General features: G+C 46.8%; 35 protein-coding genes. 17 read left to right on the forward strand and 18 right to left on the reverse strand.

From position 1 onward, the window contains the following. Window positions 1-439 precede the first annotated feature (439 nt). The gene (locus tag H6H02_RS23300) at window positions 440-1348 is read left to right on the forward strand and encodes a DUF4394 domain-containing protein (protein ID WP_190822285.1); all 909 of its coding nucleotides are present in this window, start codon (window positions 440-442) and stop codon (window positions 1346-1348) included. Window positions 1349-1427: 79 nt separating this feature from the next. Here H6H02_RS23300 and asnS read toward each other — a convergent pair whose 3' ends face one another. Together asnS and H6H02_RS23310 are read right to left on the reverse strand one after the other, a co-directional pair. Beyond that, the gene (gene asnS, locus H6H02_RS23305; RefSeq protein ID WP_190822287.1) at window positions 1428-2819 is read right to left on the reverse strand and encodes an asparagine--tRNA ligase; all 1392 of its coding nucleotides are present in this window, start codon (window positions 2817-2819) and stop codon (window positions 1428-1430) included. Window positions 2820-2944: 125 nt separating this feature from the next. Continuing rightward, a complete protein-coding gene (locus tag H6H02_RS23310) occupies window positions 2945-3319 on the reverse strand; it encodes a DUF2203 domain-containing protein (RefSeq protein WP_190822289.1) in 375 nt (124 codons plus the stop codon). A gap of 37 nt (window positions 3320-3356) precedes the next feature. Between H6H02_RS23310 and H6H02_RS23315 the strand changes: the two genes are divergently transcribed. Continuing rightward, window positions 3357-3638, forward strand: coding sequence for a DUF6439 family protein (locus H6H02_RS23315; RefSeq protein WP_190822291.1), 282 nt, complete (start codon window positions 3357-3359; stop codon window positions 3636-3638). A 12-nt stretch (window positions 3639-3650) separates the two neighbouring features. Here the strand turns inward: H6H02_RS23315 and H6H02_RS23320 are convergent, their stop codons facing one another. Beyond that, a complete protein-coding gene (locus H6H02_RS23320; RefSeq protein ID WP_190822293.1) occupies window positions 3651-4100 on the reverse strand; it encodes an ATP-binding protein in 450 nt (149 codons plus the stop codon). Between the two features lie 450 nt (window positions 4101-4550). Then, complete coding sequence (rlmD, locus tag H6H02_RS23325; RefSeq protein ID WP_190822295.1) at window positions 4551-5978, reverse strand: 23S rRNA (uracil(1939)-C(5))-methyltransferase RlmD; 1428 nt, start codon at window positions 5976-5978, stop codon at window positions 4551-4553. Window positions 5979-6053: 75 nt separating this feature from the next. On the opposite strand from rlmD, the gene apcD reads away from it, so the two are divergent. Continuing rightward, window positions 6054-6539: an allophycocyanin subunit alpha-B gene (gene apcD, locus H6H02_RS23330; RefSeq protein ID WP_190822297.1), complete on the forward strand. Its 486-nt coding sequence runs from the start codon at window positions 6054-6056 to the stop codon at window positions 6537-6539. Between the two features lie 218 nt (window positions 6540-6757). Further along, complete coding sequence (locus tag H6H02_RS23335; RefSeq protein ID WP_242040844.1) at window positions 6758-7396, forward strand: hypothetical protein; 639 nt, start codon at window positions 6758-6760, stop codon at window positions 7394-7396. 278 nt (window positions 7397-7674) lie between these two features. Here the strand turns inward: H6H02_RS23335 and H6H02_RS23340 are convergent, their stop codons facing one another. Then, a complete protein-coding gene (locus tag H6H02_RS23340; RefSeq protein WP_190822299.1) occupies window positions 7675-8475 on the reverse strand; it encodes a hypothetical protein in 801 nt (266 codons plus the stop codon). 193 nt (window positions 8476-8668) lie between these two features. Between H6H02_RS23340 and H6H02_RS23345 the strand changes: the two genes are divergently transcribed. Both H6H02_RS23345 and H6H02_RS23350 read left to right on the forward strand, forming a co-directional pair. Continuing rightward, complete coding sequence (locus H6H02_RS23345; RefSeq protein WP_190822301.1) at window positions 8669-10261, forward strand: FkbM family methyltransferase; 1593 nt, start codon at window positions 8669-8671, stop codon at window positions 10259-10261. Between the two features lie 49 nt (window positions 10262-10310). Further along, complete coding sequence (locus H6H02_RS23350; RefSeq protein ID WP_190822303.1) at window positions 10311-11303, forward strand: FkbM family methyltransferase; 993 nt, start codon at window positions 10311-10313, stop codon at window positions 11301-11303. Here H6H02_RS23350 and H6H02_RS23355 read toward each other — a convergent pair. The 3 genes from H6H02_RS23355 to H6H02_RS23365 all read right to left on the reverse strand — a co-directional run bounded on the left by H6H02_RS23355 (window position 11300) and on the right by H6H02_RS23365 (window position 15721). Further along, window positions 11300-13549 (reverse strand): O-linked N-acetylglucosamine transferase, SPINDLY family protein, encoded by a 2250-nt coding sequence (locus H6H02_RS23355; protein ID WP_190822305.1) that lies wholly within the window; start codon window positions 13547-13549, stop codon window positions 11300-11302. The genes H6H02_RS23350 and H6H02_RS23355 overlap by 4 nt on opposite strands. A 156-nt stretch (window positions 13550-13705) precedes the next feature. Beyond that, on the reverse strand, window positions 13706-14269 hold the full coding sequence (locus tag H6H02_RS23360) for a type IV pilin-like G/H family protein (protein ID WP_190822307.1): 564 nt from the start codon (window positions 14267-14269) through the stop codon (window positions 13706-13708). Between the two features lie 120 nt (window positions 14270-14389). Next, window positions 14390-15721: a class I SAM-dependent methyltransferase gene (locus H6H02_RS23365; protein WP_190822309.1), complete on the reverse strand. Its 1332-nt coding sequence runs from the start codon at window positions 15719-15721 to the stop codon at window positions 14390-14392. Between the two features lie 183 nt (window positions 15722-15904). Here H6H02_RS23365 and trxB point away from each other — a divergent pair, with 183 nt between their 5' ends. The 3 genes from trxB (at window position 15905) to H6H02_RS23380 (ending at window position 19034) form a co-directional block, all read left to right on the forward strand. After that, on the forward strand, window positions 15905-17305 hold the full coding sequence (gene trxB / locus H6H02_RS23370; protein WP_190822311.1) for a thioredoxin-disulfide reductase: 1401 nt from the start codon (window positions 15905-15907) through the stop codon (window positions 17303-17305). Between the two features lie 183 nt (window positions 17306-17488). Next, entirely contained in the window at window positions 17489-18394 is a 906-nt protein-coding gene (locus H6H02_RS23375) for an ABC transporter permease (RefSeq protein WP_190536181.1), read from the forward strand. Between the two features lie 94 nt (window positions 18395-18488). Next, window positions 18489-19034 (forward strand): hypothetical protein, encoded by a 546-nt coding sequence (locus H6H02_RS23380; protein ID WP_190822313.1) that lies wholly within the window; start codon window positions 18489-18491, stop codon window positions 19032-19034. Between the two features lie 294 nt (window positions 19035-19328). On the opposite strand, the gene H6H02_RS23385 is transcribed toward H6H02_RS23380, so the two are convergent. After that, on the reverse strand, window positions 19329-25364 hold the full coding sequence (locus H6H02_RS23385) for a filamentous hemagglutinin N-terminal domain-containing protein (RefSeq protein WP_190822315.1): 6036 nt from the start codon (window positions 25362-25364) through the stop codon (window positions 19329-19331). Window positions 25365-25897: 533 nt separating this feature from the next. Here H6H02_RS23385 and H6H02_RS23390 point away from each other — a divergent pair. Then, on the forward strand, window positions 25898-26797 hold the full coding sequence (locus tag H6H02_RS23390) for an ROK family protein (RefSeq protein ID WP_190822345.1): 900 nt from the start codon (window positions 25898-25900) through the stop codon (window positions 26795-26797). A gap of 65 nt (window positions 26798-26862) precedes the next feature. Here the strand turns inward: H6H02_RS23390 and H6H02_RS23395 are convergent, their stop codons facing one another. Together H6H02_RS23395 and H6H02_RS23400 are read right to left on the reverse strand one after the other, a co-directional pair. Beyond that, window positions 26863-27279 carry a hypothetical protein gene (locus H6H02_RS23395; RefSeq protein ID WP_190822317.1) on the reverse strand — a complete coding sequence of 139 codons (417 nt, stop codon included), beginning with the start codon at window positions 27277-27279 and terminating at the stop codon, window positions 26863-26865. 118 nt (window positions 27280-27397) lie between these two features. Continuing rightward, window positions 27398-29074 carry a CTP synthase gene (locus H6H02_RS23400; RefSeq protein WP_190822319.1) on the reverse strand — a complete coding sequence of 559 codons (1677 nt, stop codon included), beginning with the start codon at window positions 29072-29074 and terminating at the stop codon, window positions 27398-27400. 538 nt (window positions 29075-29612) lie between these two features. Here H6H02_RS23400 and H6H02_RS23405 point away from each other — a divergent pair. Further along, window positions 29613-30164, forward strand: a complete 552-nt coding sequence (locus tag H6H02_RS23405) for a pyridoxamine 5'-phosphate oxidase family protein (RefSeq protein WP_190822321.1) — start codon at window positions 29613-29615, stop codon at window positions 30162-30164. A gap of 55 nt (window positions 30165-30219) precedes the next feature. Beyond that, window positions 30220-31995, forward strand: coding sequence for an N-acetylmuramoyl-L-alanine amidase (locus tag H6H02_RS23410; RefSeq protein WP_190822323.1), 1776 nt, complete (start codon window positions 30220-30222; stop codon window positions 31993-31995). Between the two features lie 90 nt (window positions 31996-32085). Here H6H02_RS23410 and H6H02_RS23415 read toward each other — a convergent pair whose 3' ends face one another. The 4 genes from H6H02_RS23415 to H6H02_RS23430 all read right to left on the reverse strand — a co-directional run bounded on the left by H6H02_RS23415 (window position 32086) and on the right by H6H02_RS23430 (window position 36354). Next, window positions 32086-32877, reverse strand: a complete 792-nt coding sequence (locus tag H6H02_RS23415) for an Rpn family recombination-promoting nuclease/putative transposase (RefSeq protein ID WP_190822325.1) — start codon at window positions 32875-32877, stop codon at window positions 32086-32088. 69 nt (window positions 32878-32946) lie between these two features. Further along, window positions 32947-35061: a TIGR00300 family protein gene (locus H6H02_RS23420; RefSeq protein ID WP_190822327.1), complete on the reverse strand. Its 2115-nt coding sequence runs from the start codon at window positions 35059-35061 to the stop codon at window positions 32947-32949. A 218-nt stretch (window positions 35062-35279) separates the two neighbouring features. Next, entirely contained in the window at window positions 35280-35963 is a 684-nt protein-coding gene (locus H6H02_RS23425) for a GDSL-type esterase/lipase family protein (RefSeq protein WP_190822329.1), read from the reverse strand. Between the two features lie 121 nt (window positions 35964-36084). Further along, the gene (locus H6H02_RS23430; RefSeq protein WP_190822331.1) at window positions 36085-36354 is read right to left on the reverse strand and encodes a hypothetical protein; all 270 of its coding nucleotides are present in this window, start codon (window positions 36352-36354) and stop codon (window positions 36085-36087) included. Window positions 36355-36511: 157 nt separating this feature from the next. On the opposite strand from H6H02_RS23430, the gene H6H02_RS23435 reads away from it, so the two are divergent. From H6H02_RS23435 to H6H02_RS23445, 3 genes are read left to right on the forward strand one after another with little or no spacing between them, the layout of a single operon-like run. Beyond that, on the forward strand, window positions 36512-40216 hold the full coding sequence (locus H6H02_RS23435; RefSeq protein WP_190822333.1) for a HEAT repeat domain-containing protein: 3705 nt from the start codon (window positions 36512-36514) through the stop codon (window positions 40214-40216). A gap of 51 nt (window positions 40217-40267) precedes the next feature. After that, window positions 40268-40507, forward strand: coding sequence for a hypothetical protein (locus H6H02_RS23440; RefSeq protein ID WP_190822335.1), 240 nt, complete (start codon window positions 40268-40270; stop codon window positions 40505-40507). Then, entirely contained in the window at window positions 40504-40956 is a 453-nt protein-coding gene (locus H6H02_RS23445; protein WP_190822337.1) for an HNH endonuclease, read from the forward strand. Before H6H02_RS23440 ends, H6H02_RS23445 begins: the two co-directional genes overlap by 4 nt. Before the next feature lie 115 nt (window positions 40957-41071). On the opposite strand, the gene H6H02_RS23450 is transcribed toward H6H02_RS23445, so the two are convergent. The 3 genes from H6H02_RS23450 to H6H02_RS23460 form a co-directional block, all read right to left on the reverse strand. Continuing rightward, window positions 41072-41347: a hypothetical protein gene (locus H6H02_RS23450; RefSeq protein ID WP_190430153.1), complete on the reverse strand. Its 276-nt coding sequence runs from the start codon at window positions 41345-41347 to the stop codon at window positions 41072-41074. A 166-nt stretch (window positions 41348-41513) separates the two neighbouring features. Next, window positions 41514-44627, reverse strand: a complete 3114-nt coding sequence (gene ppc, locus H6H02_RS23455) for a phosphoenolpyruvate carboxylase (RefSeq protein WP_190822339.1) — start codon at window positions 44625-44627, stop codon at window positions 41514-41516. Window positions 44628-44787: 160 nt separating this feature from the next. Continuing rightward, window positions 44788-45039, reverse strand: a complete 252-nt coding sequence (locus H6H02_RS23460; protein WP_190822349.1) for a hypothetical protein — start codon at window positions 45037-45039, stop codon at window positions 44788-44790. A 486-nt stretch (window positions 45040-45525) separates the two neighbouring features. On the opposite strand from H6H02_RS23460, the gene H6H02_RS23465 reads away from it, so the two are divergent. Together H6H02_RS23465 and H6H02_RS23470 are read left to right on the forward strand one after the other, a co-directional pair. Next, window positions 45526-48747 carry a DUF1574 domain-containing protein gene (locus H6H02_RS23465; RefSeq protein WP_242040846.1) on the forward strand — a complete coding sequence of 1074 codons (3222 nt, stop codon included), beginning with the start codon at window positions 45526-45528 and terminating at the stop codon, window positions 48745-48747. Between the two features lie 62 nt (window positions 48748-48809). After that, complete coding sequence (locus tag H6H02_RS23470) at window positions 48810-50387, forward strand: MBOAT family protein (RefSeq protein WP_190822341.1); 1578 nt, start codon at window positions 48810-48812, stop codon at window positions 50385-50387. Window positions 50388-50720: the final 333 nt, after the last annotated feature.

Raw genomic sequence — 50720 nt, forward strand, 5'->3', positions numbered from 1 at the left:
TGACCCCTGCCACAATCCCACTGTGGTCAATATCTTGTACTCTAATCTCAGATGCACTCATGCATCAAAAATACAATAACTCCATGCCAAAACCTGCGGAATATGGGTTCTGAGTATTGGTTTTGAAAAGCTTTGTAACTAATCCCACACTGCCTTAAAACACAAATCGAAAATTTCTGTTTTCTGTAGTTTTACCGTGCGTAGTTTAAACAAGCATTTCAGCAAAACTTCATCAAAGCTTCATCTTTTGAAAGAAAAGAGGCTGCTAATTAAAGAATTTGTAAAGATAGACTCTGACCGAAAACCGTAGTGATAGTTCCTCCGTACAGTACACAGTCATTGTCAATCACCGTTAAAACTAAGCATATTCGCGTAGTTTTAGTTACTTGTTGAGCTTGGCTGACAAAACTAGAAAAAATTAGCAGTCGGAGAACTACCCATGAAACTAGTTAAGCTTGGTACAGCGATCGCTGCATTAGCCGTAATTACGACGTTCGATCTGCTCGGCGTTGCCAAATCTGTAGATGCAGCTACCATCAAGCTGATTGGTCTGAACGACGATAACAGCCTGGTTTTCTTTAACCGCAAACTTTCCAAGATTTCTAGCACAGTAAAGATTGCAGGGGTTGATGGGACTTTGCTAGGTATTGACTTTCGACCAGCCGATGGTCTCCTCTACGGTGTCACAGACAAGAACGGTATTTATACCATTGACACCACCACAGGTGCTGCGACTTTGGTAAGTAACCTCAGCACTACCTTCTCTGGAGGAGTCACGTCAGGATTTGACTTCAACCCAGTACCTGACCGCCTGCGGCTTGTCGGTAGCAATGACCAAAACCTTCGCATCAACGTAGAGACTGGTGCAGTGATTACTGATGGAACCTTAGCCTATGCGGCTGGCGATCCCAACTTCGGAGCTAACCCCAATATTACCGCTGCTGCCTACACTAATTCGTTTGCTGGGACAACTACAACCGCACTATACGGAATTGACTTTGCTCTCGACACATTGGTTCAGCAGAACCCGCCCAATGCTGGCATCCTGAACACGATAGGCTCCCTAGGTGTTGATTTCGGCGAAACTGGAGGCTTTGACATTGTAACGACTAAAAAGGGAGGTACCATCGTCAATGATGCCTTCGCAGCTTCTGGGTCGAGCATTTACAGCATCAACTTGGGCACGGGTGCTGCTACGACGCTGGGCAGTTTCAGTAGCGGGAGCGGCAATATTGTCGGTCTTGCTGCCACTTCCGTCCCTGAGCCTGGTACTGTTGGCTCTTTGCTCGGTTTCGGTGCGCTTGCCTTACTAAGTCGCAGCCGCCGTCGCGTCAAGTCGGCTAATTAATTATATTTGTCAGATTTCATACTCTGCCCGTGTGCTTTTTGGGCTTTCAGTAGGGTGGGCAATGCCCACCCTACTGAACTTAAAAATCCACAGTCAATGGTGCACGAGGGAAGGGGATCACATCTCGAATATTGCCCATTCCCGTCATAAATTGCACTAAGCGTTCAAAGCCTAAGCCGAAGCCAGCGTGAGGAACGGTGCCATAGCGACGTAAATCGAGATACCACCAATAATCCGCTGGATTTAGCCCTTGAGCTTGAATGCGTCGTTCTAGCACATCCAGGCGTTCTTCGCGCTGCGATCCTCCAATAATTTCGCCAATTTTAGGAGCGAGAATATCCATTGCGCGGACGGTTTTTTCATCGTCGCTCAAACGCATATAGAAGGCTTTAATTTCTACTGGGTAGTCGGTGAGGATGACAGGTTTTTTAAAGACTTCTTCAGCTAAATAGCGTTCGTGTTCTGACTGCAAATCCAAGCCCCATTTGACGGGATACTCGAATTTTTTATCGGCTTTTTCCAAAAGCGCGATCGCATCCGTGTAAGTCAACCGTTCAAACTCGTTGTTAATGATATTGTCCGCTGTAGCAAGAACGGAATTATCAATTCGCTGGTTAAAAAACTCCATATCTTCAGGACACGTATCCAGCACATACTTGAAAACGTGCTTCAGGAAGGCTTCGGCTAAGTCCATATTGCCTTCTAAATCGCAGAAAGCCATTTCTGGTTCTACCATCCAAAATTCTGCCAAGTGGCGAGAAGTATTGGAATTTTCTGCTCGGAAGGTGGGGCCAAAAGTATAAACATTGCTGAATGCCATTGCCATGACTTCCGCTTCCAGTTGTCCGCTGACGGTGAGATAGGCAGGGCGTCCAAAAAAGTCTTTGCTGTAATCAATCTCCTGAGCGTTTGTGCGGGGGATATCCTTCAGGTTGAGGTTGGTGACGGTAAACATCTCTCCCGCCCCTTCACAGTCGCTAGCGCTGATAATCGGGGTATGAACCCAGAGGAATCCTCGCTCTTGAAAGAATTGGTGAATTGCATAGGAACAGGCATTGCGGACGCGGAAGACGGCACCAAAGGAATTAGTGCGCGATCGCAAATGTCCAATTGTTCGCAAAAACTCAAATGAGTGACGTTTCTTTTGCAGCGGATAAGTTTCGGGATCGGCTTCCCCGTAAACTTTCACCGTTTCTGCCTTCAGCTCAATCCGCTGTCCTTTTGCTGGAGACTCTACCAGCACACCTGCAACTTCTACAGAAGCACCCGTGTTCAGCTGTTTAATGATGTTTCCATAATCTGATAAATCCGGATTGAGTACAACTTGGAGGTTCGCCATTGATGAGCCATCGTTGACTTCAACAAAGGCACATTCTTTCAATTCTCGCTTCGTTCGTACCCAGCCTTTGATCGTCAGCGGCTCATCTGGCTGACCATTTCGCAATATGTCTGCAATCCGTCGAGTCACCATGTTGTTATCTGTTGTTATCTGCTAAGTGAAGGTTTTCGATAGTTAAAGAGTTGAAAATTGAAGGTTGAAGGTTTAACTTTCAACTTGCCACCCTTCAACTTGCCACCTTTTCAACCTGCTAACCCCTACCCAGCGCAGGACTTCAAGATCCAGCCTACAACAATGCCAAGCCCTGCAAAGCGGACAGCTTGCCAAAAAGGTTCCTTTAAACTGTCCCAAGAAAATAGACGACTTTCTAAGTTAAGTTCTATAGTATCCAGCTCTTCTTTGATGCGCCGCAGCTCGACTTGCAGTTGTCGCTGCTGAGAAAGCCTTTGTTCCTTTTTTATCTCGTCTAATCGCTGCTGGAGTTCTGCTTGCCGTTGCTGGTCTTGTTGCACTTGGGCATAGCGTTCTTTGAGATCGGCAAGCGAAGTCTCAACTTCCAAGAGCGATCGCTCAAATTGCTCTTGATCCCCAAGTGGGGGCGATGGATCTGATCCTTTGGGACGGCGCGGCATACAGTAGAGTAGGGATAAATGCGAGTCTATCTTCAGTATGTCTCAACCGACCCAGCTTTCTAAAACCTCTGCCTTGAATGACCTGAGTACCTTGGAACTGGCTCAGGCTCTGGCAGAACGCTTGAGTATTCACCCCAATGATTGGCATCGGCTCAAGTCTAACCGCAAAGTTCGCGCTGGCGAACAAGCCGTCGCCGCACTGGTATTTCTCCTGAAAGATCAACCGGAAGAAGCTTTGGTGCGCTTTCAGCAGGCTTCCGGCTGGCTGGACAAATCTATCTCAGCACCGCCTTGCCCAACTCATGGACACAGCCGTTAGAAAAGCCGGACGTTAGAAAAGCAGGGGTTGCCGGAAGCGATTTTTGACTTGCTTGCAGAGTCTAAGTTCTGTTCCCTGGTGGTTCCAGTGGACTTGATCGAAGATTTGGTGGAGGATACACATCCCTCTGCCGCTTTCTGCTTCATCGTCAGGGAGATGTTGTTCTGGGTCAGAATGGCAATCACAGGGGGGAGAAAAGCCTGTCCCTTCGTCTGAAATCACCCACCAGTATTGTCCTTCTACCATTGAAAAGCGGACGGACACGGTCTTTCCGGGATCTAGCTTATTGCCGTGTTTTGCTGCATTGACTAGCGCCTCTTGCAGCCCTAGCCGAATTTCTGCTTGCCACCGGGATGGAATCTGAGCTAACAGAAGATCCAGGACGGGACAAAGGTAGAGGGTAGAAGCGAAGCTTATTGTGCCCCAAGTTCGCCTTACCGGACGCTGTGAGATAGCAATCACTCAAAAAACCTCTAGACTTTCATTCAATAGAATTAACAGTCAGATGCCGAAGGGTATGCGCGTAGCGCTATACAGCTTTGATACGAGTAGTTTTGGACTCATCTTGTGCGTACAACATCTCTTGCGTACAATTCAGGTGCGTACAATTAGGGGAATCACAGGTAGATTCGAGATAATGTCCAGGTTTAAATACACCTATCGCTAAGCATTAATCATTGCGTATTTGTCCGGTATTCTCTTTTTTTAATCGAGAGATACCAACTGCATTTTTCCGTTAGATTACTTGGCAAATTGCTAGCTTTCTGACGGATACGAATAATTTGCTAACTTCTGACCTCTAGAGGAGTGCTTTTTATCCCGAAATTTGTCGGGCAAACCACTTTCTTCATTGTAACAAAATCTTCTAAAAAAGCCACCCCAACGCTTAGTCAAGTACGCTACAAAAGGCTGTTATTGGCGCACAAGAACGGCAGCACATTCAACGTGAGACGTTTGGGGGAAGAAATCAGCGGGTTGTACGCGGGTTAACTTATAGCCGCCCGATTGGCACAATAATTTGAGATCGCGGGCTAGGGTAGCGGGTTTACAGCTGACGTAGACAATCCGACTCGGCTGAATTTCTAAGAGGGTTTCTAAGACATCACGACCGCCCTTGGGATGTCCTGGGCTAACGCATCCTTGACGTGGGGGATCGAGCAATACAATATCTGGCTTCACTTCCAGCGTGGGCAGCAACGTCTCCACCGTCCCTTCATAAAACTTTACATTTGTGATGTGATTCAATTGGGCATTGAGAGTCGCTTGCTCTACTGCTTCTGGCTGCATCTCCAAACCAATCGCCTGCTTTACCTTCTGGGCTAATGGCAAGGTTAACGTGCCAATGCCGCAGTAGGCATCTACTAGCACCTCATTGCCTTGCAGATCCAGTTCATCAGCGATCGCTTGTAACAGCGCTTCAGCTTGCTCTGTATAAACTTGAAAAAAGGTGTCAGGACGTACTTGGAACTGTAAACCGGCAAATTCCTCACGCAAGTAAGGTTGTCCGGCGATACAGCGGGTTTCCCTGCCAAAAATTGCATTCGTGCGATCGGGATTGCAGTTCAGCGAGACGCCTACTAGCTGGGGGTACCGAGTTAACCACTTCTGAGCTTGGACATCGATCCCGGCGAGATTCCAATCTTTGACGACCAAGGTTAGCAACATTTCGCCCGTGCGTCGCCCAATCCGCAGCCCTAGGTGACGGATTTTCCCTCGGTGAAGTTTTTCGTCGTAAATTCCCCAACCCCGCTCCTGGATGTCTTGCTTGACTTCTGCCAGCAAGGGATTCAGACGCGAGTCTTGAACCGGGCATTGATTCAAATTAATCAGGTGGTGGCTGCCTTTTTGGTAGTAACCTGCTTGTACTTGACCAGTGGATGACCGTTTTACCGGATAGGTGGCTTTGTTGCGATAGCCCAAAGAATCGGCAACTGCCAGGACGGGATCGACGGTTGGCTGAGCGATCCCGCCAATGCGTTCTAAGGCTTGGATTACCTGATTTCTCTTGGCTTCTAGCTGGTGCTGGTAGTCAATATGCTGCCACTGACAGCCCCCACACTTATCTGCCACGATGCAGGATGGACGGATGCGATCGCTAGATGCTTCCAATATCTCATCCAATTTGCCGTGGGCATATTGAGGTTTGACTCGCACTAAGCGCACGCGAACGCGATCGCCCGGAACTGTATCCGGGACAAAAATCACCCGACCCCCCAAACGACCCACCCCGTCACCGCTGTCACTGAGATCGCTGATGATTACTTCCACCCGTTGACCTTGTTGCCAAAGGTCTTCACCCGCCTCGTTAGAACCTGTCTTTAGTGATTTTGTTAGTGACATATTATCTCTGTCTCTTTATTTGTGTCCCACCGACTCGTTAAACTACGAATGATATTCTGAATCATCCCGATAATCATGAGTGTAGTTAGCCAAGTTATTCTCAAAGCAGACGACGAACTTCGTTACCCCAGTAGTGGCGAACTCAACAGCATCAAAGATTTTTTGCAAACTGGCGAACAGCGGGTGCGTATCGCCAACACGCTGGCTGAAAATGAGAAAAAAATTGTTCAAGAATCCAGTAAGCAGCTCTGGCAAAAACGCCCTGACTTCATCGCGCCAGGGGGGAATGCGTACGGAGAGCGGCAACGGGCGCTATGCCTGCGGGATTACGGCTGGTACTTGCGTCTAATTACCTACGGAGTTCTTTCCGGTGACAAGGAACCGATTGAAAAAATTGGTTTGATTGGCGTGCGGGAAATGTATAACTCCCTCGGCGTTCCTGTCCCAGGCATGGTTGAATCCATCCGTTGCTTGAAAAAAGCCTCCCTCGACTTACTCAGCGAGGATGATGCAATAGCCGCGGCTCCTTATTTCGACTACATCATTCAATCCATGTCCTGATTCTATCGCTATCGACTAGAACATGCGATCGCAGGTGAAGAAGAAGGATTCTTCTTCACTTGTTGTCTTTATGCTTATAGCAACAAAAAACCGACAGTCTCTCTACAGAATCTGTCGGCTCGTCGTGTGTTCCCTATTGATGACTCGGCTAGAGTTCAGTCGTCTCTTAGTATGACCACTCAGCCAAAAAGGGAGAACGATATCGATCATCATCATCTGTGATTACAATCACAGATGATGATAGCTCACAAATGCGTAGGGCAAAGTTGCAGGCAAAGCAGGAGTGCCTGGAGCGATCGCCCAAAAGACGAAGAATCTCCCCAGCCTGGATAAAAGCTGAAAAAAAGACCAATAGTTTGCTAGCGCAGTGTACACTCGTGATACGGGATGTTTACGCCAAAGGGAGCGCAATTAATGGAATGTCTTTCCTGAAGAGATTGCCTAGAACTACCCTGGCGCTGCTTCTGGGTACTTATGGTGTATACGGCTGGTTGTTTTCCTCTACATATACCACGGAGATTTTGCTATTAGAGACAGCCTTAGTTTTCTTGATATCCTTGTTTTTAACCGCTCCTATCAGGCTTTTAAGAATCTTTTTTGCCCGTTGGATGAATTCGGATACCAGAGCGTTTATTTCAGTCATAGCCGGAGCGTTGGCTGGAGTGTTCATCCTCAGCTGGATTAATGTTTTCTCCAATATTTTTGTTTTACTCTCAGCAGGTGCCCTAGCTAGGCTCGACCTTCAAACTTCTAAATTCAATGCAGTGCAAGCTTTTTGGATTCTCCTTATCGTATCGTTGAGTGGGTTTGGTTTAGGCTTGATAATAAATCGTTTGATCCTGAATCCATCTTCTTAACCAACAGCACCATCAGCTTCTGTTTTGACTTTAAAAGGTGCAATAACATACATTGCAGCCTATCGCACCTTTATTTTCTCTCAATGGACACTGTAAATACCGTCACACAGGGCGAGTCGATAGGTGCTAGATTTCTGGAAACTAGAGTAAGCGTTTAACTGTCCTCTTGCTCTACAGCAGTCTTGCTGTGGGGCAGTTTTGTTTTTGGCTCCAAAAGCTGAAGTAATGGATAGGGACGCGATCTCGCCTCTTCCCGTAAAATCTGCCGCGTGATCGCCTTAATCTCTCTCCGGCAACTGAACTTTAACCTGTCCTTCCGGCGTAATAATGACTTTGCCGCCGAGTTCCTCAATGCGACTAATGGCTTTCTTGCGCGTCCGGTCATCAACCGCATTCTGTAAAACCATTGTCCAGCCAGCTACTTGAGCCTTTTGGCTATTAGGATTGCGGGTTATAAACTCAGATGTTTGGCGAGAAATTTCTACTACTATTTTGCTTTCGGAATCGGAATAAGTACTTGCCCACTCCGCTGCCTTCTCAAAAGATTGCCTTGCCGCTTGAGGATTTCCTAAAAACAATAATTCATCAATACCTTTATAGCGCCAAACATAATAAGACCTGGGTGGAACTTGAGGCGTAAGCGACTTTAGTCCTTTTTCCATCAAAGCAACAGATCGTTCTGGCATCGCTGCGTATAAAGAACTACTAGCAGAAAGAAAAAGATACGCTTCTCTAAACCTAGGATCACGGTCTACTATTATTTCAAAGTAATTCGGGCTGAGGGTATAGCCTGTAACTTTCCGAACTTCATCATCACCAAAATACTGAGCAAAGCTAAGAAACACCCAGCCTGCAAAAAGATTGTCAAATCCAAAGTTCGGAAATTTCTGAAGCAGATTGAGGCGGATCTTTTCTGCTTCTACTTCTTTTTCTATTTCTTCTGCTGAGGCAATTTTTGCTTTTGAACTTAGTTTATTTAATTGAGGTATCTGTAATACCCCAATTGCCAAAACGCACAGCAGTGCTAAGAAGGACGCACCTACCAGTTGGCTGAAGCTTTGACGAAATCGAGAAAGCATTTACATCACCTGCTTAAAAGTGGAAAATATAACTGACCTTTTAAAAATTTGTTGTTTATCGTTTGTAGCTGTGCAAATACTATAATAAGATTTATTATTTTTTTGTAATAAATATGATATTTGTTATAAATATATTAGTTTAAGATGATGATAGTCTAGCTTTGATAAGTAATGATAAAAACTGAGTTAGAGTATGGAAACTTCTTTTGCTTCTGCTGATGCATATTGGGAATATCTCGAAAAGGCTTGTATTCGCCTCGATTCAAATGTGCGATCGCGTATAACCACCATTCTTGATGGTACTTCCTGGGATGACCCCACATCTGCCTTAGATTTAAATAATATTGCAGTAGTGGCACTCATTGAGGCAGAACAGTCTCACGAGCCATCTGTGCGAACGCTTTATGTTGAGATGGCTTTAGAGGCATTAAATAGGGGGGCGGAGTTGGATGGTAATCCACTCTGCACAGCTCATCTGGCTCTAGTCCTAGCCATGATTGGAGAAAGCGAACAAGCGATGCAGACAGCTTTCTCTACCTTTGTTGCTACCCTCCAGCCTGCTTATATTAATGATAAACCAATTGCTCTAGGTATAGTATATCTACCTCGTACTCCTACCAGCTTAACAGATTTCCAGTATGAGAAACTAGCTCAAATTCTGCAAATTGAAGATGGCTATTCTCAATCCCTGTTATTGTTCAGTGAAATTTTGTGTTGGGCAACTCTCGTTTTTTACAATAAAACAGGACTACGATTATTAAATTTAGCTGCTCAACTGTCACCCGATTCCCTTGCACTTAATCTAAAGCTGGGGATCTCTAGTTTGATGAATAATCAATGGGAAGGACTTTTGTACTTAAACCGCGCTAGGCAAAAAGCAGCAAATTCGGCAATTATTCTGCAAGCGCTACACTTAGCTTATCGAGATATGCAACAGATAGAGTCTGCTAGTTTATGGCTAAAAATTGGGCAAAATATCAGCAAGAAAAACCCAGATTCTGTAGAGTGGAAATGGACTAATAAAGAAGCTGACAGTTTACTAACTTATGTACCTTTTGAAGGTACATTACTATTAGCAGTTGAACCAAGTTTACGCAGTATTGTAACCAGCGTATTGATTGGGGAAGGAGACTGGTTTGAGAAAGAAATGGAGTTTTGGCGAAACTGGATAAAACCCGGTATGACGGTTATCGATGTGGGTGCGAATGTAGGAGTATATACTTTCAGTGCTGCTCTAAAGGTGGGATCGGAAGGATGCGTACTAGCTGTTGAACCTTTTTCAGGCTGCGTTCGTTGTTTGCAAGAAACCTGTAAAGTCAATAACTTAAGTTGGGTTAAAGTTTGTGCAGGAGCAGCAAGCGATCGCAATGGCAAAGCCCAATTATCTCTAAATGCTGCTAGCGAACTTAACGAAATAGTTTCTAGCGATGCCGAAACAGCAAATCAGACTGGTGCTTTTGAAGAAGTTGACTGCTTTTCTCTTGATAATCTCATTGAGCAAGAAAATGTCAATCAGGTTGATTTCTTAAAAATTGATGCTGAAGGACATGAGATGCAAGTATTAGAGGGGAGTAACAGAATTTTAAACGAATTTTCCCCTGGCATTCTTTACGAAAATATTGCTGGAAATAAAGACAGTAATACAGCAGTTGCTGATTTTTTGGTATCTAGAGGCTATCAACTGTTTCGATACCAGCCTTACTTGCAGCAGTTGATTCCCATAAACTCTGCTGAAGAGATGCAAGGTAAACTGAATATAATTGCGTTACATAACCAGGAGTTATAAGAACTCAGTTGAAAATTAATATTAAACACTTGAAAAAGAGGAGTTTAAAATGCCAGTTTTTCTCTCAAGCTTAAAGAAAAGTGGTCACTTGGATCAGCTCCAAATCACTATATGTAATGTTGGTTCTCGTAAATTAGGAAGCCACGATGACTATACTAGCCTTGGTTGGGATGTATTTGCACCTCGGTTGACTATATACGGATTCGATGCAGATATAGATGCTTGTGATGAAGCGAACGCTGAACTTGAAGCTAGACAAATAAATTGGACAGAAAAACACATTCCTTTAGCACTGGGAAATTCTATAGGAGAGTCTACACTCTATGTCACAAAACATCCTATGTGTAGTTCGTTATATCCACCCAATGAACCTTATTTAGCTCGGTTTGGCGGACTTCCAGAATTAGTAAATTTAGATTTTACTATGGAAATTGAAACTACAACTTTAGATATTTTTTGTCAAGAGGAGGGAATCAAAGAAATTGATTTTCTCCAGGTTGATGTTCAGGGTGCCGATCTACAAGTTTTAGAAGGAGCGTCTGAAATATTAAAACGTAGTATTCTGGCTGTGCAAATTGAAGTTGAATTTTCTCATTTATATGCTAAGCAACCCTTGTTTGCAGATGTAGATATGTATCTTCGAGAAAAAGGCTTTACATTATTTGATTTAGCTACTTCTTACCGTGTTCGTGCGCGATCGCCTATTCATTCAAGAGTTCGTGCTGGACAATTACTTTGGGCAGATGCGTTTTACTTCCGAGATTTGATTAGAGAGGATATCAGTATCCCTTTAAAAACACCAAAGCAAATTTTTAAGTTAGCTTGCATTGCCGATATAATGAATTTTCCAGACTATGCTCTGGAACTATTGGAGTATTTGACGCTGCAATATGGAACTGATGCAAATTATAATTTTGCTAACAATATCATTGAGAGTTTGGCTCAATTCCCTGGGCTGATACAGCAAGGATTAGGTTCCTTGCCTATTGTAGAAAAGATTCGCGATCGCGTTAGTGGCGATGTTCAAGGTTTGCTTGCTTAAGTACGATTGCCTTGAGTATACTTTTCCCACATCTGCTCGTAAGCCTTTTCCATTTCGCGGGTGAACTGCTTAGCATTCCACAAAGGAGCTGTTTGCCGCGATTGTTTCAGTTTCCAAGCAACTTGTTGCCGTAAGGCTGCATCCTTCCCTAAGCGAACTCCCCATTCTATATATTCTTCATCCGTCCAAGCGATACCTTCTGTTATACCTGCATTCATCATCATGCCGTAGCTGTTACGAGCCGAAAATTGCTCACCTACTCGTGTAACCAAGGGAATGCACATCCACAGGGTTTCTAGGGTAGTGGTAGCACCGTTGTAAGGATAAGTATCCAGTACCACATCAGCAATACCTAGGTTAGCTCGATGAACTTCTTCTGAAATATCAATCGGCATAAATTTTAGGCGTTCGCAATTTACACCTTCTTCTTGAGCAATCTTTCCAAAAAAAGTTCGTGAAGATTTTTCATCAGATGGGCCTTTAATTAGAAAATAGCTATTCGGTACCTCTTTGAGAATTTTCATCTGTAATCGTACATTATCGGGATTCCGTTTATACCCTTTCTGTGCGACAAAGTACACAACAGCATCATTGGGAATATCTAGCTGATCGCGCCGCAGAGTAGGCGCAGCTACTTCAAATCCATCAACCGCGACATAAGTGTTGGGTAGTCGCCAGATCATTTCTGTATAGTGTTCTTGGGCATAATCAGGGAGAACATAAGGATCGGCAATAAAGTAGTCAATTGATGGTAGTCCCGAAGCATCCCAACCTAACCAACTTACTTGAACTGGGGCAGACTTCTTAGCAAAAATTTCGCATGTATGCCCAGAGGTAATGCTATCGAGATCCACTAAAATGTCCAACTCATCCTCGTCAATTTGCTTGAGAACTTCTGGACCAAGAACGTCAGAGCGGTAAGCTCGATCACTGTTGCCCACAAACCAACGCTGGGTAAAATCGTCAACAGATAGATAGCCTACAAGATAAGTGTGAATTTGAAAACGTTCTCGATCATGATGCTCAAATAGCCAGCGAGATATCCAACCTACCGAGTGTCTTCTTAGGCATTGAGAAACATAGCCAATTTTTAAAATTTTTTTCTTTTCAATTACTATTTGACTATAAAGAGTCTTTTGACTGCTTTCTACTATCGATGCTTCTTCTTTTACTGAGTTTTGATAATTTTCATAGCAAAGACGAGCAATCTTATTTTGAATCAAACGGTTATCAGGAAGGTCATCTTTGAAGTAGGGCGAAAAAAATGGTGAGACAAAAAGAGATGATATAAAGTTCTTCCCTATATTAGTCGGCCATTCTTCTATTAAGGAAAACATCAAGTCTCTATGCAAGTAGAACATAGAGCAAGATTCTTCCCAATATCCCGATGCAGACATCAATGCTCTAATTACTAGGTAATTTCTATAAACTTTTTCATGTAAGCCTTCAGCTAATTCATAGCAGGACTTTGCTGTATCTATACCTTTATCGTATTCGTAACAATTTTGATAGAAAACTGTCAATTGCGCCTGAATTTCTGCTAAATTATTACATTTATCAAGGCATAATTCAGCATAGCGCGATGCTATGTGAGGCTTGTTACCAGAGTAAGCAATTTTTATAGCAGCATACATCACAGTATCGACCAGGGCTTGAGGCTCAGCGGTATAGTTTATGCAAGCCTCAGCAAACCTGATAACTGCTTGTTCAGCATACGCATAACTTAAAAGACTTTCGAGGACTTCTAGCAATAAATTAATATCAATATCATCTGAGTTTTTTTCTTTCAATAATTCAATGATTCCTGATTCAGTTATATCTTCACCTGTAAAGGTTTCTAATTGGATAGAAAGTGAAAAACTACGCAATAAATTATTAGTGTTCCTGGGGGCGATTTCCCGGATATGCTGACGGATAACCCAGGCAATTTTATAATCTTCAAGAGATTCGCGCCGTTCGGCTTCTGTTTCCAGAATTTGAACCAGTTCTGCTGTCCACAAATCAATTGTTTCTAGTCCCTCATCTCCCATTCCCATTCCCAGAAGCCAAGTTGTCTGAGCCTCAGCTTCTTGGGCTTGTAACAAAAGCATTAAACCTAAATGCCAGTAGTAAGACCTTACATCAGGTTCTACTGAAATTGCTTCCTCGTAAAGGTTTGCTGCTTTGCCATATAATCCTTGAACTAGGTACTGATGGGCTTGTTGTTGCCAATCTATAGAATTTTTCAATGCTTGCGTAAAAGTCATAATAATTTAAATTTTGTAGTAGCTAAAAATGCTTGATTAAAAATCCAATTTACATTAGGACGAGTGGGTAGATGAACTTACACTACCCACTCAACAGGTTAACTTTCCCCTACAGTTTCTGTTCTGTAGATATCTAAGCTGCGTTGGCAGTAGTAATTACTGTGTACCACCGACTTGAATTTGGTTAGCAGCATCACATTTTCTACCCTCAGTGGCAACTCCAGCAGCTCCCGCTGTATTGAATCCACCCGCTGTCTTGCTCTCACACAAAACGGCAACGCTTGTGTATTCACCATTACCAGACTGAATCAGCGACACCAAACCAGTATAGTTTTTCAAAGGTGCAGTAACAGAAGGGGCTTTGCTTGAATAACTAGATGCGAATACGTTCGTACCTACACCAGAAAAAGTGGAGTTGTAATCATAGTTAGCGGTTCTAGTTTTAATGCCAATACCCAAATCTGCAACAGCATTAGTGCCCCCAGCGAATTTGCTAAACTCTGTGTAATTAGCTTGCTGAGCTTTATTCAGGGAACCAATGTAGGTCTTTGCTTCAGACTGCTTACCCTTGTTAGCTTGACTTAGGAAGGAGGGTAAAGCAATGGCAGCCAGAATACCGATGATGATGATAACGACAAGTAGTTCAATCAGGGTGAAACCTTCGTCCTGCTTTTTCTGGTTGAGGTGTTGCAGGAACTTGGCTTTTAGTTCGGTTTTCATGAGCGTTTCTCCTAGGGGTGGGGGATGCTTGACTTGTATCTGCTGCATCTAACTTACCCACTTCCGATCAATTTCATATCACCCCGACCAAAAAAATTTTCTTGCCGTTATGCAAAGCTCTCAAGCAGACAACTCCAAAAGTACATACCGAAAAAAATCTAGCTTGCTGAGAAGTTCTTTGACTTCGTTGAGGGCTTCTAGGAAGGTCACAGGTTCTAAGGTTACAGGATTCAAGGGTTTTACCTTAAGCCATCGTTCCGTCAGGAATTTAACAGGCTTTGGTTCTTCCCACAGGGGTAGCAAGCAAATTAGTACACTACTGTCTATCTGGACAGGAGTCATAGCTGGGTGGGTGACATAACCGCTAATTTCAAAAGCTTTTTGCTCGGCAAGGCACTTGAGCAGGTCTTCTTTAACCTGAAGGGTTCTAAGCTGAGGATGTAGATGTACTTGAGCTGCTTGCCAGTCAGATAAGTCCCACTCATCGATTGGCGTGAACGAGTCTGCGTTATCCGGATGACCACACCAGAAGTCCAACAACCGATGAACCGGGTGTATAAGTTCAAAAAGATGCAGCCGTTCCTCTGTGGAAACTTCTGGTAAACTCATCCCCCAAAAAGCTGGCAAATTTTCTGGTTCATTGAACAAGTCCGTCACATCCCAGTGTCGCCAGTTCACCATACTGACAAATTCTAGGTCTACTGCTTTGAGAGCAGCAAACAAGTCAGGGATGGTATAACCTTTATCACCTTGGAACAAATAGTTCATTAGCACTCCCTCTTTGCCATCTTCTGTTTCATAGCTGGGATTCCAAGTTTTAGCTTTTATATCAACACCGTCTTTTAAAGACTTCATGGTTTCTACAGCAATTTCTATTTCCATCTCCTCTGGATTACTATCCATTAGCCCCATCATTTTGAAAACTTCTTGGACGCGGTAATGGGTAAATCTTTGCAGAGAACTGTGTAAATTACTGCGGATAATACCTTTCGCTTTTAGTACGGATCTCATAGCCTGTAAGCCTAGAGCTGGTTCAGGAAATAAATAAAGAAGTTCATCGCAATTGATATAATCAAATTCAAGCCCTAGATTTGGTAAGTCATAAATTGAGAGAACATGAAATTCAGCGTTTTCAAATCCATGATGCTTTAGGCGTTGGCGTGCTAGCTTGACTGACTCTTCTGATATATCAATACCGACTATTCTTGCGCCTGGATTTGCTTCTGCCAATATTAAGGATTTGTACCCCGTACCACAACCTGCATCTAAAATTAATTTTTCTTTAGTATCTATAACTTTTTGATTTCTTAAATAATAAGGTGTTACTAGATTATGAATAAAAAGAGAGTTAGCGTTGTCCTTAGGAGACTTATCTATTGGAATTCGGGGATAAGGTCCAAAGTCAAATTGCTGGCGAATTTTTTCTAGTAACTCTGATGTTTGGTCGTTCATGGGGAATACTTCCTGATACTGGAGTTTTGAACGTCTGGGAAGCAGCAAGGCAAAATTTAGTTAATGCCAGCACTCCTCCTTCAATGATTCCCTTTTCCGGGCAAAAATATAAAGCTAGCGAAAATTTCTTGCGATCACCTCCCCCTTCTCCAAAACCGCTATACTAGATTAAACGTAGTCGTTATGAGTTTGTATAACTTTATGACCAACCCAACAGTAGAGAACTTAGTGATTATCGGCTCTGGCCCAGCGGGGTATACCGCTGCTATCTATGCGGCACGGGCAAATCTGAAACCCTTTGTGTTTGAAGGCTTTCAAGCTGGGGGGCTACCTGGTGGGCAGCTGATGACCACGACGGAAGTGGAGAACTTTCCTGGGTTTCCAGAGGGGATTACCGGGCCGGAATTGATGGACAGGATGAAGGCTCAGGCTGAGAGATGGGGAGCTGAGTTAGTTACCGAGGATGTGATATCGGTGGATTTGAGTCAGCGTCCTTTTACTGTTCGGTCTGAGGAACGGGAAGTTAGAACTCATAGTATTGTAATTGCTACTGGGGCGACGGCGAAAAGGTTAGGGCTGCCCAGCGAGCATGAGTTTTGGAGTCGGGGGATCTCGGCTTGCGCGATTTGTGATGGTGCGACACCGATCTTCCACGGTGCGGAACTGGCTGTGGTTGGTGGGGGTGATTCGGCGGCTGAAGAGTCGGTTTACTTGACTAAATATGGCGATCGCGTTCATATGCTGATTCGCGGCGACAAGATGCGGGCAAGTAAAGCGATGCAGGATCGGGTTCTGAATAACCCCAGAATTACCGTTCACTGGAACTCTCAGCCCGTGGATGTTGTCGGTGAAGATGGTCGGATGACCGGGATTAAGCTCAAACATACTCAAACGGGTGAAGAGAGTGTTCTCCCTGTTAAAGGATTGTTCTACGCGGTTGGTCATCAGCCCAACACGTCCCTCTTTAAGGGGCAGATGGAATTGGATGAGGTTGGTTACATCGTCACGAAGCCTGGTTCGGTGGAGACAAGTGTAGAGGGCGTCTTTGCTGCGGGGGATGTCCAGGATCATGAGTATCGTCAGGCGATTACTGCGGCGGGTACTGGGTGTATGGCGGCAATGTTGGCGGAACGATGGCTATCTGTTAATGGTTTGCTCCACGAGTATCGTCAGCAGATACACACGTCTGAAGAGCCAGATACACCAGCAGATGAGCCTGGTGATAAAGTGGCTGAACTGAATCCAGAGGAGGCGTTTAACCCTGAAGCGACAAGGCATGAGGGTAGCTATGCGCTGCGGAAGCTATTTCATGATAGCGATCGCCTGCTGATGGTCAAATACGTCTCGCCCAACTGCGGCCCTTGCCATACGCTTAAGCCGATCTTAAATAAGGTGGTGGATGAGTTTGATGGCAAAATTCACTTTGTAGAAATTGACATCGCGGAAGATAGAGACATTGCCGAGAATGCTGGTGTTACTGGAACGCCTACAGTGCAGTTCTTCAAAAACAAAGAATTAGTGGGTGAGATGAAGGGCGTTAAGCAAAAGAGCCAGTTCCGCCAAATGATTGAGCAATATGTCTAGCAAGGGTTTCAGGAATCAGGCGGATAGAATTCGCAGCTATACCAACAAAACCTGCTAGGCAAGGGTTTAAAATGAAGTCCGCGTAGCATCCGGACTTCGCTTGATAAAAGCGAAACAACTTCTGTTCCCTTCTTCTGAAGGGGGGTTGGCGTAGCCGCGATTTATCATCGCCAGGATATATTGATGACCCCGACAAAACTTCCCTTACCTCGACTTTTGCGTTTATCTGGGCGTCCCAGTCTCTCCATGCAGATGATGCGGGTGGGAATTGTTATCACCTTGATGTTCGTGTTGATAGCCTTCCTGACTCCCGCATTCCAAGCTTGGGGATGGGTGCAAAATCCTTTGGAGTCCCTGGCTAATCCCATTCACGAGCCGCCCTCGTGGCGTCATTGGTTCGGTACCAGTCGCCAAGGGTACGATGTTTTCTCGCGGACGCTGTTTGGGACTCAAGCAGCGCTGCAAGTGGTTATCTTAGCAACCGTGTTGAGCCTTGTCATCGGGGTGCCGTTGGGTTTAGTCAGCGGTTATTTGGGTGGTAGGTTGGATCGGGTGCTGCTATTTTTGATGGATACAATTTATACGTTACCGGGGCTGTTGCTGTCGGTGACGCTGGCGTTTGTGGTGGGACGAGGGGTGTTAAATGCCGCGATCGCGCTCAGCATTTCCTACATTCCCCAATATTATCGAGTCGTCCGTAACCATACGGTTAGTGTTAAAACAGAACTGTTCATTGAAGCCGCTCAAGCGATGGGGGCGGACACTTGGAGGGTTCTCTCTCGCTACCTGTTTCTCAATGTGATTCAGAGCGTGCCTGTATTATTCACCTTGAATGCTGCCGATGCGATTTTGATTTTGGGCAGTTTGGGTTTTCTGGGGTTAGGGCTTGCCGATCAGGTTCCAGAATGGGGCTACGATCTCCGTCAGGCGCTAGATGCTCTGCCTACTGGCATTTGGTGGACAGCGCTTTTCCCTGGCTTAGCGATGACGCTGATGGTGGTAGGGTTGTCTCTGGTGGGAGAAGGATTAAGCGAGTTTGTGAATCCCCGGTTGCGGAGAGAAAATTGGAACCAAAAATCCCCTGAATAGAGTCAAATATTTTATCGGTAATGGGTAATCGAAATTTTTTTATACAATGACCCATTACCAATGCTCCATTACCAATTAGCACTTCTGCGGAGATATGAAAGACAATATTTCTTTAATTGCTGCCGCTACAGGTGGTTTTATGTTATCTATTGCGATCGCTGGGATACTTAGGGCAGCACCTGTCACAGGCTTGAAGGTGGAAGCCAGTCCCAACACTGCCCAAGTATCGGATTTGCAGCTTAAACCTGTTCATCCCGATGAAACTGTTAGTTATACCCTGAATGAAAGGTTTTCTGTGGAAAATTCCATGCGCGTTCTTCCACAAATTAAGGGGGCGTTGAATAGTTTTCACACTTTGACGGAAAAAAGTAAATCTGCTTTAGGAGAAAAAGCTCTCTCTGAGGTAGGGAATACTGATTGGGAAGTTCAAAATTTGGGCTTTACTAACTGGGTTGCTTCCGTTGAAGGGACAGTTAAAAGGCAAGATTATCAGATGAAGAAGCTGGAATTTGAATTAGCGAAAAAGCAGTATGAAGACAAAGAAATTATTAAAGCAGTATTAGATCAAAAAGCAATAAGTTATCAGCAAGGTAAGCAAGAATTTCAAAAATTCTGGAATTCTTTTAAAATTTCCGACTGATATTAAGGGTCGTGGATTAAATAACTTACAAAACTCATCTTCTGTAGGGGCATTGCATTGCAATGTCCCTAATCAAGGAATTGGAACTTCATAAATCCACGTTCCTTAGTTTGGTTTAGTCACTAGGTTAAATTGTAGAAAAACGAACGACAGAGGCACAGAGGTGTAGAGACGCGATTAATCGCGTCTCTACAAAAAAAGCATTTGGGAGAATCATCAGCCATGATAGGGGAATTGGTAATTGGGAAAAAGCTGCTTATTACCAATTCCCCTTAACTCTCACTACTTACGTTGTTAGGGTTTTTGGGGTGCTGTTTCCACGACAGAACGATTTGAAACTGACTGACAAGGTGACAAATTTTTGCTTTTTGGCATCTGTCCTTCTAAGCTTTGATCTACACACAATACGGGAGTAGTATCCTGATTCTCTACCGATATGGGAGGAGAAGTTTCGCCTTGCAGGTCAGTAGCAATGCCTGCCGTGAATGGGGGATCAATGTTTTTGATACCGCCTGTACCTGTCGCCGTACCCGCCTGTAGATCCACGACAAATGGAGTCGTGTAGGCAGTGTAGTCGAGGTCATCAAACCCAGCACCGCCATCAACGATGCCAGTAATATTGACGGCATCGCTGAATTTAAAGGTATCGTTGGCAGTTCCACCTGTCAGGTTTTGGAAGTTGGAGAAGGTGACACCATTCACATCGCCGCTATCGTTACTGGTAAGGTTCCAAGTGTTTTTGGTGTTAGGGCCAATAAAAGTATTATCGCCAGAAGTACCGCCAACCACTTTTTCAATCTTGCTGACAGTCGCGACGCCAGTGGCCTTGCTTGCACCCATATCCACGGTGACTTCACCTGTGTAGGTAGAGTAATCAAGGGTGTCGTTGCCAGCGTTACCATCAACAATGCCAGCGATCGCTACCCCCTCTTTTAGTTCAAAGGTGTCCGTGTCGGTGCCACCTGTCACGTTTTGGACGTTGATGAAGGGGACACCGTTGACATCGCCGCTATTAGCGCCATTGAGTTTCCATTTATTGACGGTGTTGGCAGCGACGACAGTATTGTTTCCCGCACTTCCGTCAATTTTGGAAACGCTGCCACCGTTGACGGTGAAGGTGTCGGTATCCGTACCCCCTGTAACAGTTTCAAAACTTGTGAAGATTAAACCGTTAACATCTCCGGTATTGACTCCGGCGATGTTCCATTTGTTAGCAGTGTTGCTACCGATCACGTTGTCCTCGGCAGTCGTCCCGCCAATACTATTTTCGACGTTGGCAAGTGTTGCCACATTCAGAGTAACAGGCGTGTTGTAGGCGGAGTAATTTACGGTGTCGAAGCCTTGCTTGCCATCAATGATGCCACTAATGTTTTTGCCATCGCTGAAGACAAAGTTATCGGTATCTCCTCCGCCTGTGAGGTTTTGGAAGCCACTGAAGGCGACGCCGCCATTGACATCGCCGCTGTTATTGTCCGTGATGTTCCAGGTGTTAGCCGTGTTTGCGCCAATCAAGGTGCTATTGCCAGTTCCGCCAACCAAATTTTCGATGCTAATGAGGATGCCGCCAACGCCGATGGCGGTAATTTGGTTGTTCGTTCCTAGGGTTACAGTGACAGGATTCGTGTAGTCGGAGTAGTCAAGGGTGTCGGTGGTGTTAACGCCGTCGATGTTGCCGCTGATGTAACCGTTGTTGGTGAATTTGAAGCTGTCGTCAATGCTGCCACCCGTGAGGTTTTGGATGTTGGTGAAGGAGTTGGCACCATTGACGTTACCTGAGTTATTGCCGGTGATGTTCCAGGTGTTGTTGGTGTTAGCACCGACTAGGATGTTGTTGCCCGTATTGCCGTCGATTTTGGCAACAACGCCATTTGCACCAAGGGTGAAAATGTCGGTTTCGATGCCGCCGGTAAGATTTTCAAAACCGGAGAAGTTAAAGCCGTTAACATCTCCCGCATTGAGTCCGGTGATGTTCCAGGTGTTGAGTGCGATCGCGCCAATCAAGGTGTTATTGCTACTTCCGCCAACTAAATTTTCAATGCTGGTGAGGGTGCCGCCAACGCCGGTGGCGGTGATTTGATTGTTCGTTCCTAGGGTTACAGTGACAGGATTCGTGTAGTCGGAGTAGTCAAGGGTGTCGGTGGTGTTAACGCCGTCGATGTTGCCGCTGATGTAACCGTTGTTGGTGAATTTGAAGCTGTCGTCAATGCTTCCACCGGCGAGGTTTTGGATGTTAGTGAAGGAGTTGGCATCATTGACATTGCCTGAATTGTTGCCAGTGATGTTCCAGGTGTTGTTGGTGTTAGCACCGACTAGGATATTGTTGCCAGCATTGCCGTCGATTTTGGCAACAGCGCCATTTGCACCGAGGGTGAAAATGTCGGTTTCGGTGCCGCCGGTAAGATTTTCAAAACTGGAGAAGTTAAAGCCGTTAACATCTCCCGCATTGAGTCCGGTGATATTCCAGTTATTGACGGTGTTAGTCGCAATCAACGTGTCGTTGGCAGCACCACCAATGCTATTTTCGATGTTTAGGAAATTCGCCAGATTCAGGGTAAGCGGACTGGTGTAGGCAGAGTAATCTAGCGTGTCGAAGCCAACGTTACCATTAATAATCCCACTGATACTCTTGCCCTCGCTGAATTTGAAGGTATCGGTGTCGGTGCCGCCTGTGAGGTTTTGGATGTTGCTGAAGGCGATCGCATCATTATTAACATTACCGCTGTTATTCTCCGTAATGTTAATCGTGTTAACTTTATTGGCACCGATGAGATTATTTGTGCCCAAATTGCCGTCAATTGTAACGTCGCTACCAAGGGTGCCAAGAATGAAGTTGTCGGTATCGCCTGCGCCGATAAGCTTTTGAAAAGCACTGAAAGTGATGCCGTTGACATCCCCGGAACTAGCACCAGTGATGTTCCAGTTATTGACAATGTTCGCGCCATTTAAGGTGTTATTGCCAGAAGTCCCACCAATTAGGTTTTCGATGTTAAAGACGGTGCCGCCAATCCCGGTGGCGGTAGCTTGGCTATTGGTTCCCAGCGTTACCGTGACGGGATTCGTGTAGGCAGAATAGTCGAGGGTGTCGAAGGGTGTACTTCCATCAATATTGCCGCTGATGAAACCCCCGTTATTTACCTTAAAGGTGTCAATATCAGCGCCACCAACGAGGTTTTCAATACTGGCGAAGGTTAAGCCATTCGGGTAGCCGATTATACTACCAGCGTCCTTACCAGTAATGTTCCAGGTGTTGTTTTTGTTGGCACCAACGAGGGTGGAACCGCCAGCAAGATTTACAGGATCGTTGAAGGTGGCGGTGTTATCGAGGGTGAGGGTGCCGGTGCCGTTCACCAGTCCAATCTCGATTTTGTTAAAACCATCTTGCAAGGCAGCGATGTCAGTATTATCCAGATTCAAACTGGTATCGTTGGCAATTCCGCCGATGGTAATGTTCAGACCAGGAGTAATCGGTTGCAAAGCGATCGCGCCGTTGCTACTGACGGAATTCACGCCTCCTAACAGGTTAATTTCGTCGCTGATTAGGGTGAGACTGCCAGTAGAAGAGAGGGTGCTATTGAGGGTGATGTTAGTTTTAGCAACTAAAGTAATTGAAGCATCACCCGTACCTGCGATCGCTCCAGTTGGGGTTGAGGTAATGGTACCTGTATCAACTGGCGTCTGAATTTTGACCGGATCGTTAAAGGTGTGGGGGTTCAGGGTAATCGCGCCGCTACTGTTGTCCCGTCCGATGATGATTTGGGAAAACCCATTTTGCACCGTCTTGAGTTCGGCGGTGTCCAGATTTAAGTTAGCGTCGATAGTAGCGCCGCCGACGCTAATACCCAAACCGGGGTTCAGCGGTTGCAACTGAAGAACGCCCTTCCCCTCAATTTGTGTAGTTGGCAACAGGCTAATTTCATCAGCGGTGAGGGTTACTTTTCCAGTGCTTGTCCCTGCTGGGTTAATTGAAGAGTTCTTGTCTAAGAGGATTCCTTCTGCACCATTGGCACCAATTCCCGTCAGCGTAATATTGCCTTTCCCAGTCGATTGCACCACTCCGTTATTGAAAAGAATAACTCCGATGTGGTTGATTCCAGCGCCGTTACCAGTGCCTGCCAGGTTAATATCTCCATCCACCGACCGGATATTGGCGTTGGCGACTTTTATCCCATTATTATCCTTACTCCCAACACCGCTAGTGCCGATTAAGGTAATACTCCCCGTCCCCGTTGCTTCCACCAAACCAAAGTCGATTACAGCGATACCGTCGTTGGATGTTTGAGTTCCAGTAGTAGAACCTGTGCCTATCAGGGTAATATTTCCCGTCCCTGTCGAACGCACCACGCTGTTGTCGAAAATGTAAATGCCTTGGTTACTTTCTCCACTTCCTTGACCTGTGCCGGTTAAGTTGATATTTCCATTAACCGAACTGATTCTGGATGCTTCGTCAAGCCATATCCCTCGGTTATCATTTGTCCCAGCACCGCCAGTGCCATTGAGGGTAATCGTCCCCGCGCCGGTCGATTCCACAATGCTGCCTTGGTCTAGAAAGATGCCGATGTTGTCGCTACCAACCGATCTTGCCCTACCAGCCATCAAAATATTGCCAGAACCGGAATTAATCGTTGCGCCAAATATCCGCACCTCACCGATGGCGCTGCCTCCGAACGTCCCAGGCGCAATCGTCACATTTCCACCGTTGGTCAAAATTTTAGAGCCGGTATTCATCACAAACTGGGCGAATCCAGCATCTCGTTGAGCCGCGATGGCGTTCTCGTCGTTAATCTTGGCGCTAAAATTGCCGCCATTCAGGCTAATAGTGCGATTAGCATTGAGGGTAATGGAACGCCCTGCCTGCAAACTCAGTCCGTTTCCTGCCGTTGTCGCCGTAATATTATCGTCAATGGTGATGTCATTATTTGCCTGCAAGCTGACGCTGGCTAAATTAAGCGCTGCCGACAAACTGGCTCCACTAATCGTTGAAGTGGCTGTAGGATTGTCAAAGGTTTGTCCGGCGACTGGATCGGGGCCACCCCCTTTAATCACAATATTCTTGGGATCGAGTAGTAGGGTTCCCATCTGACCGGAGGTTGCTGTAGTATCCACAATTCCAGCAAATTCTAGGTTTTCCTTGCCCGACACCTCTACAAAGCCGCCGTCGCCAGCATTGACTCCACCACGGGCGCTGATATTGCCAAAAAACCGCGTTCCATTATCTGCCCAAATGATGACACGACCACCATCACCACTTTGCAACGCTGAAGCATTAATCGTCGAGTCACTACTAACAAAGGTGGCAGAGGCATTCGGCACCGTACCCTTACCTTGATAATCACCGCCAACCAGTACGGTGCCGCCGCCATTTGTTCCAGAGGCGTTGATATTGGCACCGATAACACCCACGTGATCGCCCAAAATATTAACGCTACCGCCCGTTTGTCCTGACACATCTAGGGAACCAGAAGCGATCACTAATGGTTTACTATTCTCAACTCCCCCAGCGACTGGTACGCTTATCCCAGAATCCGTCACTACCAATTGGTCGTTATTAATCGTTACCCCGTCCGCCTCCGTTCCCCCCTCTCCAGTCAGCAATTGAGCCAGGGTAGCGGGAGTTATCTGCGTCTCTCCTGCCTTTTCCAAGTCAGCAGAATCAATCTCCAAACTTAACAAATGTCCTGGCTGCGAAATTTTGACTTGGCTCGACCCTGGCACTGCTACAATTGATATCTTTCCTTGCTGTGCCGTTAGCGTCCCTGTATTAATAACATTGCCGCCAACAAAAGTAAGATCTTGCCCTGAAGATACTGCCAAATTACCAGCATTAATAATGCTTCCAGGAACGCTGACATTAAAAGCAAAATTCCCAGGCGTTCCTGTTAAAGCAGTATAATTATTTATTCCATCTGCCTTGAACCAATTGTTATTACCAAACCCAATACTTGTAGCAGTAGTGGCAGTAAAAGAGGCGGGAACATTTAACTGTGCATTAGCACCGAAAATAATTCCGGCTGGATTCATTAAAAAAAGATTTGAATTCCCTCCAGTAACCTGAATTAGCCCATTAATAATCGATGCATCGCCACCTGTGACTCGTCCTAAAATATTCTGAATACTAGAATTTGACAGGAAATTTGCGATTTCATCGGTTTTTAATCCAAACTCAGTGAAACTGTGAAATAGATTCTTGTTATCCCCCGAAATTTTACCCCCCGTAATGTCAAGCTGTGAGCCATTAGGTGTAACAATTGTGCCCGTTCCATCCGCTGCTGGAGCAATCGATTGAGCTTGCGCCTGATTTGCCCAAATGCCCCAAATTAACAGCCAAATCAAGGATTTTATTGTTCTTTTTCCTCGAATGCAATGTGAAGAGAAGCCGAGGCAAATTTTGGCTGATAGCATAACACCCTCTCGATTAAATTAGGGGTAATTTTAGGAACTTTCAACGCGATATTCAACCTCTATAAGGATGAAAAAAACATCTAGTTCAAAACTTTATTTTAAATCGCAAAAATTTCATCTAAACTTTACAAACTTTCCGTATAAACCCAGTAAACCGAAACTAAAGTGTGCTTTGAGATACAATTTTCTATGCATAAAAATTAAATTTTTCAGTATTTATACTGAAAAATTTAATAATTCTGGTGGTACGGACTAGAAAAGAGAAAGAGGTCGTGGGCTGCCAGAATGTCATCCCAATCTGTGGAACAGTTGCGTTATTTCTGGCGACCAAAGGGCTTTCCACCTAAAATCCTTTCAAAATCTAAAATCTAAACTGCTGCTAGCCCTGCTAAAGCTTGGGAAAAGTGGCGAATGGGATGAATATAGATAAGTGGTATTAGTTCTTGGAAATTAGAAGAGCGGTTGTGGTGAATCGGGAAGTCATTGGCATTGATTTGGGAGGAACGGCGATTAAGCTGGGGAGGTTCCGCGAGGATGGGACTTGCTTGGAGTCGTTGAGTGTGGCGACACCGCAACCGGCAACACCGACAGCGGTTTTGGATGCGATGATAGAAGCGATCGCTCGTGTCGATCCACAAAGACACGCGATCGCGCTTGGTATCGGTACCCCTGGCCCCGCCGATGCATCCGGTAGAATTGCTAGAGTAGCGATTAACCTGGCAGGCTGGCATGATGTGCCCCTCGCAGACTGGTTAGAAGCCAAAACAGGTTTACCCACAGTTCTCGCTAATGATGCTAACTGTGCTGGGATGGGAGAAGCTTGGTTAGGGGCTGGACGCCATTACCGGAATTTGATTCTGCTAACACTCGGTACAGGTGTGGGGGGCGCGGTTATCCTAGATGGGAAGCTGTTTGTGGGTCATCAAGGTACCGCCGCTGAGCTAGGATTAATTACTTTAAATCCAGATGGTCCACCCTGTAATAGTGGGAATCAAGGCTCTTTAGAGCAATATGCCTCAGTACCAGCCATTCGCCGCCGGACTGGCTTAGAACCAGAGGAACTAGGAAAGTTGGCAAGCGCAGGCGATCGCCAAGCCTTAGAATTTTGGCAAAGCTACGGACGGGATCTCGGTGTTGGATTATCGAGTCTCATCTATGTTTTAACGCCGGAAGCGATTGTCATTGGCGGCGGTGTTAGTGCAAGCGCAGAATTTTTCTTTCCCGCTGCACTTGCAGAGATTGAGCAGCGGGTGCTGAAGAGTTCCCGTGACGGTTTGCACCTGTTAAAAGCTGAGTTAGGCAACCAAGCTGGAATAGTTGGGGCGGCAAAATTGGCTTGGCAAATCTTGAGGACTGAGGGTTGAAGATTGGGGGCTGAGCATTGGGGATTGAGGAGTGTCGGCCTCAGCACTTGTGTTCTCAGCACTGGTTAAAGTGAGTGCCCGGTTTTCTGTTTGATATATTCCAAAATTTTTTGATAGGAATCCGGGTCATTCTGCTTATTGATGATGATGGGAATGGCACTATTCGGCAACCAAAACGTGAGTCTACCGTTAGAAGAATAGGAAAAGCTACTGATGCGATTAAGATCGACTACATATTCATTCCGCTCATAATTAACTTTTATCCAAGAGGCTGCCAGTGAGTGGAAGCTAACTTGTTGGATATAGTCCATCACTTGTTGATAGCCATCCGCGTTACTTTGACGGTTGATAATAATGGGGATGGCACTATCAGGCAACCAAAAAGTCACCTTACCGTTCGGGGTGCAAGCAAAGGCACTGATGCGGTCAAGATCGATTACATATTCATTTCGCTCATAACTAACTTTGATCCAATACGCCACATTAGCTCCTCACAAAAAGGTGAGTTCTGGCATTGACAAAGATCCCCCGCGCAAATGCTTGGTGGAACGCAGGACTTGAAGCGATCGCCTTCCGTCCTGCGGTAACTGCCAGCAATGGTTAAGATACCTCAGCTGCTTGGAGGTTCGTCGCATCTTCCTGGGTAGACTGTGAGGAGTCCGAATGGGCGAGTCCGGGATCAAGCTGCGCTAATGCCGCTTGAATCAATCCCCGGAACATCGGGTGGGGATTACTGGGGCGAGAGCTAAATTCCGGGTGGAATTGGGTGGCAATAAAGAAGGGATGGTTGGGTAGTTCAATAATTTCTACTAACCGCCCATCCGGTGAGGTGCCGCTGATCGCATACCCGGTTTCTAAAAACTGGTTGCGATAAGCATTATTAAACTCATACCGATGCCGATGCCGTTCGTAAACCACTTCTTCTTGATATAGCCGGAAGGCTAAAGTATTGGGCGCTAAACGACAAGCATATAGCCCTAGGCGCATCGTACCGCCCAAATCCACCACATCTTGCTGTTCCGGCAACAGGTTGATCACCGGATTCGCTCCATTTGGGGCAAATTCAGCACTATTGGCATCTTCCAATCCAGCGACGTGCCGTGCCCATTCAATCACCGAACATTGCATTCCCAGGCACAAGCCGAGGAAGGGGATCTGATTGTTACGGGCGTATTCAATCGCTGCAATTTTGCCATCGACACCGCGAACCCCGAAACCTCCCGGTACGACAATGCCGTCAACACCAGCTAGGTAAGTTTCGGCACTGCCCGATTCAATGCTTTCTGAGCTAACCCAACGGAGGTTAAGGTCACAATTCATTGCGATCGCTGCATGGCGCAAAGCTTCCACCACTGAGAGATAGGCATCTGTTAACCTTACATATTTACCAACGATGGCAATCTCTATCCGGTGACTTGGATGATATAGGCGATCTACCAAGATTTTCCACTGGCTCAAGTTGGGTTGGCGTTGCTCTAATTGCAGCAAGTCTAGAGTTTGCTGCGCGAGTCCTTCCCGTTCTAGAATCAACGGCACTTCGTAGATACTTTTAGCATCTTGGGCTGTAATCACGCACTCAACAGCAACATCGCAGAACTCGGAGATTTTTTCCTTGAGTCCTGGGTGCAGAGGGCGATCGCATCTACAAACTAAAATATCCGGTTGAATCCCGATCGACCGCAATTCCTTGACCGAATGCTGCGTCGGCTTGGTTTTCATCTCCCCTGCTGAGGGAATCCACGGCATCAGGGTTACGTGCATATACAGCACGTTATGACGCCCCACATCTTTACGGAACTGACGAATTGCTTCCAAAAATGGCAGGGATTCAATATCGCCCACCGTGCCACCAATTTCCGTTATCACCACATCCGGGTTGGTATTTTTGGCAACTCGCTGGATGCGATCTTTGATTTCATTCGTAATATGGGGAATTACCTGCACGGTGCCCCCCATATAATCGCCACGACGTTCTTTATTGAGTACCGCTTGGTAAATCGAGCCAGTTGTGACGCTATTGAGCCGAGACATGGACGTATCGGTGAAGCGTTCGTAGTGCCCCAAGTCCAAATCCGTCTCGGCACCATCTGCCGTTACGAACACTTCTCCGTGTTGAAAAGGACTCATCGTCCCCGGATCGACGTTAATATACGGATCTAATTTCAGGATAGAAACTGAATAGCCACGCGACTTCAGCAAGCGTCCTAAACTTGCTGCTACAATTCCCTTGCCGATACTGGAAACCACGCCGCCGGTGACAAAGACAAACTTAGTCATAAAATGCTTAAAAGAAGAGCCATGTCGGCAACCCACCCCGTTAATTGTGCCACAGTCTTAACGAGTTGTTCGTTGCTTGTTGTTTGCAGTCCACGATCGGTGGTCGTTAGTTTGTAAAACCTTAGCAGAGTGGCTTTGTTGGCTGCCTTATTACCTATCCTATAGGAACGATAGCAGGGCGAACAGTCGCTAAGCGATCGCTTATAGACCTTCAAACCCCTCAAAGGACTGACGAATACGGACAATTGCCATGCTTGGGCGATCGCGCTTTCGATACGGTTTAACCCCCGATGACACTATTTTTGGCTTTGAGTGAGTGTCTACCAACTTCGCTGTTAGGATTCTGGTATTCGCACTTTGCCTTTTACCGGAAGTTAGGTGAAATCGATAGCTTCTTTCCTTTCAATGCCATTAATTCCGCTCGTTTTCCTGCCAATTAGATTCTAAACTATTGATACCTAGTAATGCTTCGACCTCTGTAAATTTTTCGATAATTAAATTACTATTAGCTGAATAATCATTGGGCTAAAAACTAAAAATGGCTAAAGTTTACGATGAATTAAATCAGAATCTCCGAGACTTTATTCAGGAGCAGAAAATCTTCTTTACCGCGACTGCACCGAAGGAAGGTCGGATTAATTTGTCGCCTAAAGGAGTAGATACCTTCCGCTGTATTGATAATAATACAGTGGCTTACCTTGATTTAACTGGGAGTGGCAACGAAACCTCTGCTCATTTACATGAACCTGGAAATGGGCGGATGACGATCATGTTTTGTAGCTTTTCTGAAAAACCTTTGATTCTTCGTTTGTACGGTCAGGGAAAAGTAATTTTTCCAAGACATGAAGCCTGGGACAAATTTTACTCCTTATTCACGCCAATCTTAGGAGAACGTCAAATCGTGGTACTTGAGATAAAATCAGTACAAACTTCATGCGGGTATGGCGTGCCCATTTATGAACTGAAAGAAGAAAGAAAAACTATCAGAGACTGGGGTGAGAAAAAAGGAAAACAGGGGATTTTTGACTATTGGTGCGAAAAGAATCAAAAGAGTATCGATGGACTACCCACAAAACTTTTACAAGATTAAAGAAACTTTTTTACTGAATTTATCCTCTAATTGATGTAAGGAACTGGGATTTAAAATGAGAAATATCCTGGGATTGGCTGTATTAGGGGTGGTTATGGCAGCACCAGCATCTGCAAAACAATCTCTCTACGTTTCCTATCCTCCTGCTAGCCATAAAACCACCTCTGACAAAATTTTCTTAATTGGAACGGCTCCACCGCCAGGAAAAGTGTTAGTGAATGGGAAGGCGATCGCGCGGAGCAAACAGGGGCATTTTGCTCCTAGTTTTCCGTTAAAGCCGGGAGATAACCTCTTTACGGTGAGCTATCAAGGTCAAGCCGTCAAACTGAAAGTTACGCGGATTTCCACCCAACCTGAGCCACCGAAGGGGTTGGCATTTGCCAAAGATTCCTTGACTCCATCGCAGGATCTCGCCAGATTGCCGGGTGAGTTGCTGTGTTTCGGCGCAGTTGCTCCTGCTGACGCTAATATTTCTGTAGATTTGGCGAATCAAACGATTCCTCTAACTAACCAGCAGCAAGTTGTACAGCTCCCGGCGAATTCTGCCGCCTTGACCGCACAAAATCAGCCCTATGCGGTCGCTGGGGCAGGACACTACCTCGGTTGTGCAGCGGCGGGAGCGGCGGCGGATTTGGGCCGTCCCCAGTTCAAAGTAGAAAAAAATGGGCAGATTGTGAGTCAGGAGGGACCCGCGAAGATTCAGATTCTCTCTCCCGCCCAGCTAGAGGTGGCTGAGGTGATTGTTGATGCCGGGGTCGCCAGAACCGGACCCAGCACGGATTATTCTCGTCTGACGCCGTTGCCAAAAACTACGCGAGCTACAATTACAGGTCGGGATGGGGAATGGGTGCGCTTAGACTATGGCGGCTGGATTAACAGTAAAGAAGTTCAAATTGTCAAGGGTTCGGTGCCACCGCGATCGCTGATTCGCAGTATTCGCGCTCGTAAGATTCCCGGTGCCACAGAAGTCATTTTTCCCTTACAAGTGCCGGTACCGCTTGTTGTGCAGCAGGGCGATCGCACGCTGACATTAACGCTGTATAACACAACGGCGCAAACGGACATCATTCGCCTCGATCCCGATCCCGTCATTTCCCGCCTGGATTGGCAACAGGTCGCCCCTGAAACCGTTCAATATACGTTTAATCTCAAATCTGCTCAGCAATGGGGCTATACGGTGAGATACGAAGGCACGAGCCTGATTTTATCTCTGCGCCATCCCCCTCGTCTCACGTCTGGCTCCTCCGTTCTCCGCTCTCAGTCCTCCAACAAGCCTTTATCTGGGATCAAAATTGTTCTCGATCCTGGACATGGTGGTGAAGACGGCGGCGCAGGGGGACCCACTGGCTATCCCGAAAAAGAGGTGACGCTAATCATGTCGAAGCTGATCGCCAATCAGCTGATTGCACGGGGTGCCACGGTGTACCTGACGCGGGAGGTCGATAAGGCGGTATCCCTGCCAGAACGGGTGGCAATTATTGACGCAGTGAAACCGGCTATTTCACTATCAATTCACTACAATGCCCTCCCCGATGGAGGAGACGCCCAGAATACGCAGGGTTTTGGGACTTTTTGGTATCATCCCCAAGCCCACAGCTTAGCGATGTTTTTACATAACTACATCGTGACTCAGGCGGGGCGTCCTTCCTACGGCGTTTTTTGGGATAACTTAGCCCTCGCGCGTCCTGCCTCTGCACCCTCTGTATTGCTGGAATTAGGCTTTATGAGCAATCCAGAGGAATTTGAATGGGTGGTGAATCCGCAAGCACAGCAGAAAATGGCGGTAGCGATCGCAGAAGGCGTCACCCAATGGTTCAAAGTCGCTCGGTAAATACTCCTGTCGGCAGTAGGCTGGGCATGGGCATTCCCTTTGCAATGATTTGGGCAATGAATTCCCATCCCAGCAATACTGATTAAATGCCTAATCGGAAGTCTTCGCTTCTGCGGCTTGTCTAACTTGCTCAATTGTCAACCCCAAACCTTGAGCGACTTGTTCCACAGTTAACCCCAACGCCAAAAAACGTGGAACTGCTTCTAACTTAGCTTTCAATTCACCCTCTTCGACAGCGTCTTGGTAAACTCTAGTCTGCTTTAACTCACTGAATCCAAACATTGCTTCCATCTCCTGGCGAGTCATTTGTGGAAACTTGTACAACACTATTGTCTCAATCAACTCTATAACTTGCCGCCTGACAACTTCATCAGCAATTTCTTGGGTGGCTTTGTTAAGTAGCTGCCTTGCCAACTCAGGGGCTTTATTTTTAGTCTCTACAACTAATTTCACTACGCTCACACCAAGGGATTGGTCAGCCGCTTCTCCTAATTCATCTAAATATATCCGTCGAATTCGCGGGCTTGTCAGTAATTCTCGATACTGGGGCTTCACACCTGGATCTAGGTTTTTACTTCTAAAAATTACCACTCCTCTCCAATCGTTAGCTCGTTCGTATTGAGATAGATAAAGGAAGATTTCTCCAAAAAAGCGCTGATAAAATCTTTCGTCGCGTTGAAATTGTACTTCTACAAAATAAATGGGTTGGTCGGCAGAATCGTCAGAGGGTAGAAATAAACCATCGATGCGAAAGGCAGTTTGTTTGACTTCAACTGAGGTGAATTGATAGGTGTTGCCAGTTGATTCTGTTTGACCAATCACTTCAAAGAAGATGCTGGGAAAAGTTTGAAATAGGTGATAGAAAATGCTGTCGGTTTTCACGCTTTCGGAGCCACTATTGAAAAAACCAATAGGGTGGGCACTGCCCACCCTATCGTGTCTACACAATAATTAAGCTGATTGAGCAATGTGATAAGGACTGGTTAATTTATCCAGTTGTTGCACTAACAGACTGAGGAATAAACCGACATCGGTGACGACACCGACGGATTCGACAGAACCGCGATCGCTCAATTTGGTGACAACGGCTGGGTTAATATCCACGCAGACCATTTTCACCCCGGCTGGTGTCATATTTCCCACCCCAATTGAGTGCAGCATCGAAGAGAGCATCAAAATCATGTCTGCACCTTGCAGCAGTTGGGAATACTCTTCCTGAGCTTTAATTAAGTCCATCTGAGTATCTGGCAAGGGGCCATCATCGCGGATGGAACCGGCAAGGCAGAAGGGAACGCCATTGCGGACGCACTCGTACATGACACCGCTATTAATCACACCATTCTCAACGGCTTTGGCAATACTGCCATAACGGCGAATCGTGTTAATTACTTTCAGGTGATGGCGGTGTCCCCCCCGAACAGCAACGCCGCGTTTCATATCCACACCCAGCGAGGTTCCTAACATAGACTGCTCAATGTCGTGGACAGCGATCGCATTTCCTCCCAGCAACGCCTGCACATAACCTTGCCGAATCAGATGCGTCAGGTGTTCGCCGCCGCCAGTATGAATCACCACTGGCCCTGCTGTCACCACCACTTTACCGCCAGCATCGCGGATTTTGCGAAGTTCCCAGGCAACTTGTTCCACTACCAATTCCACGCGGCGTTCGCTGGAAACCCCGGCAGACATAAAGCTGAATTCTTGGGTGTTGCGCTGTTCGCGGGATTCCGTCTTCCGCACTGTGCGGATACCGACGACATCAACCACCACTTGTTCGCCAAGTTCTAAATCCCGGAGCAATTTACACCGTGCTACCCGTCCGTTAGGAGTTTGGGTAATTGCGATCGCGCCATCCATGCGTTGCTCTTGCACTCGCACCCACTCCCCATTGATTCTGACTTCTGTGGGATAAATGGTGGACACATAGAAATCATCTGGAGCCACCCCAGCTTGGATGACATCTTCCAGCTTGGCATCACGCTCATCTTGGGGCAAATTCACCGCACCCAAATCGATAAGCTGCGACAAAATCGCTTCCATCACATCGTGGGAAGGAGCCGACACTTTCACTTCTGCTGAGGAGGTACTTTGCCGCTGCTCTCCCAGACTGAAGTTGAGAACCTGGAAGCTGCCCCCATTTTCGACCACTAAGTCTAAAGCACGGTTGATTAAGCCTGAGTCGAGCAAATGCCCTTCTAGGCGAATTGTGCGACTTTCCACCGAGACATTGGCATGGACTTCTTCTCGGACGGGTTCTGTCACCCGCAGCGTCAGGCACTTAGCAGCACCCCCGGCTTTCAAAAATTCTGTCAGCGGCGTTTCGATGACTTGGAATCCAACATCGGCAAGGCGTTTTTTGAGCGGCTCACTCGCCTTATTCATCACCACAATGTGGTCGATATTCACCGCATTGCAGGCGAAGTTCACTGCATCCGCTTCCTCAATTGCAATCCGCTTCTCCGGCGCAACTCGCATTTCAATGACGCGGTTGGAGTAAGAATCAAATGCGGGGGGATAGTAGAGCAAATAGCCGCCACTCAGGGGACAGAAGCAGGTATCCAGGTGATAGAACCGCTCATCCATCAGGCGCAGCGATAGCACTTCGATGTCGAGCCACTTTGCCAGCAACGGGTGAGAATCGAGTTCTGAGCGGAAGCCGTATCCCGCCCACAACCAGCGCCCCTCTCGATCCAGCAGCGCATCGCCCGCGCCTTCAAACGGCAAGTCTTTGGGCAGTTCATGCACCTTATAGCCTTTTTCCTCGAACCATTGCTTGAAGTAAGGCTCCTCACCCTGCCGCTCTTTGTGGAAGAAGCGGCTCAGGACGACGGTATCTCCCAGCACCAGCCCAGCATTGGCTGTAAACACCATATCAGGCACACCGCGTTGGGGTGCAACCAAATCGACAATGGCGTGTTCTTTGAGGTTGTAGTGAAGCTTTTGCCATTGCTCGACGGCGCGATCGCGCGAGGATTTGTGAATATTGCCCTCCATCCAGGGATTAATCACATAATCCACGTCGTAATGGTCGGGAGCGCACATGAGGAAGCGGATCGAGGAGGTCATAAAAGAATCTCAAGTGAAATAGACAAGGGCAAACTCTTATTGGATACAGACTTTCTATGATCCAATTCTGTAGGACTTGTTACGAAATCTTTACCTCTTATTTGTAACAGCGAAAGTCAGCTCTAGAGGCTAATGTCTATTTTATTCTTTTACAACCCAAGGGACTTGACAAAAAGTAATTAAGTAGGAACATTTAACAGTTTGAGTGCAAATCGCTCCTATGTTTGATTCGCACTCCGTCGATATTGCAACAAAGCTGGAGACCAAGTAGCCTGGGCTAATAAAGGCTGTAAGTTTTTGGCAACGCGGGTGGCTAAAAGCTGGTGTCCGGCGGCATTTGGATGAATGATATCTTCCTGGCGATTTTTTGGATTATCGACAATTCCAGTTAAAACCTGTGGAATTAAATAAGCTTGTGTATCTTTAGCAACACGTTGATAAAGTTCGTCATATTCATCTTCTATGTAGCCGAGATTGATTCCTAGCAGCACAACAATTGCTTTTTGTTGTTGAATCGAAGTGACAATTTGTCGCAAGTTCTGTTCTGTCTCTGTTTTGGGAATTTTTCGCAGAAAATCATTTCCGCCTAATTCAACAATTACCAGCCAAGGTTCTGCCGCGATCGCATCTTTTTGTAAACGACTCAATCCCATTGCGGTTGTATCGCCGCTAACACCGCGATTCAGTATTGGTAAACCGATTTGACGACTCAACACGCTAGGAAAAGCTTCTGTCTTATCCACGCCATATCCAGAGGCGATGCTATCGCCTAAAACGATAACTTGCTTACCAACACCGGCTTTGAGATTTTTGACATCATCGAAATTGTTGCCGCAACTGGTAACAACCAGCAGGGAAGCAAACAGCAAACTAAAGAACCACACCCAGCGGCGTTTTTTCATACAGTTTTCCAATTCAACTCAACGATATTGCAGAGGGTTGGCGATAGGGGCGAAGAAAGCGCGATCGCCTATGCTACTTAACCCAATATTATTAATGCGAATGCTTCGCCCCGCGCTTCGTCTAATGACCACTTTTTTCGGCGCGGTAAGCATCGATAATCAAATAAACGCCTTGCGCCAACATCATAAGGATGACTAATGGCAAGGATGTTCCCGACATAACTGAAATAATGCCCCCTATATCAATCAATCCTGCTTGGACAAGGAATGATACAGCGCTGGCTTTCTTAAGATTAACTGAGTCTGAGGACAGGATAAGAACAAGTAAGAGTAAAGCCTGAAGTTCTGGGTTTTCAACTATAAGTAAATATTTGAACAGGTTGGTAGTCATTTGTGGAATTGCTGAACCATACAATTCCACGAAAGCGAATTGACTAGAGAAACCGCCGAACTCTTAGGGACAGAGATTAAGTGACCCTTTCTGACCCTCATCAAACCGTGAAGCCGCCTAAGCTATTAATATCCGCAACTGCTCTTTTCCGTTGAATATGGCTGAAATCCGCAATCGCAATACTGTTCGGGTAAACGAGGCTGGAAAGCAGAAACTCATAGAGGCTAAGGCTGCTAAACATATTTATCGTAATTATAAAAAAAGCATTTGGACGTATTTGGACATTGCTGAAGCCTCTGGAGTGGGTGAAAAGACGGTTAAGCGGTTTTTCGCGGGACAATCTGTTGATTGTGATAATGCGATCGCGATCGCCTTATCCCTAAATTTAGAACTAGCAGAATTAATCGATCCAAAGTCAGATCCTCCACCTCCACCGCCAGAAAACCCGATTGGCTGGCGCGATATCTGCCACAAAATGCTGGAGGAACAGCTGAGGCGTTACCAATTCCGGCGACAGGCGACGGGTACGGGGTTGGGGCATGAGGTGGGTATTTATGTGCCGCTGGGATTGGTGAAACCAACAACTCAGCCGCGACGGGGTGAGGAGTTTTGCCCATCTCCAGATGAGGGGAGTTCACAATATCAGCTGAATGAGAAGGAAATTGAGAAACGGTTTGAAGCGGATGCGTTTCTCCGGGAGGTAATTGAGGCGGGGGAAGGCAAGACGATTGCGATTATTGGGGAACCGGGGGCGGGGAAAAGTACGTGGTTAGAGCAAATTGCCCGTCATCTCAAGGATTCAGAAAATGTTTCCCGGTTGCCGATTTGCATTCAGCTAGGGAGTTTGGATGGGAAAACTTTGGAAGAGTATTTACTCCAGGTTTGGCTGAAGGAGGCGCTGTCTCTTCAAGGAATGGTGGTATCAGCCCAGATGCAAACTGAGTTGATGCAGTTGTTTAATTCTCATCAGGTGTGGTTGCTGTTGGATGGGGTGGATGAAATACGGGCGGATACATCCACGGGGGGAAATTCGCCTCTACAAGGAATTGTCAATCAGCTGAGGGGTTGGGTGGCGCAGGCGCAAACCCTGTTAACCTGTCGGCTGAATGTTTGGCAGGCGAACGATCGGGTAGTGCCGAATTGTGATGTTTATCGCACCCTGGATTTTGAAGAGCCGCAGGTGGGGGAGTTTATTGGGGAGTGGTTTGCTAGGGCGGGGAAACCCCAGTTAGGGAAGCAGTTACGAGAGAAGTTGGGCGAGTCGGGGCAGGAACGGATTCGGGATTTGATTAGAAATCCTTTGCGGTTGGCGCTGTTGTGTCAAACCTGGGCGGTGAAGCAAGGGGAATTGCCGAAGACGAAGGCGACGCTTTACCAGCGATTTCGAGAAGATTTCTATGAGTGGAAAAAAAATGAGTTTCCCATCAGCTGGCAGCAACGGCAGGAGTTGAATGCAGCATTGGGAAGGTTGGCGGTTGCGGCAATTGAGAAGCAGACACCGCTGAGGGAGTCGCTGGCATATCAGGTGATGGGGGAATCTCTGTTTGAGTTAGCGCAGCGTATTGGTTGGCTAAATCTGGTGTACCGAGATGGGGAAACCGATGAACCTGTCTATGCGTTCTATCATCTGACGTTTCAGGAATATTTTGCAGCGCTGGCAATTGACGATTGGCACTTTTTCTTGACTCATGACAATGACAATCCTCAACCGTTACCGGGGAATATTTACCGCATTTTTGAGCCGCAGTGGAAAGAGGTAATTTTGCTATGGCTGGGGCGAGACAAGAGAGAAGTAGCAGATGAGCAGAAAGAGGGGTTTATTCAGGGATTGCTAGGGTTTGAAGATGGGTGTGCGGAAGTCTTTCATAGACATCGATATAAAGGATTTTATGAGTTTCGAGCCTATTTTCTAGCCTCAGATGGGGTTGCTGAATTTCAGGATTGTATCAAGGTAAATGAAATCGTAGAGCAAATCGTTAAGTGGGGCTTTGGCTTTTTCAACATTGACAAACAAGAGTGGCAGACATATCTCGAAGCGATTGCAGTGGGAGCGAGAGCATCACTATTGCAGACTAATTATGATATAGCTGTTAACAAACTAATTGACTTATTAGAAACTACTGAAAATGATAATACCCGTAAGAGTGCCGCTGAAACTTTGGGAAAAATTGACCCTGGCAACGAACAGGCGATCGCGACTTTAGTCAGAATTATGGAAGCTACAAATAAGGATATCTGTAGGAGTGCTGCTGAAAGTTTGGGGCAAATCGGTACTGGTAACGAACAGGCAATCACTGCTTTAGTCAGTATTTTGGAAACTACATATGAAGATGATTCTATCCATATCTATAGTTTTGATATTTTGGAGAAAATTGGTACTGGCAACGAACAGGCGATTGCGGCTTTAGTCAAAATTGTGGAAACTAATAAAATTACAAAAATCCGTTGGCGTGCCGCTGAAACTTTGGGGCAAATTGGTACTGGCAACGAACAGGCGATTGCGACTTTAGCCAGAATTGTAGAAACTACTGAAGATGATTATACCCGTTGGAATACCGCTAGCAGTTTGGGGCAACTTGATCCTGGCAACGAACAGGCGATCGCGGCTTTAGTCAAAATTCTGGAAACTACTGAAGATGATTTGAATCGTTGCTTTGCCGCTTCCAGCTTAGGGGAGATTGGCATTGGTAACGAACAAGCAATTACTGCTTTAGTCAGAATTTTGGAATCTACTGAAGATAAGCATATCAGTATGATTGCTGCTGACAGTTTGGGAATAATTGATCCTGGCAACGGACAGGCAATCGCTGCTTTACTCAGAATTTTGGAAACTACTGAAGATAATTTTACCCGTAGGCGTGCTGCTGACAGTTTAGGGAAAATTGGCATTGGCAATCAACAGGCAATCGCTGCTTTAGTCAGAATTCTGGAACCTACTGAAAATGATTTTATGCGTTGGAGAGCCGCTTACAGTTTAGGGAAAATTGGCACTGGCAATCAACAGGCAATCGCGGCTTTAGTCAGAATTTTGGAAACTACTGAAGATGGAGATACCCGTTCGATAGCCGCTAGCAGTTTGGGGGAAATTGTCACTGGCGACCGAGGCGTGATTGCGGCTTTAGTCAGAATTCTGGAAACTACTGAAAATAAGGATACCTGTGGGAGAGCCGCTGACAGTTTGGGAAAAATTGTGGAAAATGACCAGATGCCCTCAGTTGTCTCAGCTTTGCAGCACTACCTCACCGATGAAGTCTATGAAAGGAATTTTGACCTGTTCGAGAATTGTCACAAAATTATCTGGCAGTGCGCTCAAACTCTGCCTTACCCAACCTTTTATCAAGCTTGGCATCATCTACCTATCACTCCCCATCCAGAAGTTGCAGAAACTACCGAAGTTGGTTTCACTCCCTTGACTCAATGCCACAATTTGGCAGTATTCCCCGAACTTCTTCACGCTGCCATTAACAAAGATCCTCAGATGTGGGACAAAGTACAACCCATTTGCATCGACAGCAGCAAATTCGAGAACCCAGATAACCCCGCCTCGGAAATTTACGCCGAGATGGTGATGCAAGGCTGTCCCGAACGTCAGAATGGGGAACCGGAAACGATGCAAGCTCTCAAAGTTTATTGTCAGCTAAAATGCCAGGAAGTCTTCCTAATTTTTTACGAAGATACAAGCGGCGAACCACCCAAAGGCTTCAGTCAAACTTTCCTCACATCTCTGAGCAAATTTCATAACGCGAGGAGAATTTGTGTAGTGAGCAAACAGCCTTGTAATCTCCAAGCATTCTCTCTCAGTCACCCGAATTTAGTTGCCGATATTGTGAGTTGGATTAGAGAGAAGATGATGGAAGAATAAAGCGCGATCGCTAATTTATTACAATAGTACCAAAGGCGTTATAAAAAGATTATGACTACTAAATTAATTATTAACCCCTCATCCTTAGTATCCAAAGGTATCCAGATTAGTCAAGTAGATAACCTAAATCTCTTTAAGTTTACTGATGAGCTACAGTCTCGTATGGAAGAACTTTTAGAGAAAAAAAAGGCTGACTTACTGACACCAGAAGAAGTAGCCGAATTAGCTGCAATATTAGAACTAGATAGAATTTTTACCTTGATCAACGCTAAAATTATCGCTCAGGCATGACAATCAATGACATCACTCGCCAGTTAGTGCGGCAACGAGCAAAATACCTGTGCGAATACTGCCACTCTTCAGAAAAAGCAAGTGCGACAAGGTTCACGCTCGATCATATAATACCGCAGTCGCTCGGTGGGTCAGATGAGTCCGATAATTTAGCATTAGCTTGCCAGCGTTGTAATGAACGACGCTATAACTTTACAGTTGCGACAGATCCACAGACTCAAGCAATCGTTCCTTTATTTAATCCACGTCAGCAACAGTGGTCAGAGCATTTTATTTGGACAGCAGATGCTTTGAATATTTTAGGGCAAACTCCAATAGGTCGAGCAACTTGCGATCGCCTTGACCTGAATGATGAACGCTATGATGAGGATGATTCCATTCGTACAGCTAGGCAGCTTTGGGTGCAAGGTGGTTGGCATCCGCCTATTGAAGATCCACGTCACAGATAGAAATTTTTTTTAATAACAAATCAGCCTAAGTTGGTTGCAGATATTGTGAGTTAGATTTGGGAGAAAATATTAGAAGATTAGAGTGCGATCGTTTCTCCTTCCTCTTTATATCAATTCACTCAGGCTGCTTGTGGTGAGTTGCCAAACCCGCGATAAAAGCCCCCACAACCATTCCACCCCACAAGCCGCTGCTGCTGCCTTGCATATAAGCTCCCGGCATCATCCAAGCTTGGCACGCCGTCTTGAATGCTGCGAATTCCAAGGTATTTTTTGTCATATTTTCGCAGCGTTGGTTATCAGCCAGTAACTTAATTTGTACCCCCATGTAAGCACCGAAACAACCCGATGCTAACGCCATAAAAGTACAAATTAACATCCGTTTTTTATTCATGGCTAACAGCTAATGGCTAATTATTTTTAATGGTTAATGATATCAAATCCGGTTTATTCCCCAGTCGCCGGAACCCCACCCCGCCACAGCCTGCGGCTCCGGCTCCCCTCCCCGCAAGCGGGGAGGGGCTGGGGGTGGGGTTCTTTTACGGATTAGCCATCAACCATCAACCCGTGTTCCGCATCCCGGCAGCAATCCCATTAATCGTTAACAGCGCCCCGCGTAGCAATTCGCCTTTACTGTAACGAGAATGGACGACACCAGAGGCTGCTTGCTTACCATGTTGACGCAGGCGTTTTAGCAGAGAGACTTGCAAGAAGCCCAGAGGGACAATCGTGCCGTTGCGTAACTGCACAGACCTTTGCAGGACTGGATCGCCATCCAACAGCCGTTTGTGACCCGCAATCATCAGGACTAAATCGCAAGTGAGGTGAAACTCGCTCTTGATTTGCTCAAACAAGGCTTCAAAGCGATCGCGATCTTCCGGTCGAGATAACTCCCGCACGTAGTGGTGAGCAATCTGCAAATCGACTTTCGACAACGTCATTTCTGCTTTAGAAATCGCCATCTTGAAGAAAGGCCACTTGAAATAGAAATAACGCAGCAGCTTCAGATTTTCCTCTGGTTCTTCATTCAAGAACTCTTGCAATGCCGTTCCGACGCCGTACCAACTCGGCAGCAGGAAGCGCGTTTGCGTCCAGCTAAAGACCCAAGGAATCGCCCGCAGACTTGCTAAATCCTTTTTACCGCCGCGACGGGCAGGACGAGAGCTGATTTGCAATTGACTGATTTCTTCGATGGGCGTCACCTGGTGGAAGAAATCGACTAAATCCGGTTGCTCGTAAATCAAGGCGCGATAGTGGGCACGCGATCGCGTCGCCAACTCTTCCATGATTTCGTTCCACGGCTGAATATCATCAAACCCGGTTCGGAGCAAGCTTGCCTGAATCACCGCGGTTGTTACGGCTTCTAGGTTGTACAGAGCTAATTCTGGCAACGAGTATTTAGAAGCCAGCACTTCCCCCTGTTCGGTAATTTTGATCCGCCCATTGATACTATGACCAGGTTGAGCCAGGATTGCTTCGTAGGCGGGACCGCCGCCGCGACCAACCGAACCGCCGCGCCCGTGGAAAATCCGTAAGGCGATGCCGTACTGTTCGGCGATTTTTTGTAGCACTTTCTGAGCTTTATGGATTTCCCAGTTACTGCTCAAGAAGCCGGAATCCTTGTTGCTGTCTGAGTAGCCCAGCATGACTTCTTGCAGGTTAAACGTGGGAGATTCCAAGTAGGCAAGTTGGTTTGAATCTTCAACCTTTACCGTTTGCGAACCTTCAACGTTTTCGTAGCCTCCGGCAAGACAAGCGCGATACAAAGGCAGTTCAAACAAATCTTGCATGACTGAAGGTGCCCGCTTCAGGTCTTCCACCGTTTCAAACAGCGGCACTACCATGATGCTGCTCTTTCCCGTGGAGGGGTCATACAGACCCGCTTCTTTTGCCAGCAGCAGCACTTCCAGAACGTCGCTGGCTTCCCGGTTCATGCTGATGATGTAAGTTTGGCAGACTTGAGCGCCAAACTCTAGCTGGAGCTGCCGCAGCATTCGGAAGGTTTCAACCGTTTCGCAAGTTTTTTCAGAAAATGGCAATTCTGCTGGGATTAGGGGGCGCTTGGTTTGCAGTTCTGTTGCCAGCCACAGCGCTCGCTCAGCTTCCGATAGCTCATTGTATGGCTTGGGCAGAATTTGCAGGTATTGGGTAATTTCGTTGAAGGTGTCGGAATGGCGGGTGCTTTCCTGGCGAATATCTAAGTGCGCCAAGTTGAAGCCATAGACTTCCGCCTGACAAATTAAATTTTCCAGATCCCGGCATGATAAACCCGTCTCAATCAGATTCCGGTGAATCAGCCGCAGTTCTGCCAGAAACTCTTCTCCAGAGCGGTAAACGACGTGAGACTGGCTATCGGAGATTTGCCGATGCAAGTTTTCGCCATCCGAGAGTCGCCGGTTGCGATCGCTCGTATTTTGCAGACGCTGCTGAATGTATGCCAGCTTCAGGCGGTAAGGCTCTTGTCGGTATCGAATTGCCAGCTGCTCGTATACCTCTGGCATTTGCGACCGATCCTGCTCCAACGAGTCCAGCAAATCTGGCAAGACATCGCTCCAGTGCAACGACAAGCTGAGCTGATTCGTCAGTTGCCGCAACGATTGGATATATTTCTCCAGCACTAAACCGCGCTGATAGCAAGCGGTTTGCCAGGTTACTTTCGGTGTGACTGAGGGGTTTCCATCCCGATCTGCCCCCACCCAAGAACCGAACTGGCAGAAGTTATTTACAGGGGGAGTGATTCCCGGAAAAGAAGCTTTTAAGGCGCGTTTTAGGCGTTGATGAAGCTGGGGAATCGTATCAAACAACACTTCTTGGAAGTAGTGGAGGGTGTAATCCACTTCATCCAACACGGTTGGTTTAAATTGATGCAATTCGTCGGTGCGCCACCAGAGGCGAATTTCTTCGGTTAATTGTTCGATGAAAGCCTCAGCTTCCCAAGAAGTTGTCAAACCGAGGGATCTAAATTCTTCTTCTGCCTGGTCTAGCTGTTGCAGAATTTTTGCAATCCGTTGCTGTTTCCCCCGAATCGTATGGCGAACAATTTCCGTGGGGTGAGCGGTAAAAACTAGCCGCACATCCAGATTGTCAATCAACCGCTGGATTTGCTGCGGAGGCACATTCATCTGGCGCAAATGGGGAAACAATCCGTGGAATGTCCCGGCATTTCGTTTGGCTGTGCTGTCGTGTTGCCAGCTTTTTTCGAGCAAATCCGCGCCAGGCCCGCCGTTTTGGTTTTCTTCCTCCATTTCTGGCGACAACACAATGGCGGAGTCCCCATCTCCTTGCGGACTGGGGAGGTTACGCGGTGCTGCCTCACTAGCCGGAGCGTTGTAGGTAGCACGTCGGGAAAGCTGCTGATCTCGCTGTTCGTAGTGCTGTTCGACGATGTTAATCAGCTGAAAGTAGAGAGCAAAGGCACGCGAGGCTCGAATCGCGGCGTTGAGGTCAAGCTTTTCGATCAGCTGAGGCACTGATTCTGGCAATTCTGTTGCCTGTCCTTCTGGCGAACACCTCGATCGGAGTTGATTTAGCAGATCGACCAGTTCCTGACCGCATTCCTGCTGGAGAACAGAACCCCATAAGTCCTCCACAACTTTGAGGCGATGACGTAAAAATAGAGCAGAAGTAGATGTTACCGTCAATTGCTGATCCGTCGATTGCAGTAGGAAACTCATAGAGTCTATTCTCTCTGAAGAAGAATAATCACCTAATTTTAGGATTTATCGTCCCAGCAAGTGGTTTACAGCGAACACCAACTGGGTTTTCTGGCAAAAGGGAGGAGCGATCGCATCCTACTGGGTAGGGGAAGGGGAGGCTATTTTTGCTCCCCCTCCTCTACTCTTCCTGATTCCCCACTTCCGCTGATGGGGTTTCTGAGTTGGGTACGTGGAGAACCGGCAAGCGATCGCCTCGAAACACTTCCTCGCTACTTTGCCCAATGGCGCATAGCAATTCGCTGACTGCTTTGAGACCTAAAACACCGAGTAGCATCGGCACCGTGGCTAAACTCAACCAGATTTCGGGACTTGCAGACGAACTTGCATCTTCGGCAGTTGACGGTTGCTTTTTGTTAGGAAGAGTTTGCATGGGAGGAAGTCTAGATGACAACTAAATTTTTTGTAGAAAAACAAATAAAAGCGGTCAGATTTTTAGATAACGCAGGGGGCGCTTATCTCTACTAGTTTATTAGTCTGAATAATACAGCGATAACCTCCGAGGGCATAGCTAGGAATAAAACAGACTCCTCAGCGCTGCTGTCTTAAGCAGGAGGCGTCCGGTAAATACTTATCTCAGGGGGGCAATAATTCCGTAGCACCAATGTCAGTCTTGTGTAAGACTACTCAGAATCTAGAAGCAATTGTACAAAGCTTCGGGACGTTTGGAGCGGTTAACACTTGCTGAAGTATGAAGTATGAAGTATTAAGTATGAAGTGTGAAGTGTGAAGTATATCCTGAAATTTTGGTGCTAAACCAATTTTTCATCCTTCGTGACAACCTTTAAGCGCGACTTCCGATCGCAACGGGTGCGCCCTCCGGGCTACAGCGTTCATACTTCATCCTTGTTTTTATCTGTTGCAAGTCCAGGGTACTTTCATTGTGATGTTGGATGCCGATCCGATCGCCTATTCAGAGGGTCAAGCCTCCCTCGCCCAGTGGGTTTCCCGCGCTATCGGTCTTCCGGAAGTGCGCCTACGATTTCGCTTACGAGGGAATAACCTGCATATTCTTTGTGAAGGCTCCGAATGTCCGCCAGCCGGACCCGTTGTAAGCCGATTTGTCAAGGCAGTGAAGGGAGAGGAAGGGGTTACTGGGTTCCCCCCGCAAGAAGCTCCAATTTCCCTCGTGATTCTCTACGGTCGGAAACTGGGCATCCAGCGTCCAGACTGGATCAAGCAAATTCACCTAGAGCGGTTAGAACCGCAGCAGGTGTCAGAAACCCCTAGCGTGGATTCTGCTGCGAGTTCGGCGACGGATGGGGGGGGAATGAACTCTGAGCCAGGAGCGAGCGAGGCTTCCGGACTGACTGCTTCCAGCCGCAGCCTCGCTCGCTCCGGTAAACCCGAGGCGATCGCGCGTTATCTGGGCGAAACTCTCAGTCCAATGGGAGTCGGCGTCAAGGTAGTGATTCAGACGCTGCCGAGGGAGCCGGGGAACCGAGGTGCTGAAGGACAGCCAGAATTGCCTACTTCTGCACCGGCTGTTTCCCGTCGTCTTTGGGTACTTTGCGATTCCAACTACAGCACCGATGAGTCGCTGATGGCCCAGCCAGTAGCGACTCAGTTGCTTTCTTTGAAGCTGGAAGGGTTTCGGGATGCCATAATTTGTAGCCAGGTTCGAGGAGAAGCGGCTCCCGATTGGCGGCTGCGGGTGGATCTGACCCCTCCGGAAGAAATGCTCAAGGATTGGGCGCGGTGGGGAGATATCCAAGCGATCGCCCACTTGCTCAATCAAGTGTTGAACGAGCAGCAGATGCAAATCTCCGCAGTTCAGAAAGATTCAACGCTGCATTTATTTTGTAGCCAGAAGCCCCTCAAACAGCTAAGAGCAGCGGTTGATACTGAACTCGCAACCAGGGATGCGGCTGAGATAGCGATCGCTGCACCCGATCGAAAAACCGCAACGAGTGCGATCGCACCTGTTTTAGCGTCTCTCACACCCCAAGGCATCCACGCCGCCACCGTTTACGGCGTCGAAACCCACGGGATTACCCCAGTCCCGGAACAAGAAACACCCATCTGGATTGAATGGCTGAATTTACCCGCATCTAGTTATCCCGCTTTAGCCGAATCCACTCTGGAATTGGCGCAACGAGGCGATCTGAACGCGATTCAGTTCTTATTACAACGCTTACTCAATCCTGACCTAGACGAGCGATTAACCACGGGTGGCATTCGCTTATCCCTGCGCCGCAAACAAGATTTGTTGCACATCATGAGCGAGGCACTCTCTAGTCCGCAGCAATCGTCTGTCGGACCCCCTGTTGCCAAGTTTCTGCGCGGGTTAGGGATTCCCGGAATTAAAGGGGTGCGAATCTATGGGCGTCGCGCCGGTTACTCCGCCCCCTTATGGCAGATGGGCGTTGACTTTACCCCTCGCAAACGGCTGGTACCAGAAGCCACCCCAGAATTTGCCGCCAGTGATGTTTACCTAGGCGATATCCTCTCTGGCAGTAACGAACCCGTTCTGCGTTCTGATGTCACCAAGGAAGACTTCAAAGCTGCTGCCAATGCGGTTTCTTTCAAGGTGACTCGAAGCATCCAGCAATGGCTATCCGCTTCCCAATTGTTTATTCCTACCGTGGAGATTAAAGACCTGGCACCCGTCGCCCCAGGCAAACTTAGCACTTCCACCTACACTTATTACCAAGGTTTCGTCGTGGCTTTGGTCTGGGGAATACTGGGGTTATTGCTAACGGTGCAAACGGATTGGTTTCTGTCGGCGATCCTGAAGTCAAAACCGCCAATTGATCAAGCGTCAGCGGTCAGCAGCAAACCAACCCTCGATCCGGGAGAATTGATTGAGGATACCTCGCTCTCCGTGCCCCAGATGTCTTTGCAAAAATCTCGTGGCTCAAAGGCTCGTGTATTTAACGACGAAGGATTCACTCGCCAAGGAGATACAGATATCACGGTGGGGGAGGATGGAACGTCCCGGCGAATGAATGCGGCATCAGCAGCCATTTTGGCAGCCGCGCGAAGTTCTAATCCCTCTTTTAATAACCGCCTGCTAGACGAAAAACTGGCTCTCTACCAACAAATGCTGGTACAAAGACGGGGAGTTCCCCCGGATGTTTGGATTGTCGGCAGTTCTAGGGCAATGCGGGGGGTTGATCCTCAAGCGTTGGAAGAAGCTCTGGCAGCGCAGGGATATCCGGGTGTTCAGGTGTTTAACTTTGGCATCAATGGTGCGACGGCTCAAGTGGTAGATTTGATGATCCGCCAAGTTTTGACGCCAGAGCAATTACCAAAACTGATTATTTGGGCGGATGGTGCTAGGGCGTTTAATAGCGGGCGGATAGATGCCACCTATAATGCGATCGCTAACTCGCAAGGCTACCAACATCTGCTTGCTGGTACTTTCCCCAAGCAGAATTCAAACCCAGGGAGTCCCAATCAGACAGCGGCGACACCACCGGCTAAAACTCCAGCGACAGCGAATAAAGGAGCCAGCGGTTCCTTAACGCAAAGCTATCAAATGGTTAATACTTGGCTGAATGAAACCTTGGGAACCTTTTCAACGACTTATCCCCAGCGCGACCAGATGAAAACACGCTTACGGGATCTGTATGTCGTTTGGGCAAAAGCAGCGAAAATAACTCCTGAGGGAGCTGCCGATACTCCCCAAGCATCAACAGCCAGCCAATTTGCCATTGATTTTGATGGCTTCCTTCCCCTCACCGTTCGTTACAATCCTGCCACCTACTACAAGAAATATGCCAGAGTCAGCGGTGACTATGACAGCGATTACTACGCCTTCAAGATGGAAGGCAAGCAAACCCAAGCACTAGAATCCTTGCTGGAATTTACCCAAGCGCGTCAAATTCCGATTGTTTTTATAAACTTGCCTTTGACCCAGGATTACTTAGACCCAGCACGCATAGAATATGAGCAAGAATTTCAGCGGTATATGCGATCGCAAGCAATCCAAAAAGGGCTGATCTTCCGAGACTTAAATCAGCTTTATCCCACTCAAAATGATTATTTTTCCGATCCCAGCCACCTCAACCGCTACGGTGCCTATGAAGTTTCTAACCAGCTAGCTGAAGATCCCCTGATTCCTTGGCCTGCTAAATAGAACTGAGGACTGTTTTCGCTAACAGTCCTCAGTCCTTACTCCTCAGTCCTCAGTCTTCAAAAATGACTTTTATCTCACTGATCTACGGACTCTTTCTGCTCAGCGTTTTGGGAATTTACTGGTCGTTCCAAAAACAGTCTTTGCAGATGTGGACGCTGCTTATTGTCAGCCTAGTTTTCTATACTTCTCTGCAAGCACCGACTTTGGTGAATGAGCCTTGGCTGCAAATTTTAGCCTCGCCGCAAGTCGCCTATATTCCGTTGCTGATTGCCATCACTTTGATGAACTTCAGCCTGGGTAAGGCAATTGGAGAAAATACAGCCTTAGGGATGTACGCAACCGATCCCCATGAAGAGTGGCAATTCGATCAAGCGTTTTGGAATCGCCAGCGACTAAAGTTTTTATGGTTGGGGATTGTTCTGAATGTCTTGTTGCTGGTGAGCTTCAAGTATGTACCTTTTTTCTTAAATTCGGTGGCGGGTTTCTATGAGCAATTCACCGGAACATCGCTACCCATTGCCGAAAATAGTGCTAGTTGGGTTAGCTCTCACTTAATTGCACCTTTGGGCTTGAGTTTCTTTTCTTTTGAGTGCATTGCTTATTTAATTGATGTGTATCGCGGTGCCCCAGCGACGGAGCGATTTCTCGATTTTGCAGCTTATAAATTATTTTTTCCCAAGCTGATTGCAGGACCGATTACTCGTTACCATCAATTCTCAACTCAGCTCAAGACGCTGCAATTTCCAACGCTTAATCAGATTACGGAAGGACTGTGGCTGATTGCCTGCGGTGCAGTTAAAAAAGCGCTTTTGGCAGACCGGCTGGGAATTTTTGTTGATTTGTGCTTTGGTAACTTAGAGCGAGCAAGCAGCGGCGATTTGTGGTTAGCGATCGTTGCCTACGGACTGCAACTCTATCTGGATTTTAGCGGGTATGTAGATATCGCCCGTGGCAGTGCCATCCTCTTAGGCTTCAATCTCCCGGAGAATTTTAATTTTCCTTACTTCAGTACCAGCATCGCTGATTTTTGGCGGCGCTGGCATATGACGCTCGGCGATTGGCTGCGAAACTACCTCTATTTTCCTTTGGGGGGTTCGCGCCAGGGGCTACGCCGGACTTGCCTGAATTTGCTCATTATTATGTTGATTGCTGGGATTTGGCATGGAGCGGCTTGGGGCTATGTGGTCTGGGGGGCATATCACGGTATTGCTTTAGTGGCTCACCGCCTTACAGAAGCTCACTCCCGCCAGTCTGAGAAAGCTAAAAACTGGTGGAAAAGCCTTCCCGGTGTGCTGGTTGCCTGGTTGCTCACCCAGTTTATGGTGTTCACATCCTGGATTTTCTTCCGCCTACCGAATCTGAAACAATCCAGTTGGGTGATTCAACACCTCTGGGGTCAATCTGCTGATGCCCAGTTTGCCGAAAAAGTCTACGGGGAGGCGCTGGGTGTGAATGCATCTCAGTTAGGTTTACTGCTTTGGCTGCTAGCCGCGTCGATGTTCCTCGTCTATGCCGTCCATCGGGGTCTCAAGTTACAGCTCAATTGGCCTCTGAAGCTGCTGCTAGTGCCATTGTGTTTCTACATTGTCTGGATATTTGCGCCCCAAGGGGGTCTTCCCTACATTTACTTTGATTTTTAGGGCATTGGGCGATCGCACGCTACTCTTGACTGGCACATCTTGCTGGCGATCGCTACTCCTACGGCATTCTGGGTCATTTATAAGTAAATGCAATGACAGTGATTTGGATTCGTGAACAATAAAAAGCTGGACAAATACTAACAAATGTAAATATTATTAAATAGAAGGCGAGACAAGCTTCGCCTCATTCATACCGAACTTAGAAAATTCAAACAGCACTCATAAGAACATGACCACAACCTTACAAAGACGCGAAAGCGCCAACGTATGGCAACGGTTCTGCGATTGGGTCACATCAACCGACAACCGCCTGTATGTAGGCTGGTTCGGCGT

The organism is Coleofasciculus sp. FACHB-1120 (assembly GCF_014698845.1).
GTDB lineage: Bacteria > Cyanobacteriota > Cyanobacteriia > Cyanobacteriales > FACHB-T130 > FACHB-T130.

Coding starts and splice junctions, on each gene's coding strand:
- H6H02_RS23400 (WP_190822319.1), bottom strand. CDS start 29,074: ATGACTAAGTTTGTCTTTGTCACCGGCGGCGTGGTTTCCAGTATCGGC.
- H6H02_RS23350 (WP_190822303.1), top strand. CDS start 10,311: ATGCCAGTTTTTCTCTCAAGCTTAAAGAAAAGTGGTCACTTGGATCAG.
- rlmD (WP_190822295.1), bottom strand. CDS start 5,978: ATGTCACTAACAAAATCACTAAAGACAGGTTCTAACGAGGCGGGTGAA.
- H6H02_RS23420 (WP_190822327.1), bottom strand. CDS start 35,061: ATGACCTCCTCGATCCGCTTCCTCATGTGCGCTCCCGACCATTACGAC.
- H6H02_RS23410 (WP_190822323.1), top strand. CDS start 30,220: ATGAGAAATATCCTGGGATTGGCTGTATTAGGGGTGGTTATGGCAGCA.
- H6H02_RS23430 (WP_190822331.1), bottom strand. CDS start 36,354: ATGACTACCAACCTGTTCAAATATTTACTTATAGTTGAAAACCCAGAA.
- H6H02_RS23445 (WP_190822337.1), top strand. CDS start 40,504: ATGACAATCAATGACATCACTCGCCAGTTAGTGCGGCAACGAGCAAAA.
- apcD (WP_190822297.1), top strand. CDS start 6,054: ATGAGTGTAGTTAGCCAAGTTATTCTCAAAGCAGACGACGAACTTCGT.
- H6H02_RS23365 (WP_190822309.1), bottom strand. CDS start 15,721: ATGAACGACCAAACATCAGAGTTACTAGAAAAAATTCGCCAGCAATTT.
- H6H02_RS23310 (WP_190822289.1), bottom strand. CDS start 3,319: ATGCCGCGCCGTCCCAAAGGATCAGATCCATCGCCCCCACTTGGGGAT.
- H6H02_RS23460 (WP_190822349.1), bottom strand. CDS start 45,039: ATGCAAACTCTTCCTAACAAAAAGCAACCGTCAACTGCCGAAGATGCA.
- trxB (WP_190822311.1), top strand. CDS start 15,905: ATGAGTTTGTATAACTTTATGACCAACCCAACAGTAGAGAACTTAGTG.
- H6H02_RS23470 (WP_190822341.1), top strand. CDS start 48,810: ATGACTTTTATCTCACTGATCTACGGACTCTTTCTGCTCAGCGTTTTG.
- H6H02_RS23340 (WP_190822299.1), bottom strand. CDS start 8,475: ATGCTTTCTCGATTTCGTCAAAGCTTCAGCCAACTGGTAGGTGCGTCC.
- H6H02_RS23380 (WP_190822313.1), top strand. CDS start 18,489: ATGAAAGACAATATTTCTTTAATTGCTGCCGCTACAGGTGGTTTTATG.
- H6H02_RS23405 (WP_190822321.1), top strand. CDS start 29,613: ATGGCTAAAGTTTACGATGAATTAAATCAGAATCTCCGAGACTTTATT.
- ppc (WP_190822339.1), bottom strand. CDS start 44,627: ATGAGTTTCCTACTGCAATCGACGGATCAGCAATTGACGGTAACATCT.
- H6H02_RS23440 (WP_190822335.1), top strand. CDS start 40,268: ATGACTACTAAATTAATTATTAACCCCTCATCCTTAGTATCCAAAGGT.
- H6H02_RS23435 (WP_190822333.1), top strand. CDS start 36,512: ATGGCTGAAATCCGCAATCGCAATACTGTTCGGGTAAACGAGGCTGGA.
- H6H02_RS23355 (WP_190822305.1), bottom strand. CDS start 13,549: ATGACTTTTACGCAAGCATTGAAAAATTCTATAGATTGGCAACAACAA.
- asnS (WP_190822287.1), bottom strand. CDS start 2,819: ATGGTGACTCGACGGATTGCAGACATATTGCGAAATGGTCAGCCAGAT.
- H6H02_RS23315 (WP_190822291.1), top strand. CDS start 3,357: ATGTCTCAACCGACCCAGCTTTCTAAAACCTCTGCCTTGAATGACCTG.
- H6H02_RS23425 (WP_190822329.1), bottom strand. CDS start 35,963: ATGAAAAAACGCCGCTGGGTGTGGTTCTTTAGTTTGCTGTTTGCTTCC.
- H6H02_RS23450 (WP_190430153.1), bottom strand. CDS start 41,347: ATGAATAAAAAACGGATGTTAATTTGTACTTTTATGGCGTTAGCATCG.
- H6H02_RS23360 (WP_190822307.1), bottom strand. CDS start 14,269: ATGAAAACCGAACTAAAAGCCAAGTTCCTGCAACACCTCAACCAGAAA.
- H6H02_RS23300 (WP_190822285.1), top strand. CDS start 440: ATGAAACTAGTTAAGCTTGGTACAGCGATCGCTGCATTAGCCGTAATT.
- H6H02_RS23345 (WP_190822301.1), top strand. CDS start 8,669: ATGGAAACTTCTTTTGCTTCTGCTGATGCATATTGGGAATATCTCGAA.
- H6H02_RS23375 (WP_190536181.1), top strand. CDS start 17,489: ATGACCCCGACAAAACTTCCCTTACCTCGACTTTTGCGTTTATCTGGG.